A 57,671-nucleotide genomic window follows, 5' to 3' on the forward strand; every position below is an offset into this window, starting at 1 on the left:
GCGAGAAGATCAAGAAACAATGGATCCCAGGTGTCAAGTGTTCCTCTAAAACGATTAATTAATATAATTGGATTTCCTTCGCCAATAGATCGATAGGCAATTTTTCGATCTGAAAAATCAGCATATTGCGTTTCTGAATTTGTAGCGTTTATTTTTGATGCACTCATTATTTTTAAAGTTTTGATTAATAATGAAATAAGAAACAATTTTAATGCCTTCTAAAAAAAATAATTGAAATCAGGGTCTAAGAGAATTTGACTGTAATTTTTCTGGTTTTATTTCGCTAAAAAAATAAGTTTTCACGAAATATAGAAAATTACAATTCGATCGTATCGCCAATTTTAGGTAAGAAAAGATTCAGATCTGCCTTTTTAAATTCGTCTAAAGCCTTTTGATGATCCATTTTGATAAAGCCGAACGTATCATAATGAACCCCCAAAATTTTATCTACTTCAACCAGTTTTGAGGCTTCAATGGCTTCTTCAATTCCCATTGTAAGTCCGTCACCAATTGGAAAAACTGCAAAATCCAGTTTGGTGAATTTTAGGATAAACTGCATATCAAAAGTCAAAGCCGTATCTCCGCTGTAATAGAAATTTCCATCTGGAGTTGTCAATACAAAACCACAGGCAATGCCACCATAACTGCCGTCCATAAAACTGCTTGGATGCTGCGCAATTACACATTTTACAGTTCCAAAATCAAAACTGAATTTTCCGCCCGGATTTATGGGATGCGCATTTTCGATTCCTTTTTTCAAGAGCCAGTTATAAATTTCAAAGTTTCCGAGGACTTTAGCTCCTGTATTTTTGGCGATTCTTTCCACATCCAGAATATGGTCGTAATGCGCGTGAGAGATAAAAATATAGTCAGCTTTTATTTCGTCTACGTTAATATCTTTTGCTAATTCATTTTGTGTGATAAAAGGATCGAACAGAAGGTGTTTTTCATTGGCTAAAACAGAAAAACAGGAGTGGCCATAATAAGTTATTTTCATAAAAATACATTTTTAAGATTAATAAGTTATTGATTTTTAATTCAATAAAGATACCAATAAAAAATGCGCAGTAAATTTTTACTGCGCATTTTGAGTTTTCGAAATCAAAAGAATATTATTTTAATTGTTCGTCAATTAGTTCTCCTAAACTGCTGTTGGAGTGACCTGCAAATAAAATATTGCCGTTTTTTCCAATAAGAATAGAGGTTGGTATTCCTTGTATTTTGTATTTAGTTACCACTTCTGATTTGGAGTCAAATACAACATTGAAAGTATATTTTTTTTCAGTCAGGTAATCGGTAACGTTTTTTAAAACTTCGTCATCTTTTTTATTTTCCCATGTATTTATAAATAAGAAAGTGACCTCTTTATCCTTGTATTTGTTAACCAATTCCTGCATTTTAGGGAAAGAAGCTTTACATGGTCCGCACCATGTTGCCCAAAAGTCAAGAACAACAATTTTTCCTTTGTAATCAGAAAGTTTGACTTCTTTGCCTTCTAAATTTTTTAAAGCAAAATCAGTAGGAGTTGTACCGCCGAATTGCTCAATAATTTTTTTATTCTTTTCTTCCTCATTTAATTTGTCCGCTTTTTCTTTTAGTTTTTCAAAATTCGCAAGCGGGAGGTTTTCTGCGATATAAATTTCTTTTAATTTAGAAACCAATGCAGGAGAAACAGTATTGTTGCTGATTTCATTTTCAAGATAAGCTCTTACCTCATCTTTACTTTTTACTTTTTCCATCATGGCTACATAACGTACTTTTCCGCCGGCATCAAATCCATTAGCTTTTCTTACTTTATCCTGATATTTAAAAGCTTCTTCATAATTACCTTGTTTGTAAAGTATAAGTGCATAAGTATCATTATACATATTAGCTTGATACTCATATTGTGGATTAAAAGTTTCTTTTGCATTTTCTTCCAAAAGAGTTAATGATCTTTTAGAGATTTTAGAAGTAAAGTCAATGTCTTTAATAGGTGAAGTTAAGTCTTCGCCGGTTAAACCCCAGGCAAAATCGTTATAAATGCCAGCAGGATTACTTAATTGAGATTCAATTTTTTGTGCTTTTTCAAGATCTTTACTGGTCAGATATTCCTTCATCAAACTGTTGTAAAAAACGTCTAAAGTTCGTACAGAAGTCTCTTTATACTTTGTTTTACAAGTATCAATACATTTTAGGATGTAATCTTCTGTTTTTTCTTTTTTAGCGAAAAAGCGATTGATAAATTGATTTTTTGCAAGTGTACCGGAAGGATATTTTGCTAAAATTTCTTTTTCTAATTTTGCTCTTTCATCAGACATTCTGTTCATAGAATAAGCATCATTAGCCAGCATGTAATATTCTTCTTTGTCTTTTTTAAGACACTTTTCAGCAAAAACCAAAGCTTCTTTATTGCTTTCTTCTTTGTTGATCTGGCTTTTCTGATAAAGATAACTCATGTACGATTTGTCGCTTTTTAGAGTTGGGTATTTTTCAAACAATTTCTCGTAGGCTGCAACCTGCGATTCAGGTTTGACGTCTATTTTGAGTTTGAGAAAATAGTTGGCATAATTTCCCATAGCAATTTCATTTGCCAACGTTTTACCCAATTCAGAGTCATTTTGCGTTTTTAAATAAACAACATAGCCCTGGTCTTTATTGTTGTCGACTATTTCCTGGGCATTGGTAATCATGACAATGAGCGTTCTTGCAGAGTCGGCTACTTTTACGGTGAACTCATACAGTTTACCTTTTTTAATTAATTTTTGAGAGTTAAAGTCATAATAAGAATCTATAATACTGGCTTTAGAATTATCTTTAATGACGACTCCTTGTGGCGGTTCGTATACATAAGTATTTTCGGCACCAGTTTTAAATTTTGAGTTTTTTAGATAGATTTTTCCGTTTTGAGAAAATGCATTGCTAACAACGGTAAAGAATAACAAAATGTAGATTTTTTTCATCTTTTTGTGGTTTTTTATTTATTTGTTTCTTAATTGTTTAACGAATTGTAAAGTTAAATATTATACAATCAGTTGTTTTTTTTATTAAGAAAATATTAGCAAAAGCACGAAGTCATTTTGTTGTCTTATGTATTTAAAATATATTTTATAGCAAACGAATCAACTACTTTTTTAACCCAATTGCGGTTCGGTAAAACTCGTATCCTTTTTCGGAGCGATCGGGAAGAAATCTTTCGCGATATTCATTTGCGCCTAAATCTTCTAAAAGTTCGATATTAAATTGATGTAAATAACCCGGAAGTTCTTCGGGAGAAAAACCAAAAGTCCAGTGTTCTTCTATTTTTTCGAGATCTTCCAGTAATTTTTTTCCGCCTAAAAAAGAATCGGGATTTTGCAGGACATCTTTATGTACATAAGTGAAAATTACATGACTATGTTGAGCAAATTTTGAAATAAAAGAAAATGTGCTTTTTACGGCTTCTTCTGTTAAATAATTTGTGACGCCTTCCCAAATAATTGCTGTAGGTTTTGAAAAGTCCAGATTGTTTTTTAATGCTAAATCGTCCAGATTTTGTTGATTAAAATCAATTTGTAGAAAGGTCACGTTTTGCGGAATTTGACCAATTCGCTTTTTATAGATCTCTGCTTTGAAATTGGAAGTATTAGGATGGTCAATTTCTATTACCGGAATGTCTTTTAGAAAATCAAGACGAACGGCTCTCGTATCAAAACCGGCACCCAGAATTATAACTTGTTTAACTCCATTTGAGACCGCTTTTTCTAATAAACTGTCAATATATTTTGTTCTTGCAATTCCGGAAGAAAGGGCGCCCGGAATTTTTCGGTTTATTGTATTATTAATATATTTTGTAATAATAGGGTAATGATACAATCGTGTAGCAAGTCTCAATTTTGAATCAACAAAATGAATAGCGTAAGGATCTGAAAATAACCGGTCTTTACGTTGTGTTTCCAATGCTCTGAAGAACGCCATATATTGTGCCGTTCTGCTTGTTTGTTCTGCTTTCATTGGTAATCTTATCTTATTTTTTAGAAAACAAATTCTCCACAACCCAGGCCGGACCAATTAATAAAAACTGAAGGTCTTTTAAGAAAGACGGTTTTTTGCCCTCAATATTATGTCCGTAAAATTGTCCGATCCAGGCGATAACAAAAACAGCGATGGAGAACGCCCACAAAGGAACAAATTGTCCAATATAATAATTGATGATCAGGCAAACTCCCGAAAACAAAGCAATTTTAGCAGCCATAGCAATCGATAATCTGATATAGAAAACCAAAACAAAAAGTAAAATGACAAAAGCCCAATTTTCGATAATGGGTAAATTTAGTTTTAAAGTACGGGCAATAATTCCGCTCGGAATACTCATTAATAAGCCTACTATAGAAAAGAAAATAGCAGGGACACAAATGTAGTGTATGGCTTTGTTGGTCGGGTTTTGATGACTTACGGCATATTCCGTAAACCATTGGTCTAGAGTTTTCATTTTGGTGGTTTTATAGTTAGTTGTGGTAAATCTAATGAAATTTCTTATACATTAGCAGATAACAACAAACTAAAAATATTAACTACAAAACATAAACTTACTTCTGATTATAATCAAAAACATTATCCCACAATTCATCGATTTTGATCAGTGCTTCGTTTAACGAAATTACTTCCCATTTTCCATCAGTTTCAATTCCTAAACCAATGCTTTTTAGTTTCAGTAAAGCATCGTTTACATCAAAATCCAATTCGGTTTTTAACTGAGAAGCAAACCAGGATTCTATTTGAGAATCTAGTTCAGCTGCAGTCAATGAATTTTGGCTTCGGCTTAAAAAGGCATATGCTAAAATCGTTTCTTTTAAAGCTTCTTCTTCAGATGAATTTAGAAGGGAATAAAAAGCACCACTGTTATTTCCGACATTCTTAAAATACAAACTGTCAGAAAGTGTTTTGGAATATCGAATTTTCTTATTTATAAAATTATTGTACTGACGGAAACAGTAAGCGGCCAAAATTCCTAAAGCAATTAATCCCTGATTTAACGAAGTTTTACTGTTGAGTAAATCGATAGTTTCGCCGGTCTGATAAGCGTCGTACATATTGATAAGCGCCGGAATTACTTTGGCACTTAAAAGCGAAATTCCACCAAAAACACCAGGAATCCAAAGCAACATTTTGTCTTTAAGAGACATTTTTGGAACTGCATTTGGGAATACGGTTTCAAGATCATTTTTAGGAACACGTTTAAAAATTTTTAAAGCAATAGATCCCGGATCAATCGGCATTTTTCCTAGTTTCACTTTTTTAGCTGCGAGATAATCTGCATCGCTGTAGTTTAGGTAAATTAAGACACGATCGTAATATTCGATTTCGACTTCTTTTTTCCAGAAAAAAAACTTTTTGACCTTTTCTTTCGCCTTATGATGTCCGCGGGCATATAATTCAAAATCTTTAAAAGTATTGAAATCAATTGCCAGATTTAAACCAATTAAGTCCGATTCTTCAAATGCTGCCTTTAAGGTTTCTTCGTCGATTCGGTAATAATTGCCGCGTTCTAAAACCGTAAGTAATGTTTCTTTAAAAACACCAAAATTACTTTTGCCAATGAAACTTTCACGTTCTTTTTCGCTTAAATCCGGATCGTACAAAGCATAGTGCTGTTTTAAATTCCGATTTAAATTAAAAGACTCGTAATGATAATAATGCTCAATGATATCGAATAACTTTTTGAAATCATCTGCATTTTTTTGATTTTCTGTTAAAGCAATTTGCTGTTCTAATAAAAACTCCTTGTTGAACGGAATATAATGTTCTCGCGTCATGTCGATTCTGGGCTTTAATTTTTTTCTGGCGTAGAAGCTGCAAAGATACAAAGGTTTAGTTTTTTTATTTCAGGTTTGAAGTTTAAATACGATAACTGTCAATTTTACGTACAGTTTTGTCATCCTGAGAAACGAAGGATCACACAAGAAATTCCGTAAAGTATTTCGACCAAAATTAACCACACAGCTTTTGTCATCCTGAGGAACGAAGGATCACACAAGAAACTCCACAAAGTATAGCTACTATCAAATTAACCGCAAAGCATGGCGGACAATCTTTGTCGATATGCACATACGATCCTTCGTTCCTCAGGATGACAGAACTAGATGGAAAATCTTTTTCTATCTGTTGTTTTCTTTAGAAATTCATATCTTAAATTAAAAACCATGTATATTCGTACAAAAAAAAATAAAAATGCTAAGTCCTCAAAATGGTTATCATACCTATTATGTTTACATTATTACCAACAGATATCGTTCGACATTTTATATTGGTGTAACAAATAATTTGAGAGAAAGACTGAATCAGCATAAGGAGAACATTAAAAAAAATGAGAAAACGTTCGCGGCGAAATATGGTATTGAGTTTTTAGTATATTATGAAAAATTCACTTGGATACAAGAAGCGATCACAAGGGAAAAAGAATTAAAAGGATGGATTAGAGATAAAAAGCTTGAATTGATAAGAGATTTTAATCCAACTTTTGAGTTTCTTAATTACTATTTTGAATAAAGACTGAGTTTTTGTAAATACTAAGAAGCGAATAATCATACAAAATATTCCGTAAAGTATTTCGACCAAAAATTAACCACACAGTTTTTGTCATCCTGAGGAACGAAGGATCACACAAGGAACTCTGCAAAGTATGGCGACTACCAACTAAACTTAAAGCCTAGAGAATAATCTTTGTCGATATGCGCATGTGATCCTTCGTTTCTCAGGATGACAAAAAAAATAAATTCACAAAAAAAGTGGGATTTCTAATCGTTACCAGCGATTTGAAATCCCACTTCGTGTTCCAAAAAAAGTGACAAAAATTTAAAAAAGCTTTCGGACGAAAACTAAATTCTAAACTAAAAATTATTCATAGCAATATTACCACTATAAATTAGTGTGGCTATACGTATTTATACGGGTTTTTTCTTTAGAGGTACTAAGATTCTAAGTTGCTGAGATTCTAAGATTTTTTTTGGTATTCAAAAACTTTCAGTTTTTGCTTAGTTGAATTCAGATCTTTTCAGGTTGATTACGCCTTCAACGTATTTTATGAGTTCTTCTTTGGTTACAGAAAAAACAGCGTTTTCCTGTTCTGTGCTTAAATAGAGATTTGCAATACTTTCGGCATCCATGTTTTGATTCAGGTAATGCTGTTCTGCAAATTGTATAAGCTGGTCTACAAAGCGTTCGCGTTGGTTGCCTTTTTCGATGGTTTCCTGATCGCCATTTTTTATTTTTTCGATTTCCGATTCCGGTAAATCTATAGTAAGGTACATGCAATCTACAGCAACTTTAGAGAGCATTTCTTTTTCTGCTTTTCCTGTGGCATTACAGTAGGCGCAGGGAGCAGGAACCCACTTTAATTGTCGTTTTAAACGTATAATATCTTCCCAGTCTACAAAACCTTTTCCAAGACATCTGGGACATGTTACAGCTGATCGGTTAAAGAAATTAAAAATGCGCATTGGTTATAAAAAAATCTTAGTAGTTCTGAATTATGCGAATTTAGTTAATTAAGTAAGAAAAGTTATTCAGATAAAATATTTTTTTTGAAGAAAAGAATTAACAAAGATTGTTGATTTGTTTGTTTTAGCGGATTACAGCTATGGATTGAAAATTAACATGTAGATATTTTACAACAAAAGAGACAATGTTATGGAATTAAGTTTAGTCTTTAAAGCTTTAAATTTGACAGTCAATTGTTAAAAGAAATAATTTTATGGAAAATATACACACTAGCAGATTGCAGAATTTCGTTAGAATTCTTTTAGGAATTTTTATGATTACGGCCGCTTTTGGTCACTTTACTTTTCAAAGACAGGATTTTCAGGCGCAGGTGCCTGATTGGGTGCCATTGGACAAAGATCTTGTGGTAATTCTTTCCGGAATTGTTGAAATTGCTTTAGGGCTTAGCATGTTTTTTCTAACAAAGTATAAACTACAAGTAGGTATTGCATTAGCTGCATTTTACGTTTTGGTTTTTCCAGGCAATATTGCACAATATTTAAACGGAATTTCCGCCTTTGGACTGGATACGGACCAGGCACGTTTGATTCGATTATTTTTTCAGCCGGTTTTGATTTTTCTGACTTTGTGGTCTACGGGAGGGATTGGGTATTTTTTTGATAAAAAGCTTAATTAAAAAATTATCAAATTAAAAGATTATCCAACAAAATCTGATACTTCCTTCCTACAGGAATAATATCACCATTTGCCATTGTAATATTTTTTAAAGTAACAGCCATAATTTTCGTTGTATTTACAATAAAAGAACGATGTACTTGGATAAAGTGCGAACAGTCAATCTCGGAACTGATGCTGGCAAGTGAACCGTAAATAATAATAGGCGATTTTAGTTTGCTGTTGTAGAGTTTCATGTAATTACCAAGACTTTCGATATATAAAATATCCGAAAGCGGAGTTTCTATCGTTTGTCCGTTAGAGCGGAAAGAAAGTGTTTTTTCTGTACTGTTATTTTCCTTTTTAAGAGTATTTCCGGAATGGTAGGTTTTGGCTTTTTCGATGGCTTTGGTGAATTTATCCAGCGAAATAGGCTTCATTAAATAATCAATTGCGTCGTTTTGATAGGCCGAAAGTGCAAAATCAGAATAAGCGGTGGTCACAATTGTAAGCGGACGATTAGGCTGTAATTCCATTAATTCTACACCCGAAATTACCGGCATATTAATGTCCAGAAAAATAATGTCGTATTGGTTTTCGTTAAGCAGTTTTATGGCTTCCATACCATTAAAGGCGCTTCCGGAATGTTCCAGTTCGTCAAATTTGGAGATGTGTGAAATCAGTGCTTTATGCGCTGGGGATTCGTCATCAATTATAAGACAGCGGTAGGTAAATGCCATATACTCAGTTTTACAACAAACATATTTTTCTCTTTCTGGCAGCTTAAATCGTGTTTTAAACGATAGACTTCCAGACGTCTTTTAAGGTTCTCAATCCCGATTCCAGTACCCGAAAGACGCGAACCCGAATCCATATAAGAGTTTTTTATAGTAAAAGTCAAATTTCGGCATTTTACTTTTAAATCCAGACTAATAAATGGTTCCGCCGTTTCAGCAGAAAATTTTACTGCATTTTCTACCAAAGGCAAAAAGAACAAAGGCGGAATCTCGATTTCTTTATTAACACCTTCAATATTCTGGTTTACGGTCAGTCTTTCGTTTCTAAACGTATAATATTCAATATATTTTTTTACGAAATCTATTTCTTCTTCAACCAAAACAAAATCTTTTTTAGAAGCTTCGATCTGATAACGCAGCATATCTGAAAGATTCAGGATTCTGTCCGGAACTTTGTCCGGTTCAGAAAGCGATTCACCATAAAGATTGTTCATGGCATTCAATAAAAAATGCGGATTCAATTGCTGTTTCAAAAACGAAAGTTCCGATTTATAGTTCATGATATCTTTGTCAGCATCCATGATTTTTTTTGTAATAACCACATGAATGAAATAGAAAAACATTCCGTTTATAATCAATGATAATATTTGTAGTGTTTTGAAATTTCCTAAACCTACAAGAGGAAAAAACCAATTCATAAAAAAGTAAAAACAAGTCCAGTAGGTTACCAGAAGTAAAAGAAAAAGTTTTCCCTTTTTTTTGAATAAAACAGGTTTGATAATGCAAATATTGAAAATGGTAATCCAGACAATACAAGGAAAATAACCAACGGCAATTTTACTTAAAATATAAGACCAGCTGTGTCCGTCCAGTTTTATTTCGTCATAAACGCAGGCTAAAATAACTAAGTAAACCAATGTGTTTACGAACAAGTTTCGCAGAAAGAAATTCTGATAAAGTTTAGAAATCGTCATAACGGCAAAAATAATATAATCGTATAGTTTTTAGTCTTTTGTAAAGGATAAATTATACCAACGCCGTTCGTATAAATCATACGCCGTTGGTATAAAAATGCTGTTATAATAGGAGTGTCTCGTTTACTTTTGAATCCAAATTTCAAATATATTCCCAGAATTTTAAATCTCCTCGTTTATGAAATCCAAAATCTTTTCGGTTTTAGTTGTCTTTATTTCTATAAAAGCCATGGCACAGGAAAAAGAGCCAGGCATGAAAACTTTAGGAAAAGCAATAGTAGATAAATTCCCGACAACCCGAACTTTTGATGTACAGTACGAACAACTTGGACCATCTAATTACGATTCGGAATTGTTTGGAAATAAATTCGAGAGAGGAAGAGTAGAAAGTCATAACCGATTTAAAGCAGCTTTTAATCTTCCGTTTTATGCCACAAAATCAAAGCGTTTTGTTTTAGCAGCTTCATTGCGATATAAATATGAAAGTTATGAGTTTGGCGATATCTACAATTACGGCACTAACGAAACTTACAGAAGAGAAAATCAGGATGTTCATTTTTGGGCAGGAGCTTTAACAGCTACTTATATGGCATCTCTTTTTGGAAAACCTGCCATTTACAGTGCCACAGCAACGGTTGATGGTGATGAAGAAAAATTACAGCGTTTAAAAGGATTTGCTTCGGGAGTTTTAGTGCTTAAAAGAACGCCGTCAACAACCATCACAGCTGGAATTTTAGTATTACTGGATCCCTCTTCAATTGTACCCATGACGCCTTTACTGACTATCAATCATAAGTTTAAAAATTCAAAATGGGATATGGATTTTATTTTACCACAACGTCTTTTGTTTAGAAGAGAATTACTTGAAAACGGAAGAATTTCCTTAGGTACTGAATTGAATACTGAAAGTTTTTACTTAAATTTAAATAGCTCAAATTTAAAAGGAGTATACGAACTGAATCAGTTGGAGTTAAAATCCGGAATTACCTATGAATATAGTTTTACCCCAAAACTGATTGCTTTTGCTAAAGGTGGTATAAACAATGTGGTAAGCGCCCGAATTACAGAGAAAGGCGAACGAACCAACCGCTATGTTTATGACCAGAAAGAAGACGCGCAAGGCTATGTTAGATTTGGAATATCGTATAATCTTTTTAATCGAAAATAGAGATGGATAAGTTGGAAGAATTAAAAGAACCAGTTATGATTGTGGAAATCTTTAAAACGAATGTTCAAAAAGAATCTGAGAAAGATTATATCATTGCAGTTCTACAATCTCAGTTTACAGACTATAAAATTAATTTTGACCTGGAAGACTGTGATAAAATCCTTAGAGTTGAAGGAATCGATATTCAATGCGATAACATTATGGATTATGTACATTGTTTGGGTTTTACTTGTGTGAGACTGGATTAAAAATTAAAAACTGCATTTTCATTGAACTTTGTCATTGAAATTGAATTTTGTAATTGCATTGCTATTGAATTTTGCTATTGAAAAAAGCGTATAAATACGCAGCCGTATATTTCGCTTTATGGTTAATTTTGTACGATAATTTTTGGTTTACCTAAAAAATATTCTCATGTTTGATCTCATCCTTTCTATTTTTATTTTTCTTTTAGAGCAAATGTTCTAGCTTGGTTGTTTTTACTCTTCAATTTATTGTTTAGCACATTTTCTTTGTTTGAAGGTTTGTATTTTTTTGCATAATATTTATCTAATTTTGTGCCCTATGAAAAAAGCATTCCAACTCTTCGATTTTACCCAAAAGGTCAATTATAAAAACGAAATTTTAGCAGGTTTAACCGTTGCTATGACGATGATTCCAGAATCCTTGTCATTTGCTATTTTGGCCGGTTTTCCACCATTGGTTGGTTTGTATGCCGCTTTTATAGCGGGATTGGTAACGGCAATTTTTGGAGGAAGACCTGGAATGATTTCTGGCGGAGCAGGAGCAACAGTAATTGTTTTGATTGCTTTAATGAAATCGCATGGAATAGAATATGTTTTTGCAGCTGTTGCGCTTGGCGGTGTGGTGCAAATTTGCATCGGACTTTTTAAACTTGGAAAATTTATTCGGCTAGTTCCTCAGCCTGTTATGTTTGGTTTTGTAAATGGTTTGGCAGTTGTTATTTTCATGTCGCAATTAGAACAATTTAAAACTGTAGTAAATGGACAAGTTTCCTGGCTTCAGGGAACTCCTTTGTATATTATGCTTGGTTTAGTCGCATTGACAATTGCAATTGTTTTAGTTTTTCCTAAAATTACAAAAGCAGTTCCGGCATCTTTGGTGGCGATTATGGTTGTTTTTGCTTTGGTAATTGTTTTTAATATTGAGACCAAAACGGTAGAAGATATTGCTTCGGTTCAAGGCGGATTTCCTCCGTTTCATATTCCAAATATTCCTTTTTCTTTTGAAACTTTAAAAATCATTTTTCCGTATTCGGTAATTGTGGCTGCTGTTGGTTTGACTGAAGGTTTGCTTACGCTGAATTTAGTAGATGAAATTACCGGAACACGCGGAAACAGTAATCGCGAATGTATTGCACAGGGAAGTTCCAATATTTTAAACGGTTTTTTCTACGGCATGGGAGGCTGTCCGATGATCGCACAGACTTTGGTAAATCTTGGAGCAGGTTCCAGAGCCAGACTTGCCGGAATTATTGGCGCTTTGACTATTTTATTAATCATACTTTTTGGCGCTCCTGTAATCGGGAAATTACCAATGGCAGCTTTGGTTGGTGTAATGATGATGGTGGCGATTACAACCTTTGAATGGGCGAGTTTTAGAATCATCAATAAAATGCCGAAACATGATATTTTCGTTGGAATTTTAGTAGCTCTTATTACAATTGTATTGCATAATCTGGCTTTGGCGGTTTTGATTGGTGTTATTATTTCAGCCTTGGTTTTTGCGTGGGAAAGTGCTAAAAGAATTCGGGCAAGACATTTTATAGATGAAAATGGAGTAAAACATTATGAAATTTATGGCCCATTATTTTTTGGTTCGACTACTGCCTTTTTAGAAAAATTTGATGTACAGAACGATCCGAATAATATAATAATTGATTTTAAAGAAAGCCGTGTTTCTGATATGTCGGCAATTGAAGCTTTAAACAATATTACCAAAAAGTACAAACAGGAAAATAAAACCGTAGAATTACAATATTTAAGTGCCGACTGTCGACAATTACTTAAAAATGCTGATGCGGTTATTAATGTCAATGTTATTGAAGATCCTACTTATAAAGTGGTTTCTTGAATTAGAGAATGTGGCAATTTGATAATTTGATAATTCAAATTGGACTGAAAAAGTTGTTGTTTGCGTTGCTGTAAACCCGATAGTTTTTTAGAACTTGCCGAGATTGTTTTTTTTATGAATTGTGCAAATCATTATCTAATTATCTAATTCCCAAATTATCTAATTACGAAAGATTGATTTTTGTAACTTTACAAAATGAAACTCACAGAAACTTTAGAAGATTTTTATACCGTAAAAATAAAAGGAATGCCCGAAAATCTTAAAAAAGAAATCGGACATTTCAATGTTTTTAAATTGGATGATTATATCGGGAGTACTTGTAATCCGTTGCCTTATACACGAAAAGATTTTTACAAAATCAGTCTGATTATTGGAAAAAACAAAGTGCATTATGCTGATAAAGTCGTTGCAATCGAAGATCAGGCTTTGTTCTTTGCTAATCCGCAGATTCCTTATAGTTGGGAACATATTGACGAGAATCAGACCGGATTTTTCTGCATTTTTACGGATGCTTTTTTTAGTCAGTTTGGGAATTTAAAAGAATATCCGTTGTTTCAACCCGGCGGTAATCCTGTTGTTCCGGTTTCTGCAGAATTAGCAGAATCTTTAAAGACAGTTTATCTGAGAATGGTGGATGAAATTAATTCAGATTATGCTTTTAAATATGATGTACTTCGAAATCTGGTTTTTGAAATTATTCACTTAGCTTTAAAAACGCAGACTGTAACTGCTTCATTATACAGTAAATCGAATGCTACAATTCGTGTTTCTTCTTTGTTTTTAGAATTATTGGAAAGACAATTTCCAATTGAATCGATTTCTCAGCAAATTAATTTTCGTTCGCCTTCAGAATTTGCGAATCAGTTAAATGTGCATGTCAATCATTTGAATAAAGCATTAAAAGAAACAACCGGAAAAACGACTTCGCAGATTATTTCTGAAAGAATTATTCAGGAAGCAATGATTTTACTGAAACAAACCAACTGGAATATTAACGAAATTGCGTGGTGTTTAGGATTCGAAGAATTGTCTCATTTTATCAATTTCTTCAAAAAGAATGTTCAGGTTTCGCCTAAAATCTATCGTCTGACTGAAATTGTTTGATTTTTGTAACTTCTTGTTTGATTGCTTTAATATTCGATAAGCACTTTGCTAATACCTTTGTCCTGTAATTATAACGTAAAAATTAAAATCATGGACAATAAAAAAGTTTGGTTTGTCACAGGTGCTTCAAAAGGACTTGGATTAGAATTGGCTAAAAAATTATTAGCAGAAGGATATAAAGTTGCGGCAACTTCAAGAAGTGAAGAATCTTTAATTAAAGTTTTAGGAAATACTTCGGAGAGTTTTCTTCCATTAGAAATGGATTTGGTTGATGAAAAAAGTGTCAAAAGTGCAATTGACAAAACGATTGGTCATTTTAAAACAATTGATGTTTTAGTAAATAATGCCGGTTACGGATTATTAGGAGCATTAGAAGAATTAACAGATGCAGAATCCAGAAAAAATTACGAAGTAAATGTTTTCGGATTATTGAATGTAATTAGAAACACAATGCCGATTCTTCGTGCTAATAAAACAGGACATATTTTCAATATTTCTTCTGTTGGAGGATATTATGGAGAATTTCCGGGCTGGGGGATTTACTGTTCTACAAAATTTGCGGTTGCCGGTTTAACAGAATCTTTGGCAGCAGAAGTAAAGTCGTTTGGAGTTCACGCTACGATTGTTTATCCGGGTTATTTTAGAACCGATTTCTTAAAAGACAGCTCTTTATTATTACCTCAAAACCCAATTGCAGAGTACAAAGAAGTAAGACAATCTGAAAGTGCATATAAAGATGATATCAACGAAAATCAGCCGGGAGATCCTGTAAAATTAGCAGAAGCTTTAATTAAAGCAAGCGAAGATCAGAATCCCCCACTGCATTTGTTTTTAGGAGAAGATGCTTATAATATGGCAAATCAAAAAATAGCAAGTGTTCAGGCAGAATTAGAAAGCTGGAAATCAGTTTCTGTTTCTACGGCGCTTTAATTGGAAAATTCCAATGGCTGAAATTGCTTCGCCAGTTCGTTATCGCTCGGGTTCAAATTCCAAATACAATAATAAACCTGTCAGGTTTATTATTGTATTGAATTGCCTCCAGATTTATCTGGAGGTTACTTGTTGAAACACCAAAAAGGCTTTAGCCAAACTGCAAAGTTCGGCTAAAGCCTTTTCTTCTTTAAGAGGATTTTTATTCCTTCAGATAAATCGGGAGGCAATTCAATTTTATTAATTTAAAGAATTTTCTAATTATCAAATTTTCTAATTGACACATTAAAAAATCCCTCCAATAGGTACTTTTTTAACCTCCGAAATTAATTGTCCGTCATTAGTAAAACCTTCAATTACAACCTGTATTTCTTTTTGCTGATTCTTTGGAATTTTAATTTGATAGTCCGACTGATCATTTGGTTCGATGTTTGGAAACCAGCCCAATGTGCCGAAATAATTAAACTCATCCTGATTTTCGAGTGGAGCAGTTTTGTAAGTGAAGTTTTGTGCAAAACCTTTTGTTACGATGAGTGTTGTAAATTTCACTTTGAAATAATCGTTTTTTTGCCCGGTTTTCATGAAAATCTTAATTGTTCCATGTCCTGTTGTAGAAGTATCAGAACTTCCGGTCTGATCAATATAAATTTCATCTATCTGATCTAACGTAAGATTGAAAAGCTGATTGAAATCGAAGAGCAAAAAATTATCAATATATACATTTGGAGAACTCGCTGATTCACCCAAATAAGCGCCTCTTCTCTCTTTTATATAGACACTGAAGTCAGTTTGGTTTATACCTGTATTATAGCCGTTTGAAGAGAGAAAATTTAATACAGTTCCGTATTCTTTGCCATCAAATTTAAAAGCTCTTGCCATAGGGCTCATATCGTCTTTATGAGTAAAAACCTCTTTTTTAAAGTTGTTTTTTATTGCAACTTCTTTTAATTCAGTGGCTTTCGCTTTAGGAGGTTGGAAATTAAAAACATTGTCAGCGCTTTTGGTTATAGGGCAAAAGGCTTTTTCAAATGATGGTCCTAAAACAAATCGAGGTTCATTTCGGGCAATTCGTGCTTCTATTTTAGTAGTTTGAGTAACGTTTTTTTCATTGGTCATTTGTAAAGCTAAAACAGTCGAATCCTGAACAAAAAAATGTTCGAATTTAAAATCATTATTCTGGTCGATAGTGGTTTGGTCAAATAAATTGTTTTTTAATGCAATAAGAGAGATTTTGTTTTGAGAATTCGGTTTTAGTTCTTTTTCTACTTTTCCATTTATTGTAACTCCTTTTTCAAATTCAAAACTAATTTTTGGCGGTCCCGATTTGATATTTTCCCATAAATATTTCCCTTTGTTCTGATTAAGTAATAATAGCTCTATATCTTGTCTTCGGGTTTTGTTTTCGGGATCAAAATAAAAATAAGTATCAGATTGTGGTTTTTCTAAATAGGCATTTAGGTAAAAAGTGCCTGAAATTGTTTTCTTCTGATTGAGAAACATGCTCTTTTCAGGAAGGACACTAATGCTTAAATGTGCTTTATTAACGTCAGTTTTTCCAGATAATGTAATACTGTCATTAGATACTATTTTTGTGTCTAGTGTTGTAGAAGGATTTTTGCCTTCTTCAATATAAGTTAATCTTTCTGTGATTTCATTTAAATCCTCATCCAGAACTCTGATTGTATTTACTCCATTTGATAAATATTTTTTGTCGAAATAAAATGGTTGTTCCGTTTTGTTATTGTTGAAAGTAACTTCTTGCTGCATCGAGCTTCCGTTTTGTTGAATCAGTACAGTGAATTTTTTATTTTGATAAGACTGAAGCCCTTTTTCATTTGTCTTTAGAATAACAAGCAAATTGCTTCTTCCGGGATTATTAGGAGCGCTTAATATAAGTCCGGTTTCAGAAATTTTCCCCAGAGGCTGTGTTACTTTTAATTTTTCATTATTTATTTTAATGGTATATTTTTCGTTCAAATCGGCCTTTAAATAAAAAGCTCCGTTTCCCATTTGATTGGTGCGGAAGTGTGTGATTTCATTTGATTTGGAATCTAAAACAATGCCATCCGATATTTCTATTCCCACTTTATTACAGTCTGTGATTTTAATTCCAATCATGTTAACGATACCATTTAGTATAATTCCACCTTCGGGGAATAAGGTTATTTCTGCTGTTTTCCAGTTAGGTTCATTGACTTGAAATGTATATGGACTGTTTTTGTCGATAATTTCAATGGTCTGATTAAAGGAGTCGTCCTCTCTGAAATTATTCATCCAGTTGGTATAGAAATGAAAATGATATTTACCGGGTTTAAATTTTTCAGTTAAATGAATTCCACCTGAAAAAAGACCGTTTTGAGCAAAAAGTAATTGTTTAAGAACTATTTGTTCTTCTTCATTATAAACAACTAATTGGATATTTGCAGTATTGCTGTTAGGGATATTGTTGTTTTTGCTGAGAACGTATCCTTTGAAGGCAATATCTTCATTGTTTATGAAAAGATTTTTATTGAATTGTACATGGATAATCTCGCGATCCTGAGAAAAATAATCATTAAGGTATTTCGTGATTTTCTCCTGATTGGAAATAGGTTGTGCGAAAGATTGTAGGCAGAATAGAAAACTAAAAAACCTGATGATTAATTTCATACAAAGAAAATATTAAAGGCTATTATGATGTTTGTAATAATAGGTTTAAATTTAATTGTAATATTAATCTGTAAAGGTTAAAACATTCATAATGTTTTAAATATTTTTTGAAAAGAATGAATATTTATCAAATTCAAAGGCTTTGATATTGTAAATCAAAAAAATAACAAACGTTCAAACGAAATTAGGACAAAGGAACTGGTTTTTTATTAGCAGTATTTTAATTAGATAATGTGGTAGTTAGAAAATTCCAATAGCGGAAATTCCAAATTCCAAATACAATGATAAACCTGTCAGGTTTATTATTTTATTGAATTGCCTCCAGATTTATCTGGAGGTTACTTGTTAAAACATCAAAAAGGCTTTAGCCAAACTACAAAGTTCGGCTAAAGCCTTTTCTTCTTTAAGAGGATTTTTATTCCTCCAGATAAATCCGGAGGCAATTCAATTTGATTAATTTAAAGAATTATCTAATTATTTAAGCATCGATTTTACATCGCTAAACTTCCCATCAATCTCACCAACCTGTAAACCTAAAATATGAGCAATTAAAGGATAAACAGAAACATTCTGAAAGGTTGGAACAGTTTTATCTACTTTGAAAGCTGGGCCTTTTGCGTAAAAAATAGCATGCATGTCTTTTTCGTTGTTATCATATCCGTGAGTTCCGCCATTAATATGAGTACTTTCTTTACTTACTAAACTCCATCCTTTATCAGCTTCAACTACAAAATCGTGTACTCTTGGATTGGTTCCGTAATGTAATCTTTTTGGAACTTCAGTTGATTTCCAGAATTTGATATGAGGTACTTTTTTCAAAGCATTGGCAATAGAATCCTGAAATCCGGCTTTTGCCTGTAAACTCATAATTGGATTTACAACATCTTTATAGCCTAACCATTCCGGTTTTAAATAATCTAAAACGGCTACTTTTTTATCGTTGCTTATACTGGCCATTCCATGATCAGAAACGATAATTAAATTGATTTGTTTGCCAATAGGTAACTGATCTAATTTTCGGGATATTTCTCCCATAATAGAATCCATTTTGATGACCATTTTTTCGGTTTTTGGCGAAAACGGACCAAAATTATGTCCTGAATGATCTGGTTCGTCAAAATATAAAGTAACCAGATGAGGTCGTTGTTGTTCGGGTAATTGCAACCATTTTAAAACCGTATCGATTCTGGCTCCGTATGGGATTTTACCATCGTAATTTTTGAAATAACTCGGATTTCTTTTGTCAATATCAGAACCAGGCCAGAAGAAAGAGGCCGTTTTTACGCCTTGCTTTTCTGCCAAATTCCAAATCGGATTTCCACCATAAAAGCGGGAATCATTTTTGGCTTTGCTTGACAATGAAAACGCCTGATCTAAAGAAGCGTCATAAAAAACATTATTGATAATTCCGTGGTGATCTGGATAAAGTCCTGTCACAATTGAATAGTGATTTGGAAAAGTTTTACTTGGGTAAGAAGGTTTCATTGATTTGGCATGAACGCCTTCTTTTGAGATTTGTTTTAAGTTTGGAAGATTATACATTTTGCCATAATCCCAACGAAACCCGTCCATAGAAATTAAAACGACATAACTGTCTTTACTGTTTTGGGCTTGTGAAATAAATGAAATTGTGAAGAAAAATAAAGATAGGAGCGCAGTAAAAGATTTTTTCATTTTTTGAATTTATTATAGCTACAAAGGTAAGAGATAACAGATTTTTTAAAGAAAAAGAGAATGTTAAATAAAAAATAGGTTGCCACTAATTACACTAATTTCCACGAATTGTTTTTCTTTTTAGCCACAGATTAAAAGGATTTTTATTTTATGCACATCATAGAATTATAAAAATTAAATTAATTTGCTTAAATCTGCAAAATCTACGTGAAAAGTTTTTAGTGTATCCAATAAAGAAATCCTTTTAATCCGTATAATCTGTGGCAACTTATTTTACACAAAGCATTAGTGGAAATTCGTGCAATTAGTGGTAAAAAAAAGCGCCAGAAGTAAATCCGGCGCTTTAAGTTTTAAGAAGAGAATGAATTACATCATTCCTGGCATTCCGCCTCCCATTGGCATTCCGCCTCCGGCATTTTCTTCTTTAATATCAATTAATGCACATTCTGTAGTAAGGATCATTCCGGAAACAGAAGCAGCATTTTCAAGAGCCACACGAGTTACTTTTTTAGGATCGATAATTCCTGCAGCAAGCATGTCTACATATTCGTCAGTTTTTGCGTTGTATCCAAAATCTCCAGAACCTTCAGAAACTTTAGCCACCACAACAGAACCTTCAAGACCAGCGTTTTCAACGATAGTTCTTAATGGAGCTTCAACAGCGCGAGAAACGATTTGGATTCCTGTTGCTTCGTCAGCGTTATCCGCTTTTAAGTCAGCTAAAGCAAGTTTAGCTCTTAATAGCGCCACACCACCACCGGCAACGATTCCTTCTTCAACCGCAGCACGAGTAGCGTGTAAAGCATCATCCACTCTGTCTTTTTTCTCTTTCATCTCCACTTCAGAAGCAGCACCAACGTAAAGTACAGCAACACCTCCGGCTAATTTAGCCAAACGCTCTTGTAATTTTTCTTTATCATAATCAGATGTAGTAGTTTCCATCTGACCTTTAATTTGGTTTACTCTGTTTTTGATGATATCCGCTTCACCTGCACCGCTCACGATAGTTGTATTGTCTTTGTCGATAGAAACTCTTTTTGCGTTTCCTAACATTTCGATAGTTGTATTTTCAAGAGTATAACCTCTTTCTTCAGAAATTACAGTTCCGCCAGTTAAGATTGCGATATCTTCTAACATTGCTTTTCTTCTGTCTCCAAAACCTGGAGCTTTTACAGCAGCAATTTTAAGAGCACCTCTTAATTTGTTTACTACTAAAGTAGAAAGAGCTTCTCCGTCAACATCTTCAGCAATAATCAATAATGGTTTTCCTGATTGAGCAACTGGCTCTAAAACCGGAAGTAATTCTTTTAAAGAAGATACTTTTTTGTCGTATAATAAGATGTAAGGAGAATCTAATTCAACTTCCATTTTTTCCGGGTTTGTTACGAAGTAAGGAGAAAGATATCCTCTGTCAAACTGCATTCCTTCTACAACGTCAACAAAAGTGTCAGTTCCTTTAGCCTCTTCAACAGTGATAACACCTTCTTTTCCTACTTTAGCAAAAGCAGTAGCGATTAACTCACCAATAACTTCGTCATTGTTTGCAGAGATAGCAGCAATTTGTTTGATTTTGTCTGAATCGCTTCCAACTACTTTAGCTTGTTTTGCCAAGTCAGCTACGATTGTTTCAACAGCTTTGTCGATACCGCGTTTTAAATCCATTGGATTTGCACCTGCAGCAACGTTTTTAAGACCTTCTTTAACGATAGCCTGAGCTAAAACTGTAGCAGTTGTCGTTCCGTCCCCAGCTAAGTCATTGGTTTTAGAAGCGACTTCTTTAACCATTTGCGCACCCATATTTTCTAATGCGTCTTTTAATTCGATTTCTTTTGCAACAGAAACACCATCTTTAGTAACTGTAGGTCCACCAAATGATTTTCCGATAATTACGTTACGACCTTTTGGTCCAAGGGTTACTTTTACAGCATTTGCTAATGCATCAACACCACGTTTTAGTCCGTCACGTGCTTCAATATCAAATTTTATATCTTTTGCCATTTTGAAATTTTGTTTAAAGTTTGATTTGTTTCAAGTTAATCACAGTCTTAATTCTTAATACTGATTACTTAATACAATATGTTTTTTTAGATAATTGCAAGGATATCGTCCTCACGCATAATTAAATAATCAGTACCTTCTAATTTTAGCTCAGTTCCTGCATATTTGCCATAAAGAACAGTATCACCAACTTTTACAGTCATAGTATGATCTTTAGTTCCGTTTCCTACTGCAACTACAGTTCCTTTTTGTGGTTTTTCTTTGGCAGTATCTGGAATAAAAATACCTGAAGCAGTTTTGGTTTCAGCTGCAACAGGCTCAATAAGTACGCGGTCTGAAAGCGGTTTAATGTTTAAAGCCATGATTTTATATTATTATAAGTTATACATTTTTTTCTGTTCTATAAACTTTCAGAAATTGTGCCATGCTGGTAAAACTGACATTATTTCTTAAAAAAAATGCCAGCTTTGACAGGCTGGCATTCGATTTTTTATATTGAACTAAAATTATTTAGTTGCTGGTGCTGCCGGAGCAGGAGTAGTTCCTTGTGCTGGAGCTGCCGGTGCGTTTGCAGGAGCTTCCGTTTTTTCAATAAGTTTAGAATCTGTATCGCTTAAAGCTCCTGAGAAACTTAAGCTTGAAAGTAAAATTAGCACAATTAAAACAGTAGCTAAAGTCCAAGTACTTTTATCTAAAAAGTCAGTTGTTTTTTGTACTCCACCCAACATTTGAGTTCCGCTGATAGTAGAAGATAATCCTCCACCTTTAGGGTTTTGTACCATGATAACTACGATCAATAGAAAACAAACTATTGTGATTAAAACTAAAAAAATTGAAAATGTGCTCATTACTTAATTATTGTTATTGTTATTTTGTTGTAAAATCTTTATATCCGATATGCGGTCTGCAAAGAAAGTAATTTTTTCTGGATATTTCAAAATTAATATTTCATATGCCTGAATTGCCTTTGTATATTTCTTTTGTTCCAGATATACTCTGGCCAGAGTCTCGGTCATTAGGTATGAATTATCCTCCGGAGCACTTTCAATTTGGATAATTGGAGCATTATTTCCGGGTTTAATTGGAGAAATTTTAGGGTTATTTTCGATAAACTTATCGATTATACTAGCCTTTTTTTGTCTTTCTTCTTCTTGTTTTGCTTTTTCTTCAGCTTCTTTTGCTTCTTTTTCTTCTGGAGAAAGATCATTTGAGCGGTCAATCGGTTCTGTTCTAGATAATTGAAGCCATTCTTGGAAAGAGTGTTTTTCTCTTAATGAAAAATCTAAAGGCTTGCCAATTTCTAAATGTTCTGTTGCTGTTTTTACAGGCTCAGTGGTTTCTTCTTCAATTTCTTCTTCAGTCTCTTCAATAATTTCTTCCTGAACTTGTTCTGCAGCTTCTTGTTCAATGATTTTTTCTTGAATGTCCTCTTGAATTTCTACTTTAGGAATTACTGTTTCTGCTTCTTTAATAGAAGAAAGAATAGATCTTTCAAGTGGATTTAACTTAGGTTCAGGAATTATCATTTCTTCGATAACGCCTTCTTCCTCTTCTTCAATAGCATCTGAAGTTGACTGCTCAACAACAGCTTCAGTTTTAGATTCTTCTTTTTTTACAGGTTCTTCAGGCAGTGTTGTTTCAGCTTCTTTAATAGAACTTAAAATCGAATTTTGAATACGATCAAATTTAGGTTCTTCCTGAGTTTCTTGTATAGGATCTTGTGTAGCAAGAGTTTCGGATACTTTAATAGAACTTAGAATCGAATTTTCGATACGGTCAATTTTAGTTTCCTCAAATTTTGGTTCTTCCACTTTTTCTGATTCTGTAAAAGAAGAAATTTCGTTTTCTTCTACAGATTCTATAATTTCAGAAACAGTAATCGCATCGGCTTTCTTTTTCTCTTCAATAACAGGTTTTTCATAAGTTACCAATTGCGCTTCTTTGATAGCCATAAAAATAGAAGGATCTATTTCAGGAAGCGTTTTAGGTTTTTCTTCGATTACCGGCTTTTCAAAAGTTACAGTTTGTGCTTCTTTTATAGCAAGAAAAATAGATGGATCTATTTCCGGGATAATTTTAGATTCAGTAATGTTTACAGGTTCGGTGATTTCCAGAGGTTCTTCAACTTTTAAAATTTCCTCCGTTTTTACCGGCTCTTCTGTTTTGACAAACTTTTCGGTTTGTGCAGATTGTTCAACAGGGATATTTTGGTTTTCTTTAGAATCAGAAACAAGCTGTTCTTCCGGATCATTCTTTTGAAGCGCTTTTCTAATTTGTTCAGGAGAAATAATTTCGCTGTCAAAAACGGTAATTTCCAGTAAATCTCTTAGTTTTTGTTCGTAGAAATCATTCTGGACAGATGTAAAAGCTTCAGAAGTAATAAAATCAAATAAAACAGAACGATCTGAAGTATGTGCTGCCGTAACTTTTAAAGCATAATTATACTTAAAACTGTTTTGATTGTAAAGCCCTTTTAATCGTAATGCACGTGCACTTTGGAAATACGGAAATTCATTCAAAACACTTCCTAATGCATCCGCCTGCTTTTCTGTAATAGCATCCGGTTTGTTCATTAAGTAGGTATAATCGGTAACGTTCATTTTTTTTGTTTAATTGTTTATGGGTTTAGTTGCTTTTGATGTTTTTTATCGGTTTAACAAATAAACATTTTACCATTTTGCCAGTGATTCATTAAAAATGTCCTGCGTGATTCTTTCAAAAATTGTTTTAATAGCGTCGTTCAATGTAGTTCCTGTTGGAAGTTGTTGTCCCGGAAAATCATAATAGAATTCGAAAGGTTTTTCAAAATCGTCTGTTTCTTTTTTCTTATTTGTAAATCTGACATTGATACGAATAGATAAACGGTTTTGAGCTGCTCCCATATTACCACTGGCGTCTGCAGCTGTTGCTGTCATTGGCGTAATTCTGTAATCTACAATTTCTCCCTCGTATGTTAAGTCACCATTTACGCTTACTAAGTTTAAATTGGTCTGATTCATGATCAAATCCTGTAAGGCTAATGTAAAAGTTCTGTCAATTCCGGGTTCTACTAAATCTGCATTGTTTTGGAAAAAGTTAACCTGAAAAGTTTTGGCATCGATTTTACCTGTTCCGGTAAAGTTGTAGACAGAACAACCACTAAAAGTTGTAGCAATAAATAGGATAAAGATATATTTTAAGTATTTCATTTTTTTGTTTAAGTATTGTTTTGTCGGTTTTTCAGGGCTTGGGTCAAAGATATTCATTTTAGTTTAAAACATTTCGTGTCTTAGTGCCTTTGCGGCAAAACTATAAATCGAATTGTTTGATTTTACGATATAAAGTCCTTTCGGAAATACCTAATTCATCTGCAGCAGCTTTACGTTTTCCTTTGTTTTTTTCTAATGATTTTTTGATCATTTCGATTTCTTTCTGTTCCAGACGTAAAATTTCTTCTTCTTCTATGGTTTCAGCAAATAAATAATTATCGTCTTGTATTTGATAATTGTCTTCGCGAACAGCAGGAGTTGTCATAACAGCGGTTCTTGGTTCTTCTTCAAAATCAATTTCGTTGTCATTTTCCTGATTTCCGTATATTTTCTGAATTAAATTCGGATTGATGTCTTGTACTTTAGAAGTGCCGTTTTTCATTAATTCTAAAGTCAGTTTCTTCAAATCATTCAAGTCACTTTTCATATCAAAAAGGACTTTGTACAAGATGTCTCTTTCTGTGCTAAAATCACTTTCTTTTTTACTGTCGTTAATAACAGAAGGCAGATTGCTTCCTTCTGATGGTAAATAAGATTTTAGAGTTGCCAGACTAATATCACGATTGGTTTCTAAAACAGAAATTTGCTCAGCTACATTTCGAAGCTGACGGATGTTTCCGCTCCATCTGAATTTCTGTAATAATTGTACAGCATCGTCGTCCAGGCGTAAAGGAGGCATTTTGTATTTATGAGCAAAATCGGCTACAAATTTTCTGAATAATAAGTGAATGTCGTCGTTTCTTTCTCTTAAAGGCGGTAAAGTGATTTCAACTGTACTTAAACGATAATACAAATCTTCACGGAATTTTCCTTTTTCGATTGCATTAAACAAATTCACGTTTGTTGCGGCAACAATACGAACATTGGTTTTCTGAACCTGAGAAGAACCTACTTTTATAAATTCACCATTTTCTAAAACACGCAACAATCTTACCTGAGTTGTCAACGGTAATTCACCAACTTCGTCCAAGAAGATAGTTCCGCCGTCAGCTACTTCAAAATACCCTTCACGAGTGCTTGTTGCTCCTGTAAAAGCGCCTTTTTCGTGTCCGAATAATTCACTGTCAATGGTTCCTTCCGGAATCGCTCCACAGTTTACAGCAATATATTTACCATGCTTTCTGTGTGAAAGCGAATGTATAATTCTGGGAATATTTTCTTTACCAACACCACTTTCCCCGGTTACCATTACTGAGATATCAGTCGGAGCAACCTGAATGGCTTTTTCGATAGCACGATTTAATTTCGGATCATTTCCAATAATCTCGAATCGTTGTTTTATTGCTTGAACTGTTTCCATGTAGATTTTTGTTTCAAGTTTTTACACTTTGGCTTATATTTTTTTTTCTTTTGCCACGAATTTCACGAATTTCCGCGAATTTTTTTAATCAAACTAATGAATAACTCTTTTATGCTGTAATGACTTTTTACTAAAGTTAACGATAATTCCTAAATCGCTATCTGCTAGTTTTAAATAATTAATTGTTTGGGCAACATATTCATCAGCTATATCTTTGGATGCTTTTACTTCCAGGATAATCTCATTATAAACTACAAAATCAGCATAGAATTTATGTGCTAAAACAATGTCTTTATATTGAATATCGTATTGTTTTTCACGTTCAAAAGGAATATTATGCTTTTTAAACTCATACTCTAATGCATCTTTGTAAACAATTTCAAGAAGTCCGCCGCCTAATATCCTATGAACTTCCATGTAAATTCCAACAATTTTATATTATTCTTCTTTTCTGTATAATTCCATAATTTGTTTTTTAAAACAAATCTATTGTTTTTTTTTTGAAAGAAAATTCGTGTAAATTTGTGAAATTCGTGGCAAACAAAAATTAATTCATGCTACTCAAGCCAACTGCTTCTCCCTTAAGAGTTCCAGAAGTACAGCTTGTAATTTTTACGTTTACGAAATCTCCAATTTTATAATTCTCCTTTGGAAAAACAACCGTTATACTTTGAGAGTTTCTTCCCGAAAACTCTTCTTTTGATTTTTTAGAAACTTTCTCGACTAAAACTTCAACGGTTTTTCCAACAAATTCCTCGCTTCTAAACCAGGCATGTTTTTGTTGTAAATCGACAATTTCCTGTAATCTTCTGGCTTTGGTTTCTTCTTCGACGTCGTCTTTCATTTTTCTTCCGGCCAAAGTTCCAGGGCGTTCAGAATACGAATACATGTAGCCAAAGTTGTATTTTACGTATTCCATCAAACTCATCGTATCTTGATGGTCTTCTTCTGTTTCTGTTGGGAAACCAGCAATCATATCCTGCGAAATTGAAGCATCGGGAACAATCGCTCTAATTTTATCAATCAAAGCCATATATTCTTCACGAGAATGCAGACGATTCATTTCTTTTAAAATTCGGTTACTTCCAGACTGAACCGGTAAGTGAATATGTTTACAGATATTTGGATATTTCGCAATAACATGTAGGATACTCTCGTGCATGTCCTGTGGATTCGAAGTTGAAAAACGGATTCTCATTTTAGGGAAACCAACAGCAACCATTTCTAATAATTGATCAAAATCAACTGCAGTAGCTTTTTGCATTTCAGAAGCGTTTACGAAATCTTTTTTCAATCCGCCGCCGTACCAAAGGTAACTGTCAACGTTTTGCCCAAGAAGCGTAATTTCTTTAAAACCTTTCTCCCAAAGATCTTTAATCTCATTCATAATACTTTGAGGCTCACGGCTGCGTTCACGTCCGCGTGTAAAAGGTACAACACAGAAGGTACACATATTATCGCATCCACGAGTAATCGAAACCAAAGCGGTGATTCCGTTACTCATTAAACGAACAGGCGAAATATCTCCGTACGTTTCTTCTTTTGATAAAATTACATTAATCGCGTCACGTCCTTCTTCAACTTCAGCCAATAGATTCGGAAGATCTTTATAAGCATCAGGACCAACAACAAGATCGACTATTTTTTCTTCTTCCAAAAACTGACTTTTCAAACGTTCCGCCATACAGCCTAAAACGCCCACTTTCATTTTCGGATTCGTGCGTTTTACCGCATTATATTTTTCAAGACGTTTACGAATAGTTTGTTCTGCTTTGTCACGGATAGAGCAGGTATTCACCAAAACCAAATCGGCTTCTTCCAAAACCGAAGTAGTGTTATAACCGCCGTCAGATAAAATGGAAGCTACGACTTCACTGTCCGAAAAATTCATCGCACAACCGTAACTTTCTATAAAGAGTTTTTTAGTATTCTCAGGTTTATTTTCCAGAACAAGACTTTCGCCCTGTTTGCTTTCTTCAATAATCTTTTCCATTGTAAAATTTCAAAGTGCAAAGATAGGGTAATTGCATCTAATATGACAAGATGGCAGAAAAAAGATTTTAGATTTTAGAGTTTAGATTTCAGATTGTTGAAATTTGGTGAATATGGAGATCTTTTCAGATCTGTTGCCAGAATCTAAAATCTACAATAAAATAATAAGGAGCTATTTCCAGCTTTCCACTTCTTGTCCTCATAAAAAAAGCAAAGTTTCTAATGTTGTAAAAAGAGCTTCCGTTGGTCGCTTTTTTACAACAAGAAACTTATGCTTTTTTTACTCCGGGCAATCCGTTGCAATCTGGGCTAGGTCAATCCGTTTTAAAAGAAAGAGTTAGAATTTAATTTAAGTGAATGTTTTTTGCAATCTAAAATCTGAAATCTAAAACCTACAATTGAAAAGGAGATTTCTCGGTCAGAAATCATTAAAAGTTATACCTATATATATAATCGAGATTATTACAGATAAATCTGCAATTTTAAGTTTCATAATATCAAAATACTTCAAAAATGCATTCGTAAGGTTAATATTTAAAAAAAATAAATACTTTTGTTGCAGAAAAATAGAGCAATGGCAAAGAATTTAGTAATAGTGGAGTCACCTGCAAAGGCGAAAACGATCGAGAAATTTCTCGGAAGTGATTTTCAGGTGGAGTCTAGTTATGGTCACATAGCCGACTTACCATCAAAGGAAATAGGAGTAGATGTAGAAAATGGTTTTAAACCTAAATATGAAGTTTCTCCGGATAAAAAAGCCTTGGTAACGAAACTAAAATCACTTTCTAAGAATGCCGAAACGGTTTGGTTGGCATCCGATGAGGACCGCGAGGGAGAGGCTATTTCATGGCACTTGGCGGAAGAATTAAAACTGGATAAAAAAAAAACCAAACGAATTGTTTTTCACGAGATTACAAAATCTGCGATTCTTAAAGCAATCGACAATCCAAGAGAAATTGATTATAATTTAGTAAACGCGCAACAGGCACGTCGTGTTCTGGATCGTTTAGTGGGTTACGAATTATCTCCGGTTTTATGGAGAAAAATTAAAGGCGGACTTTCTGCTGGGCGTGTACAATCTGTTTCAGTACGTTTAATTGTAGAGAGAGAACGCGAAATACAAAGTTTTAATGCAGTTGCAACGTATTCAATTGTTGCCGAATTTGTAAACGAAGCCGGAAAAGCTTTCAAAGCAAAATTGCCGAAAAACTTCAATACTAAAAAAGAAGCCGAAGATTTCTTAAATCAAAATATCGGTTCTAAATATAAGGTAGCAGATTTAGAAACTAAACCTACCAAAAAATCTCCAACAGCACCTTTTACAACTTCTACGTTGCAACAAGAAGCGGCAAGAAAATTATACTTGCCAGTTGGAATCACCATGCAGTTAGCACAACGTCTTTACGAAGCGGGACTTATTACTTATATGAGAACCGACTCTGTGAATCTTTCTAAAGAAGCAATGGACGCAGCGCAAGCAGAAATAATCAAATCTTACGGAAAAGAATTTTCTAAGCCGAGAGTTTTTGCTAATAAAAACAAAGGAGCACAAGAAGCGCACGAAGCAATTCGACCAACAGATATGTCTCGTCACACTGTGAATATTGATCGTGACCAGGCTCGATTATACGATTTGATCTGGAAAAGAACTTTGGCTTCACAAATGAGCGATGCACAGTTAGAAAGAACAAACGTAAAAATTGAAGCAGATAATCATGATGAAATTTTTACAGCTTCAGGAGAAGTATTGCTTTTTGAAGGTTTCTTAAAAGTGTACTTAGAAGGACATGATGATGATGAGGAAGAGCAAGAAGGTATGCTTCCGGCTTTAAAAGTAAACGAAAAACTGGCTAATAACTATATTACAGCTACAGAACGATATTCAAGACCGCCTGCACGCTATACTGAGGCATCTTTGGTGAAAAAGTTGGAGGAACTTGGAATTGGGCGTCCATCTACATATGCGCCAACAATTTCTACGATTATCAATAGAAATTATGTTGAAAAAGGAACTTTAGAAGGTGTAGAACGTAACTATACACAGCTTATTTTACAAAACAGCAAATTAGGAGAGAAGGTTCTAAAAGAAAATACAGGTTCTGATAAAGGAAAATTAGTTCCAACTGACATCGGAACAATTGTTACTGATTTCTTAGTAAAGAATTTCGGAAACATTCTGGATTATAATTTCACTGCAAAAGTAGAACAGGATTTTGACGAGATTGCCGAAGGAAATATTGACTGGGCAAAAATGATGCAGGATTTCTACAATCAGTTTCATCCAAATGTAAAAGAAGTTGAGGCAAATGCGGAACGTGAAAGCGGGGAGAGAATTCTAGGAAAAGATGCTGACGGAAGACAAGTTTCTGTTCGTTTAGGAAAATTTGGGCCAATGGCTCAGATTGGAGAAGCAGATGACGAAGATAAAAAGTTTGCCAGCTTAATGGCAGATCAAAATATAGGAAACATTACACTTGAAGAAGCTTTGAATTTGTTCTTGCTTCCAAAAAGTTTAGGAGAATATAAAGGAGAAGAAGTGGAGGTAAATAACGGTCGTTACGGTCCTTATGTTCGTCACGGAAGCGTTTTTATTTCATTGCCAAGAGGAGAAGATCCTTTAAATGTTTCTAAAGAAAGAGCTCAGGAATTAATTGACGAAAAAGCACTCGCTGATGCGCCAATTGCAGTTTATAAAGGAGAAGCAGTTCAAAAAGGAGTGGGACGTTTTGGACCATTCATTAAATGGAACGGACTTTTTGTAAATGTGAACAAAAAATACAATTTTGATAATCTTTCACAAGCTGATGTTGAGGAGTTAATCGAAGAAAAACTTCAGAAAAACATTGACAAAGTTATTCATAATTGGGAAGACGAAGGGATTGTAGTAGAGAAAGCTCGTTGGGGACGTTCTGTAATTCTAAAAGGAAAAATCAAAATTGAATTGAGTAAAGATGTTGATGCTACTAAGCTGACATTGGCACAGGTTCAGGAAATGATAGAAGCAAAAGCACCTGCAAAGAAAGCAGCGGCAAAAAAAACGACAACAACTAAAAAAGCGCCTGCTAAAAAAACAGCTGCTAAAAAGAAATAAATATAGATGGAATTTGATTTTCTAGAACCAGTTAATGACACAATTGTAAAATTTGTCAGTGCACTGTCTTCTCAAGAACTTGGAAGTAAAGTTGTTTTTCATACACAAGATCAGTTTCCTGATATTAACCAGATCAATATTGCTGTGATTGGTGTTTTAGAAGATCGTACAAACATCAATATGGTTAATGAGGTTAATCTTTCGTCAGTACGTAAAAGATTATACAGCATGTTTCCGGGCAATTGGGACGCTTCTATTGCAGACTTGGGGGATATACTTGCCGGCGACTCTGTAGAAGATACTTACTTTGCAGTTAAGAAAGTTGTAGCTGCTTTAATTAAGAAAAAAGTCATTCCTATAGTCCTGGGAGGTTCTCAGGATCTGACTTATGCTCTGTATCGTGCTTACGATGATTTGGAGCAAATGGTCAACTTGGTTGCGGTTGATAATAAGTTTGATTTTGGAAAAGAAAATGAGTCGGTTTCGGCTAATTCGTATCTGACAAAAATTATTATTGATGAACCTAATAATCTATTCAATTACTGTAATATAGGATATCAAACCTATTATAATTCTCAGGAAGAAATTGATCTGATCGAAAAGCTCTTTTTTGATGCTTATCGTTTAGGTGAAATTTCAAATAAAATCACTTTAGCGGAACCGGTTTTTAGAGATGCGGATTTAGTGAGTTTCGATTTGAATTCTGTAAAATCTTCTGCTTCAGGTAATGCTGTTACTTTTGAGCCGAATGGATTTAATGGAAAAGAAATTTGTGCTTTAGCGAGATACGCAGGAATAAGTGATAAAGTTTCGGCATTTGGAGTTTTTAATCACAACAGTACAATGGCTGAATCGGTTGTTATTGCTCAGATTGTGTGGTATTTTATTGAAGGATATCATTATCGTTCAAAAGAATATCCTTTTGGAAGTCGCGCCAATTATCTGAAATATATAGTTCCCCTTGATGATGAAGAATTGATTTTTTATAAAAGCGATAAAACAGACCGCTGGTGGATCGAAATTCCTTTTCAGTCAAATGGTCACAATAAGTTGAAAAGAAATACGTTATTACCATGTTCTTACGAAGAATATTTGTCTGCCTGCAATCAGGAACTGCCAGAAAGATGGTGGAAAGCGCAGCGAAAGAATGCTTTGTAGCAACAAATTTTAAGGTAAATCTTAGGTTTTTAAAGCAGGCTTAAAAAAGTTAAATAGTGTTAGTAGGAAAATAACTATAAAACATAAAAATTAACGTTTTACATCGATTTTTTGAAACAGTTTATCGATAAAATATTTTTTTTTTATTTTATTTAACATTATTTTTGAACGATAAAATAAATTCGCAAGTAGTATTGTTTTTTAGATAAATAATAAATACGTTTACGGACTTTTAATAATGAATAGATAATCCCAAATTTATATGAAGAAGTTTATTGCATTTGCAGCAATGTTAACACTAGTAATCGGCTGTGGTAAGTCAGGTGACAAAGGTGAATTAGTTGGTGTTACAGGAGGGAAATGGCATCCCGAGAAGCCTTATGGAATGGCATTAGTTCCTGGTGGATCTTTTATTATGGGTAAATCGGATGCGGATTTAGCTAACGTGGAAGATGCTCCGACTAAAACGGTAACTGTTCGTTCGTTTTATATGGATGAAACTGAAATCACAAATAGCGAGTATCGTCAATTTGTGGAGTGGGTAAAAGACTCTACAATGAGAGTTCGTTTAGCAATATTAGCTGACGAAACAGGGCAGAAAGCTACTGACAGTAAAGGAAAAAAAGGCGGAAGTATTGCTGACTACGCATTTAATGATTCTGATCCGGAAAAAATGACAGCTTATGATAAATATATGTACGACAACTACTATAGTGTAGGTACAAAAGATGATCCGTATGCTGGAAGAAAATTAAACAGAAAAGTAAAATTAATTAAAGATACTAAAGCATATCCGGATGAGTATTACACTGAGGTTATGGATTCTATGTATTTACCAATTGAAGAATCATACAATGGTTTAAGAACAATTGATGTAAATAAATTGAAATTCCGTTATTCTTGGATGGATATTCAGGCTGCTGCAAAAGCTAAAGTTGGAAAAAGAAGTGATTTCGTAAAAACAGAACAGGTAAATGTTTATCCTGATACAGCTGTTTGGATTAAAGATTTTGCTTATTCATATAATGAGCCAATGCATAATGATTATTTCTGGCATAAAGCTTATGGGGATTATCCTGTAGTTGGTGTTACCTGGAAACAAGCTAAAGCATTCTGTGCTTGGAGAACTCTAAACAAAAACAGTTATATCAAATCTAAGAAAAAAGGTCGTGACTTAGTAAATGCTTTCAGATTGCCAACTGAAGCAGAATGGGAGTATGCGGCTAGAGGTGGTCTGGAGTCTGCAACTTACCCTTGGGGAGGTCCTTATACTAAAAGTGACAGAGGTTGTTTCTTAGCTAACTTCAAACCAAGTAGAGGAGATTATGCTGCAGACGAAGCGTTATATACTGTTGAAGCTAAATCATACGAAGTTAACGGTTACGGATTATACAACATGGCAGGAAACGTTTCAGAATGGACTGACTCTGCTTACAACCCAAATGCATACGAATATGTATCTACAATGAATCCAAACGTAATTGATGGTAAAAATCAAAGAAAAGTGGTTCGTGGAGGTTCTTGGAAAGACGTTGCTTATTTCCTACAGGTAAGCACTCGTGATCACGAATATGCTGATTCTGCAAGAAGTTATATCGGATTCAGAACGGTACAGGATTACATGGGAACTCAGGTAACTGGTAACGGTAACGGAAGCAAAAGAAAGTAATTTATAATTTTATCAATATCCAACAAATCTATTTTAAACCTAAAAAAAAGTATTATGGCATTATTAAGTAAAAAAGCAATGAATTTCGCTTATGGTATGGGAGCGGCAGTGGTAATTATTGGAGCATTATTCAAAATTACTCACTTTGAACTTGGACCTTTAACAGGAACAGTTATGCTTTCAATTGGATTGGTGACTGAGGCGTTAATTTTTGCGCTTTCTGCTTTCGAACCAGTTGAAGACGAGCTAGATTGGACTCTTGTTTACCCGGAATTAGCAAACGGACAAGCTAGAAAAAAAGCTGATAAAGTTGAAACTCCAACTGATGCTCAAGGATTATTATCTCAAAAATTAGATGCCATGTTGAAAGAAGCTAAAGTTGACGGTGAGTTGATGGCAAGCTTAGGAAATTCAATCAAAAACTTCGAATCTGCTGCTAAAGGAATTGCTCCAACTGTAGATTCAATCGCAGGTCAAAAGAAATATTCTGAAGAATTATCTATGGCTGCTGCTCAAATGGAATCATTAAATAGTTTATATAAAGTACAGTTAGAAAGCGCTTCAAGAAACGCTGAAGCTAACAAAGAAATCGCTGAAAACGCTTCTAAATTAAAAGAGCAAATGGCGTCTATGACTGCAAACATTGCTTCTTTAAACAGTGTTTACGGTGGTATGCTTTCTGCAATGAGTAACAAAGGATAATTAGTTTTTAACTAATATTAAATTTATTAATAAAAGAACTAATTAGAAAAAAATGGCAGGAGGAAAATTAACCCCTAGACAGAAGATGATCAACCTGATGTATCTGGTTTTCATCGCAATGTTAGCAATGAACGTGTCGAAAGAAGTAATCTCAGGTTTCGGATTATTTAACGAAAAGTTTGAAGCTTCTAACGCAACATCAGTAACAAATAATGCCTCTTTATTAACAGCTTTAGATCAAAAGGCAGCAGAAGCAAAAGGAGAGTTTGCTATTGCAGCTCAGACTGCTCATAAAGTTGAGGCAATTTCTAAAGATTTTTATGCTTATATCGGTACATTGAAAACTCAGGCTGTACAAGGTTTTGAAGTTGATAAAGCAACTGGAAAAATGCCTTATGAGTCTATGGATAAAGGTGATAACATCGACGACTGGTTTACAGGAGACGGTTACACTAAAAAAGGTAACGAAATTATTGCTAAGATCGAAAAATACAAAGCTGATATCAAAGCAGCTTTAGGAACAGATAAAAAATATGCAGCAATCATTTCTGAGGTTGAGAAAAAATTTGATCTTTCTGATGTAAAAAACAAAGACGGTATAAAAGAAAAATACTTAGCATATCACTTTAAAGGTTTTCCTGCAATCGCATCTGCAGCTAAACTTTCAGCTTGGCAGAATGACGTTCAGAAAACAGAAGCTGACGTTTACAACAGTGCTTTAGGAAAAGCTGCAGTTGCAGCTGCTTCATACAGTAACTATCAAGCAATTGTTGTTTTAGACAAAAATGCTTACTTTCAAGGAGAAAAAGTTACAGGTAAAGTGGTTTTAGGTCGTTATGACGAAAACACTAAGCCTACTTCATTCCAAGGTCCTGGACAAATCGTGAACGGACAAGCTGTTATCTCTTTAACTGCTGGTGGTGTTGGAGAGCAAGATATCAACGGACAATTTACATTCTTAGAAGATGGTAAAAATATTCCTTTGAAATTCTCTGGAAAATATGTTGTAGTTCCAAGACCTAATTCTGCTACAATCTCTGCAGATAAAATGAACGTAGTGTATAGAGGAGTTGTTAACCCAATCTCTGTATCTTTCGCTGGTGTTGATGCTAACAAAATTGTTGCTAGTGCTCCGGGATTATCTTCTGCAGGAAAACCAGGAAAATATAACATGAGCCCGGGTCAGGGTACTGAAGCTACTATCTCTGTAACGGGTACATTACCAAACGGTGATAAAGTAACAGATAAGAAAACATTCAGAATTAAAGGTATTCCTGGTCCAACAGGAACAATCAGAGGTGAGATGGGAGTTGTTAAAGGTCCTAAATCTAACTTAGAGATTGCTACTATTGGAGCTAAATTACTTGATTTCGATTTTGAAGTTGGTTTAGATGTTGTTGGATTCAATATGAAAATTGCTGGACAGCCTACTGTGGTTGTAACAGGAAACAAAATGAATGCACAATGTAAACAAGTACTTTCAAGAGCAGGTAAAGGAGACCAGGTTACTATTTCTGAAATTAAAACTAAACTGGTTGGTGCAGGTAGTTATTTATTACCAAGAACTGCTCCGGTAATTTACGAAATACAATAATAAAGTAGTGCAAGCTACGTTCAATATCTTATAATGATACCACGATGAAAGTAAGAAATTTTTTAATAGCCGTTGTTTCTATCGCTGGAGGTTTTGCTTCTAATGCGCAGTCTAATTTGCTTAATGCAAAAACACCAGATCAGATTGGACTTAAAACTCCTGCTCAGCTTATATCTGACAATGATAAGCCTTTGGCTTATGGTTATGTAGATGATAGAGATATTTTGATGGGAAAAACTACTTGGGAAATTATTGATTTAAATGAAAAAATCAATTTTCCAATGTACTTTCCAGTAGATACAGCTAATATTGGTTCTAACAGACGTTCTTTATACGACGTTCTTACCAAGGCGATTAAAGGTGGGAAAATAACTGAAGTTTACACTGATAGTTATTTCAATACTAAAAAGTCTATGAAAGACATCGAAGGATCATTATCTCGTATTGATACAACAGATGCTGGTAGAGAATTGATCAACCAATACCCTGATGATTACAAATCACGTGTAGTGAAGAAAAAAGTAGTTACCGGTAAAGGAAAAAACAAAAGTGTATCTTATGTTGAAGAAACAGTTGGACCAACAAGAACAGTTCCTGCTGAATATATCTTAAAACAAGATCTTACTGCTGCAGATGTTACTCAGTATAAAATTAAAGGATACTGGTATTTTGACAAACGTCAAAGTGAATTGAAATATCGTTTACTTGGAATTTGTCCGGTAACTCCTGATGTTTATACAATGAATAGTGATGAAAAGGATTATATTGAATTGTTTTGGGTATTCTTCCCAAATGCAAGAGAAGCGCTTCATGAAGCAAAAGCTTTCAACGACAACAATTCAGCTCTTCCAATTTCATTTGATCAGATTTTGAATTCAAGACGTTTTAATGCTGTTATCTACAAAGAAGAAAACCTTTATGGTGACAGAGCAATTAGCGATTACATGAAAGACAACGCACAAAATCAGTTGTTGGAATCTGAGAGAGTGAAAGAAAAAATTCGCAACTTCGAACAAGATATGTGGAACTACTAAGTTGATACATAACTAGATAATTAAAAAACTCTTACTACATTTGTAGTAAGAGTTTTTTTTATACAGGTAATTCAAAGCTTATTTTTTTTGGAATTTTAAAAATAGTTTTGTTTATGTAAGAAAAATAACAATATTTGTAATGAAATTTCGTTTAATGTCTTATAATAATTGTTACAATGAAAGTGAGAAATTTTTTAATTGCTATTGTTGCTGTTGCCGGAATCTTAAATGTTCATGCGCAGTCGAATTTACTTAATGCCAAAACTGCTGATCAGATTGGAATTAAGACACCTGCACAAATGATATCTGATAATGACAAACCTTTGGCTTATGGTTATGTAAATGATAGAGATATCCTGATGGGTAAAACGGTTTGGGAGATTATTGATCTTAACGAAAAAATCAATTTTCCGTTGTACTTCCCTGTTGATACTGTTAATATAGGTCCTGACAGGCGTTCACTTTACGATGTTCTGACCAAAGGAATTAAGTCCGGAAGAATAACCGAAGTTTATACTGATAGTTATTTTAATACCAAAAAATCAATAAAAGATATCGAAGGTTCTCTTTCCCGAATTGATACAACAGACGCAGGAAGAGAGCTTATTAATCAATATCCTGATGATTACAGATCACGTGTTGTCAAGAAAAAAGTAGTTACAGGTAAAGGCAAAAATAAAAACGTTTCTTATGTTGAAGAAACCGTTGGGCCAACCAGAAGCGTTCCTGCCGAATATATTTTGAAACAAGATCTTACTGCTGCAGACGTTAACTTGTATAAAATTAAAGGATTCTGGTATTTTGATAAACGTCAGAGTGAATTAAAATATCGCTTACTTGGGATTTGTCCGGTAACTCCTGATGTGTATACGATGAATAGTGACGAAAAAGATTATATAGAATTGTTTTGGGTTTTCTTCCCCAATGCTCGTGATGTATTGCACGAAGCGAAAGCTTTTAATGATCAAAATTCGGCACTTCCTATATCATTCGATCAGATTTTGAATTCCAGAAGGTTTAATTCAGTTATTTATAAAGAAGAAAACGTTTATGGAGATCGTGAGATTAAAGATTACATTAAGGATAATGCACAAAGTCAGTTGCTGGAATCAGAACGTGTAAAAGAGAAGATCCGTAATTTCGAAGAAGACATGTGGAATTACTAAGTAAAGGATTCAATTATAAAAGAAACTCTTGCTACCTTTGTAGGAAGAGTTTTTTCATTTTATTTATACTGCACAATGCTTGATTATTTAATCGTCGGATCTGGATTGGCCGGAATTTCTTTCGCCGAAGTTGCCCTTAAAAACAATAAATCTATTTTACTTATAGATGACAAATCCCAAAATTCATCCAGAATTGCGGGAGGCTTGTATAATCCGGTTATCCTGAAGCGTTTCAGTGAAGTGTGGAATGCTAAAGAACATTTGGTTCTAATGAATGAATTCTATGATCAGGTTGAAGATAAACTAAAGGAAAAATTCAATTATAAAATGCCAATTCTTCGAAAGTTTTTTTCAATTGAAGAACAAAATAATTGGTTTGCGGCTTCAGATAAAATAAATTTGGCTCCTTTTTTATCCACCAAATTAATTACTAAAAAGTATCAGGGTATTGATTCTCCCCATAATTATGGAGAAGTACTGCACACCGGTTATGTGAAAACCGGACAGTTATTAGAAAGCTACAAAGCTTATTTAAAAGATAATAATTTACTTCTGGAAGAATCTTTCCATAGTTCTTTTCTGGAAATTTTGGATTCAGGAATTCAGTATAAAAACATTAAAGCCCGCCATATCATATTTGCTGAGGGTTTTGGGATGCTTAAAAATCCTTATTTTAACTATCTTCCTTTGGATGGAACAAAAGGGGAGTTGTTTTTAATAAAAGCGCCTGATTTAAAATTAGATCTGATTGTGAATACAAGTGTCTTCATTTTACCGGTAGGAGGCAATTTGTATAAAGTTGGTGCAACTTATAACTGGCATGATAAAACCGATCTTCCGACAGAAGAAGGAAAACAGGAGTTGGTAGACCGCATAAAAGAAATTATTACCTGTGATTTTGAAATCGTAAAACATTTTGCAGGAGTAAGACCTACAGTCGCAGATAGAAGACCTCTAATAGGTACTCATGAAGCATACAGTTCCATTCATGTCCTTAACGGATTAGGAACACGAGGTGTAATGCTTGGACCGGCATTAGCAAAAATGCTGTATGAACATATCGAAAACGGAACTCCTATAGACCGTGAGGCCGATATTAAACGATTCCATAAAAGATATTTAAAATCTATTACTTCCGACCGGCATTAGGATCATAAGAAACGAACATATTAATGTATAAGTTTCTGGATAGTCGAAGTACGAAAGGAAATAAAATGATCAAAGTCAAAATAATGGCAATAAAAGCCTGCTCAATAGAAGCTCCGAAAAAAACAAAAGAGACTATAAAGGCAGCAATTCCTACTGCGACATTCAATCCGTAGCTAACATACATTGCACCATAAAAGAATGACGGTTCAATTTGATATTTGAATCCGCAATGGCTGCAGTTTTCATTCATTTTTAGAACTTTACTCAAATGAAGCGGATTTTTGTCTTCATACATGCTTTCATTTTGGCATTTTGGACAACTTCCTGTTAAAATACTATTTAGTTTCGATCCTTTTTTTAACATTTGCAAAAAATTTAATCAAAGGTACGATTTTTCAACCTTTACTGCTGATAACATTAGTTATAAATTATGCTTAATATACACAATCTTTCCGTTTCTTTTGGAGGAACCTATTTATTTGAAGAAGTAACTTTCCGTTTAGGAGCTGGCGACCGCGTTGGTCTTGTCGGTAAAAACGGCGCTGGTAAATCTACCATGCTAAAAATGTTAGCAGGAGATTTTAAACCGGATTCCGGAGTTATTTCTCAGGAGAAAGATATTAAAATGGGTTTCCTGCGTCAGGATATTGATTTTGAACAGGGAAGAACGGTTTTGGAAGAAGCTTATGAGGCTTTTACTGAAATCAAAGTTGTAGAAAAGAAGCTAGAGGAAATCAATCATCAATTGGTTACCAGAACCGATTATGAGAGCGAAGAATATGCTAAAATCATCGAAGATTTATCTGATTACACACATCGTTTTGAGCTTTTAGGTGGTTATAACTATGTTGGAGATACAGAAAAAATTCTTTTAGGGTTAGGTTTTAAAAGAGAAGTTTTTAATAACCAAACCGAAACATTTTCTGGTGGATGGAGAATGCGTATCGAATTGGCAAAATTACTGTTGCAGTCGAATGATGTATTACTTCTGGATGAGCCAACCAACCACTTGGATATCGAAAGTATTATTTGGTTGGAAAATTTCCTTCGTAATTATCCTGGAGTAGTTGTGATTGTGTCACACGATAAAATGTTCTTGGATAATGTTACCAATAGAACCATCGAAATTTCTTTAGGAAAAGCATACGATTTCAATAAACCGTATTCTCAGTATTTAGAATTGCGTCATGAAATTCGTGAAAAACAATTGGCGACTCAAAAAAATCAGCAGAAGAAGATTGAGGAAACAGAAAAATTAATCGAGAAATTCCGTGCCAAGGCTTCAAAGGCTTCGATGGCGCAGTCGTTGATTAAAAAATTAGATAAAGTAGAAAGAATTGAAGTTGATGAAGACGACAATTCTGTAATGAATATTTCTTTTCCTGTTTCAAAAGAACCAGGAAAAGTAGTAATCGAAGCTGAAGATGTAACCAAAGCCTACGGCGATAAAACGATTCTGAAAGACATTAGTTTATTAGTCGAAAGAGGAAGTAAAATTGCCTTTGTTGGACAAAACGGACAAGGAAAATCGACTTTTATCAAAGCTTTGGTAAATGAATTTGAATACGAAGGCAATATCAAATTGGGTCATAATGTACAATTAGGATATTTTGCCCAAAATCAGGCAGAACATTTGGACGGAGAAATTACGCTTCTTCAAACTATGGAAGATGCCGCAACCGACACCAATCGTATGAAAGTACGTGATATGTTGGGAGCATTTTTATTCCGCGGAGACGATGTAGAGAAAAAAGTAAAAGTACTATCGGGAGGAGAACGTAACCGTTTGGCGCTTTGTAAGCTATTATTACAGCCAATTAATGTTCTGCTGATGGATGAGCCTACAAACCACTTAGATATTAAGTCTAAGAACGTTTTAAAGGCCGCGCTTCAAAAATTTGGAGGAACTTTGTTGTTAGTTTCTCACGACAGGGATTTTCTTCAGGGAATGTCTAATATTGTTTATGAATTCAAAGATCAAAAAATCAGAGAATATTTAGGTGATATCAACTTTTTCCTGGAACAGCGTAATATGGAAAATATGCGTGAAGTAGAGAAAAAAGATGTGGTAAAAAATGCACCAGCTGCAAAAGAAAAAGAAGCAAGCAAATTATCTTATGAAGACCAGAAAAAAGGAAAATCACTTCAAAACAGATTAAGTAAAATCGAGAGTCAGATTCAGCAATTAGAAAAACAGATTCAGCACGACGATAAAATGCTGGAAACTAATTACGACAAACATATCGAAGACGCCTCGTTTTTTACGGCTTACAATAAAAAGAAACAAGATTTAGAACAATTATTAATCGACTGGGAAGTTGTTTCAGAAGAGATTGACAGTTTTAATGGTTAAGCTTTTTTTAGTTTTCAGTCGTAGTCGCGGTTTTCAGTTGTATACTATACGTGAAAAAACCTTTGTCGTAATTTCAATATTGGCAAAGGTTTTTAAGTTTTCAGGAGCTGATCCAGCTTTCCGCTTCATCCCGATAGCTATCGGGACGTAAAAAAAGCAAAGTTTCTAATGTTCTAAAAAGAGCCTCCGTTGGTCGCTTTTTTAGAACAAGAAACTTTTGCTTTTTTTATTCCGGGCTTTCCGCTTCAATCTGGGCTAAAAGAGTTTTAAGTTCTTTTTTTAGGGTTTAATTTTTCCTCACAGTATGTCATCCTGACGAAGGAAGGATTTCCGCAAGTAGCTCGACAAAGATTTGCTGCGAGAGGGATGGGAGCTGGCTACCGAAGTAGCGCGGACAGCCCGACAGCATTAGGGAAAGTGGGCGAATAAAGACAAAGTAGGATAGCCCGCTTTTTCTAATGCTGTCTCGCCCAAATGATTTTTAAAAACTACCTAATAATTCCAATAGATTTTGAATGTTCTATTGCTTTGCTGCTTTCTTTAAAATAGCAAACAGAAACATTTAGGCTTTCTAGGTTTTTTAGAATTTTTTGGACTTCACTTTTTGGTGATTTACCAGTTTGCCTAATGTAAACTGCAATTACAGTAACGGGAAATATTTTGCAGATTCGCTCATATAAAATAGGATCGTGCTGTGAATCATCGCCCAGTAAAACATATTTTAAGGTTGGGTAAAACTCAACAACATGTTTGATTTTCTGGAATTTATGATCGTGGCTTCCTCTACCGCTCATAAAAAAATCGGTAATTCCTCTTCTAATGTCTTTCAGGAGAATTACTGCTTTTGGAAGTTTATGGATTTTGGTAAATTTTGCAATGAAACGGTATAAGTTCCATTCACTGCTGGAAATGTAAAAAAAAGCATTTTCTTCTTCGGGTTTGTCTCTTCCTGCCTGACTTAAAGCTTGATAATGAGTGACAACATCTTTGAAAACTTTACGATCGTTTACATTCTTAAAAAGCAAAATATAAAGTTTTCGGAAAAAGTTTTTGGTGTGCGAAATCAAAAAAGTATCATCAATATCAGAAATAATTCCGAGTTTCCCTTTGTGGGGACGTATAAAGCTGCCTTTGCAAACTGTAGTTTGATTATTGTATTTTAGACTTACTTCGTAAGACATCCATCCAAAATGGGTTTCTTTTTCGAGCGGAATACAGAAATTGAAATAACCGTCGTCTAAAGTTTTGGTATGAATGATTTCGTTGTTATGATGAAGATAAACATCAAAATTTTTAATCGTTTTAATTCTGAATAATTTCAGAATTGAAGTGGCATTTTTTATTTTTTTTCTTTCAAAATCGTAATTGTGTTCTTTTTTCAAAACGTGCCCCATCACAATTAATTCTTGCTCATTTGCATAACCGCGATATAATTGTAAAATTGGTTTCATTAATTACGTATATTTAGGTAACTGTAAATTACTTAATTTAATTGGTTTTAAAAATAAAATTTTGAAAAAGAATATACTATTTGTCGTAAATCCAATATCGGGAGATTTGGATAAATCTGAGTTAATAGAAGCTGTAGAAGAGTTTGCTGTTACCAATCATTTTGATTTGGAAGTATATGAAACAACAGGAAAAAATGACCCAAAAGAAATACAATCTATATATAAAGAATATAATCCCGAACGAATTATTGTAGCCGGCGGTGACGGAACCATAAAAATGGTTGCTGAAGCCATGGAAGAGCAAGACGTTATAATCGGGATTTTGCCGGCCGGTTCTGCAAATGGACTTTCGGTAGATCTGAATCTTCCGCAGGGAATTGAAGAAAACCTCAAAATAGCGTTTTTGAGTCATTATATCGAAATGGATATGATTTGTATCAACGGCAAAAAAAGCATTCATTTAAGCGACTTAGGATTAAATGCTAATCTGGTTAAAAATTACGAACAAAGCGATGTACGTGGTTTTTGGGGATATGCATTGCAGGCTTTTACGACTTTAAAAGAATCTGAAGATCCGTTTGTGGCAACTATTTCGGCAAACAATAAAACAGTCGAGCATACAGCGAGAATGATTGTAATTGCCAACTCGCAGAAATACGGAACAGGCGTAATCATCAATCCAAACGGCGCAATGAATGACGGAAAGTTTGAATTGGTTATTTTAAAAAGCCTGGATTTACTATTAATTGGAAAAATTATTACGGGCAATATGCCGATTGATTCCGATGATATTGTAATCATTTCAACAGATAAAGCCGAAATCAAAACCGATTATCCTGTTAACTTTCAGATTGATGGAGAATATTGCGGGGCACAGACTTCTTTGGAAATTCATATTCTGCATAAACAAATGAAAATTGCGGTTCCGTAGATTTGGACTGATTTTCATTGAGCAAATATTGGTGTGTTGAATATGTCGCTCCGCAGGAGCTTTTCATCTTAACCTTATTTTTTCTATAAATATTTCGCTCTTCCAGAGCTAAAAAAAGCTCCTCGAGGAGCGAAATATTTATAGAAATGTTTGTGTCAAAAGTTTCAAAAGCTCCAGCGGAGCGACATAATTACGCTATTTAAAAGGATTACGTTCCTGCCATTCTGTTTTAGGTTCCAGATAATTGAAAAATCTTGAAATGTTATGATTAATTAAAGCATTGCTGTGTGTAATTAAACCATACATTTTTATTGGTTTGGCACCAACAGAACTTTTTATTTCGAGTGCAGTTCTTGCAAATACAATTTCTTTAAATCCTTTTTTGATAGAGTAGGCAATCATATCGTAAAGCATGTTTAAATAGAGCATTTTCTCGCGTTGGATGCTTTCGTCATAACCTAGAAAATAAGTGTCCATAGTATCGCCATTTTTGATGAGCGTATTAAAACCAATTAGTTTTGCGTCTAAGAAATAGCCATACAATAGAAAGTTATCACCCATTATTTCCTTGAAAAAGCTAAAATGATTTCGGGCTAGAAAAAAGGTGTTAAACGGAGCGTTTTTCGCTACATGAAAATACAAATCGTAAATAACATCTTCATATTGTTTAATGTCGGCTAATGACATTTTTTGCTTTACAATTTCCTCCGATTTTTTTCGGGCACGTTTGTATTGATCACGATATTTTTTAGATAATGCATCAATATAATCCTGTTCGTTTTTCCAGTTTTTCCTGATTTCAAAAACCATGTTGGGCTGAGTCGAAAACGTATAATTGTTTTTAAATTCAACTTGTAAAGGTTTGATTTCTTCGGCAGTAAAATCTTTTATACTTGTAATATGAACTTTCTTTCCGCTTTCTTTTAAATCTTTTTTAAGCTGATTTACGGCTTTGTGAAGTGTTTTAATGGCTTTTGATTCTTTGATTTTTTTATCAAAAACAAAAGCATTTTGTCCAGTCAGCATATTGTTGCCAACAAACAAAACGTGCGAAGCAAAATTCTTTAAGGCAAAATTGCGTACAGAAGTTTTGAGACATTTGTCGCGTTCTCCGAATGATTCCAGTTTTTCGGCAAATAGAAACTGCGTTAAAACAATGCCAACAAGTTTTTCTTCTTCAAAAAGACCAATAAAATGACAAGTCATATTTACCGGAGAAGAATTTTCCAGAACTTCTAAATACTCACGAGTCAAAAAGATGTTATCAACGGCAAGCGAATTCCATTCTAATGGCAATTGTGAAGCGCTTTTGTAAATCTGGAAAGAATAAGTTGTATTCAAGAGTGTGAACTAATTTCGTCAAAATTAGATAATATTTGGAATAACTAAATTTCTTTAAGTTATTATTAAGAAAAACCCGTTTGAAATTTAGTTTCAAACGGGTTTTGGGTATTTTGTTTTCTAAGCAAAACCGCAGACAATTCCTCCCATCAGAGTTAATGTAATCAGCCAGTAGCCGGTATGAATAAAAATGTATTTCCAGGACTTTCTTTCAAATAAACCATTAATTCCAATTAGAGGGAACGCGAAAAATAAACCAGACATAAATCCGTGCAGTGCTCCATGTTTAAAAGTTCTGTAAGCCATTCCGTAATCGGCCATAAAAGCAGCAAAAGAAGGTTTTGCGCTATCGATCAAAGGCGGGCCTCCAACCATTCCGATCGCACCAGACTGATGAATTGTAAGTGACATTAAAGTCATGGTGATCATTAAAGAAAAAATGTATGTTAAACCGAAAATTTTAAGCATACTGCCTTTTCTAAGTTCTTCTTGTGTGAGGTTATTTTCTTTCATCCAGATGGTTCCGAACACTTTTGGGCTGTACCAGATAAAACCGATAACAAGTGTAACAATTGCTGAGATAAGCAATGCAACGAAGTTAATTTTCATAATATGAGGTTTTTAGAATTAGTTAGTCAAATGTAATCAAAAAACAAATACTGAATTTAGATTTTTGTAAAGTGCTATAAATCTTGTTAATAAGAATTTTATTAACAGTTTATCGAGATTATGCGAATATTATCTATGAAATATCTAACTTAGTAAACTAAATTAAGAGCTAAAATCTTTCAATATTGATCAAGAACAAAAGCTTTCATTTTAACCAAAACCAAAAAATAAATTACAATGTTTACCAAAAATTAATCGTGCTTATGAATGAATTTTACACTCGTTAAAAAAGTTGATTAAATATATTTAGTTAATTGCCAAAACCGTAATTCGTTACGGTTTTTTTTATTTTTTAGATGTAGAGATTCATGAAAAAAATAACATTTAATTTAGAAAGGAATTTTTTATGTTTGTCTAAAATTTTATAACTTTAATACAAGTATTCAAAACAGCAAAGTTTGTAAAAACCGCGCTATTACTAACTTTAATAAACAGAAATTATGACACTGCAATATCAAGGTGAGCAATACGGAAAAGAGACCACTTTTACCATTAGAATTATTGGAAACAATTTGTCAAAAAGTAGTTCAAATTACCAAATCGATCTTTTAGTTGGCGACAAAAAAGTGCCAACTTTTACAAGTGAGATTCATCAGAGTCTTTCGAATTGCTTAAAAGAAATCTATTTGTTTAGAAAATATAATGGAATCCAATTTGATGAATCAACAGAGAAGATTGTTTCGCTTTTTGTTCCTTATGATAAAGTGTTGTACAACTACAATAAATATGCTTTATTTAGAGCATAAATTTTTCTCAAAATAACATGAAAAAAGGCCATTTGGAAAGATGGTCTTTTTTTTGTTTGAAAAAATCAGCTCCAAAATAATTGTAATTAATTTTTAATGAAAAAAATAATCCTAATATCACTTTTTTATACTTTGTTTTCATGTACAAGTAACAGAAATATGGGCGTTTATGGATATGCGTACAGTAACGACAGTGTTATTATTACTGATAATGATAATGAAATTCTTAAAATTAGAGTGGCTGGAAATGAGGATGAAAGGAGGTTATGTCCTGTAAATAAACCTGAAGTAAAAATTAAATCTTCAGAAGTAAAATTAAAAGTACAAATAGATTCATCAGGCATAGTGGTTTTAGATACAGTTGTAGTAATGCCTAAAGAATACAAAAGGCCTTTTGTAACTTTTGTTTATCCTTCATCAAGAACTAAATTTAAAAGGATGTTATTGGCGGGAGATTATTCGATGTTTCCATTAGATTGAATTTTCTAAAAATGCAATATGCTTGTAGAATGTTTAAAAATAAAAAAGCTCCAGATTTCTCTGAAGCTTTTGTCTTGCTAAGTAGTCCGTGGGGGAATCGAACCCCCCTTACCAGGATGAAAACCTGGCGTCCTAACCGATAGACGAACGGACCTGCTTTGCTATTGCGGGTGCAAAATTAGAACTAATTTTGAATTATACAATAGGCTTTTGAAAAAAACTTTCTTCAAATATTTATGAAATTCCATTTTTAAAGTCAGATAATCGCAAGTTGATTTTGTTAAGTGAAATGTATTTGTTTGATTAATAACTGATTCTTGTATGTTTAAAAAACAAAAAGGCGGCTTTTATTAAAATGAAATCAATTGTAAAAAAAAATGAATTTTATTGCATATTATTTGTTTTGAAAGAATATTCTTTTGTTTTCTTTAAGGTTTCAGTGAGAATATTTGGGGCTTGGTTTATTTACTATTTGGTTTTAAGAGAAAATATAAAGTAAAAATGATGGAATGTAGATTCTGGCATTAAAAATAAAGCCTGCAGATTTTGTTTGATCTCTCTGCAGGCTTTGATTTTATTTGTAGTTCTCTGAGAAACTAAAAAATCACCTTTTTGGTTATGATGTTCCCATTCTCTAGTGTTGTTTTGACCAATACTATTTGAGTTCCGGATTGAATGTCATTAATTTCTAAATTAAATGTGTCTATTCTTCGACTGTTGTGGAGTAATTTTCCGGTGATATCAAAAACAGAAACCTCTTTTAAAAGGGTATCGCGGGAGTTTACACTGATGATTTTATTTTTTGAAATCACGGTTAATTCCTGAGTCAAAGAGCCAATTTCATCTATTCCTAATTTCTGGTCGGCTTGATATCTCATTTCAAAACGATCATTGAAAGTGCCTGTTTGTGTAAAAAAGGTATAGCCGCCATTTCTGAGATTGTGTGTTGTATTGTTTTTTTTATCCAGTATGTATATATCCTGATTAGCTAAATCACCATCAGCATGATCTATGGATATGGTAAGATTTCCCGTAACGGCTGATCTGTATCCCAACGGAATTTTATCGGTAATTTCTAAAGGCAGAGCGCGTCCCTGAATAGCTAGTTTTTTATTGCTGTTAATACTGTAAAAATCGGCTAACTTATTTCCATCCAGTGATACGGCGTCAAAACTGGAATCCCATCCGTTGGTAGCTCCCGCTATGTATCCAATTAAGAGTTGTTTGAAAATTCCTTCTGTATTAGTTAAATTAAGCCAAACACGATGTCTGTCTTCCAACATGAGGCTGTTGGATTTTGGAAACAAAGATTTTAAGTTATCAAAGGAACGTTGTGGAGTACCGGCTGCATATTGAGCAGTCACAGGATATAATAAAAACAAAAGCTGAACTGTAAAAAGTAGTACATGAGATAAGTAAAGTTTTTTCATAAGCTGATAATGTAAAAAATTAATAAAAAGGTTTCGTCGATAACCATTTTTCAGTAAAATTTTAAGTATCCGTTATAGAAAAATACAGACAGCATCAATAGTTGGTGGTGTTGAAATTTTAAAAAATAAAATAATGTGTAATTTTTCTTTATAAGGGAAATTTTTAAAAATTTATTCTGATTAAAAAGATGTCCTGTTATTAAAACAAAAAAGCAAAACTGAATTTGTTTTATTGCATTACATCGATGTTTTTGGTTTTTTATCGATAAAATATTACTTAAAGATGCGAATTTGTATACAATACAAAAAATGGAGAAAACGCCTTTAGTACTAAGAATATGCCGTTTTGGACTATATTGTCCGGTTTGTTATATTCAATTCCTAAAAGTTTTATTTTATGCCTTTGTTTTTTGGGCTGTAGCTATAAAAAGATTTGTAAAAATGTCTTTGATTTCAAGCATTTTCTGTGTTGCTTAAATTTTCGAACTGTTAAGTTTGTTTTTTTGAATAATGGCACAAAGCCATAAACACCTGGAAAGTGACCAATTAATTCTGTTTTTTATGAAGAGAGATAAAAAAATATGACGGAATAATCTTAAGGGGAATCTGAAGCTTATGTTTTTTAAAACAGGAACGACTTAAAACGGAGCCTTTAAATTGTTGTATACCTGATTTCAGGTATGTTGTCGGTTTTTTTTGTTATTTCGTCGATTTTATTTAATTGTAAGCTAAAATTAATACATATATTCGCAGAAATTTTTGCCAATGAAAGTAATATTACCCTTAATAATTTTTAGTTTATTTTTAAGTGTCCCAATCTACAGTCAAAACGAAACTAACATTACCTACGGATTAAAATTGGGAGCTTTGCACTCCACATTCAGTAATCTTCCTGAAAGCATAAAAGGAAGAGATAATACCTTCGATAACAGTGTTATGGAAAGTAAAGGAAAATTCGGATTAGAAGGCGGTTTCTTTTTGAATTGTAAACTGCACGATACGCGCGTTGCCATTCAGCCGGAAATTTTATTTAGACAATCGGGAGAAAAAATTACTTACAAAGATGCCGTTGGAAAAGAGTTCGAACTCGGACTAAATTATGCTTTCCTACAAATTGGTGCTTTATATAAAGTTTATCCTTATGAAGGATTAAATTTTGGTGCCGGAGCTTTTTATGGTATCAATTTATCTCCAAATGATATTACTTATAAGTCCAACGAAGCAGGCGGAATGTACGATGTAGCTACAAGACAATTCTATAAAGACGGTCTTGACGGAGACGACGATTTTGCATTATGTTTTGCATTAGGTTATGAACTACATCAAAGCATTCACTTTGACTTTCGCTATTATCTGGGCGTAAAAGATATGATTAAGAGTAATGCATCTTCTTTTCAGTTTATCGAAAATCAGAATAAAAGCAGTGTCTTTTGTTTTTCGTTAGGCTATAGTTTTCACGAATGGTAATTTATAAAAAAATGAAAAAAATTATTTTGCTTCTTTTATTAGTAAGCACAAAATCTTTATTGGCTCAGGGCGACAGAGAGATTACATATGGTCTTTTTGGAGGAGGGATTTATTCTAAAATGTCTAATCTTCCTGATGTGATAGTACCAAAAGGTATCTACGAAGGCTATACTTTAAAAGAAGAAGGAAAGTTTGGAGGAACCGGCGGTTTTTTCATCAACTGGAAATATCCTTACGCAAAGGTTGCTATTCAGACCGAAGTTTCATACTCAGGTCAGGGAACCGATTTGAATTATGAAGATGTAAAAGGACTGAAATATAAAATGACTTTTGGCTACAGCTATATCAATGTTGGAGCACAATTTAAGTTTTATCCGGCAGAAGGATTTTATATTGGTGTTGGGCCTTATGTAGGCTTTAATATTGCCAGCGATAATATCAAATATACATCCAATGCACAGCAATTATTTGCCGATTCAGGAGTCTATTTTGAGCCGGATGCTAATGTTCAGAAAGTATTAAAAGAATCTTTGACCGGGAAAAATTATTTCTACGGAGTTCTGTCAGCAGGATATGAATTTAGCAATAATCTTTCTGTAGGAGCAAGATATTCTTTAGGACTTACAGATGCTTTAATGACAGAAGAAAACGGGCATCGTTACAGCGAAAACAAAAATAAGATCAATAGTATTTCATTAATTATTGGTTATTCTTTTGACTTTGATGATTTGGGTAATTTCTAAACCTGTTTCATTATAAAAATCACTTTACACTATGAATAAAAGGATTTTTTTATTGGTAAACTTAGCAGCGTTCCTAATTGCGAATACTGCTTTTTCACAAGAGAAAGTACTTCCGGGAGCAGTTTCAGAACCTTTTTTTTGGCTTAAATCCAGAAATACGGGAGAAAACTATTATTGGGAAAGCCTCATAAACAATAAAGAAGCAAAGGTGCCGATAAAAAAACACAATGGTGCTGCGTTTAATTTTAACCCAAGTATTGTTATAGATACTTCACAGGATTCATTAATTGTACCGTTGGGGTCAGACAGTAAAAGACGCCAGACGCTTTTTATGGTCTATAAAGTAAAAGACAGTTTGAAAGAACAGTTTTTATGGACGATAAATGATCCTCAAAGAATAATTTCGGCAGCGACAAATAAACGCTTGGTCGATTTAAAAAAATATTCGTATCAGTCTTATCAGGAAAAGATAAAACCGCACAAAGCCAATATTCATTTTTTTCAGCAAAATGTAACTGATAGTGTTGCAAAGATGTCTTCGCTGACTATTGGTCAAAAGTCAAAAATGGAGAAACTTCCTCCTGAAGATTTTAAAGGAAATATAAGCGAAATATTGATTTATAACCGTGTTTTATCAGGTTTAGAAACGCAAAAAGCGGCGAGTTATTTAGCTATTAAATACGGAATCTCACTTTCTCAGTTTGATAATAAAAATTATCTAAACAGTCAGGGACAAACGATTTGGGATGTTGAAAAACATAAAGGATTCAACTCATCAATTACTGCGGTCGGTCGTGATGATGCCAGTGGATTATTGCAATTAAAAAGCAATAATATGATTGAAGAAGGACTGATGACTTTTGAATTAAAAAGTAAGTCGAATACAGTGCCCAATAATTATTTTGCTTTTTGGAGCGACAACGGGAAAAATCTCTTAGTTAAAAAACAAGAACAAGGAGAACCAATTGGCGTTTCCAGAGAATGGCAGCTTGATTATTCCAACCCAGGTGATTTAAGTTTAGACTGGACTTTTAATCCTGCTTTTATAAAAGGAACACTTCCTAAAGATACTTATTACTGGCTTTTAGTTGATTATTCCGGAAAAGGAACTTACGATGAAAATGATTCGGAATACATTCGTTTGGGAAGTACTTCGGGTACAGAAAAATTGGTTTTAAAAGATTTTGACTGGAATAAACATAAATCCGGAACAGCAAAATTCACCTTAAAAGTAGCACCACAAATGTTTAGCAGAGTCTGGATAACCGAAGCACTTTGTGGTATTTCAGGATCTGGTGAATTAAATTATACGATAGAAGGAGGAGAAGCGCCTTTTACGGTTACAGTTAAAAAAGAAGGTAGTGATGCTGTTGTAAAGCAATGGAACCAGGCTGCTAAAAGTCAGACTGGCGTACAGCTTTCATCAGGAACTTATGATTATATCGTAAAAGATAAAAACGGAAATCTGTATTCAGAAACGGTTTTTGTTGCCGATAAAGAAGGAACTTTCCCTAATCTAAAATCAGAATATTTGCTTACTGACGGAAATGCATTGCTTTTGGATGCGAGTAAAGATTTGCCGACAGGAAATTACCAATATCAATGGTTTTATGAAGGGAATTTTATAGATGATAATTCGAAGATTTTAATCGATCAGCCAGGTAATTATGAGATTCGAATAATAAACGGGCAAGAATGTAAAACTTCTAAAATAATTGCAGTAGCAACTGATGGAAAGGAATTTAAAGATTCCAGTATTTTGATTTTATATCCGAATCCCACTATCGATGGCAAATTTGCAATAGCCATGCAGTTTCCTAAAAAAACAGATGCTACAATAAGCATTTATTCTGTAACCGGATCGCTTTTAAATGAAAAGAAATACAATCAGATCGAAACCTTTCTGCATGAAGATAATATAAAAGCCCCGTCGGGAATGTATCTGGTAAAGGTGAGTTCAGATTTTGGAAGCAAAACCTTTAAAGTAATTGTGAAATAATTTGATACGATACGCAAGTATTCAAATTAGTAAAATATAAAACCGATTGCCTCAAATCGATTTAAACTGCTTATGAAAAATAGAATTATAATATTGGTGTTTTTAATAGGTGCATTTTTGTTTGCCGCGAATATTGGCGAATATAAAATTACATCGTTATTTTCTGAAAACAAGCCGGAAGAAAAAACAGTTTCAGTTTTGGATTCGACGGTTGTTCTAAAAAATGAAAATAAAACCACAAAATTATTCACAGCTGATATCCAGGAAGGAATTATTGGAGCAGATAATCCTGAAGATATTGATGATGCCTACGATAATGTTTTTCATTTAAAGGTTGATGAACTTCCGGTACAAAATGAAAATGCTTATTTAGAATATGAGTTATTCGGTTACGATCAGGCGGCTTCTATTTCAAGAAGTTTAAATAACCAGCCCAGTATTGGGGGACAATTTTTGTCTCATCAAAAAACATGGACAACACAGTCCGAATTATTATCTGAAAAGTCATTACGAAAAGGCGACAACGTACTTTTATTTACTGCTCCTGAAGAAACTGCAAATGGATATAAGATTAGAAATGTACGAATAGTATATAAAAATGGAAACCAGATTTCTGATTTCACACTGTTAAAAACAGCTGATAAATTATACATCAAAGGAGCTAATTTTCCTTCGCAGATTAAAAAAATGACTATTGCAGGAATTGTGGTAGATATGAACCAGCCAGAATTTGAATTGGTTTTGGATGCTCAGCAAGCGGGAGAATCAATATCGGTACAAAAAGAAACGGTTTCGGGAGTTATTGTAAATGAAAAAATAGAAGTAAAGCATTTTTCTAAAGTAGAAGGTTTCAGACCTATTGAAAACGCAAAAGAACGTATTTCAAAAGTCATCAATTTCGAAACAGCGAATTCTTTAGAATATAAAGATTTCCTGGCGTTTTTTCCTGCTGGATCTTTAAAAAGCAATATAAAAGTTTCTGTAAGTGGTTTACGTAAAATTGATATTGCACCTTTAAACTCGGCAATGGTTAATGTTACGGCTGTAAATGCCGGTTTTCGTTTATTGCCACACGGAACTATTTTTGAAAAAGCCGTGACACTTTCGCTTCCATACGATAAAACGACCATTCCGGAAGGGTACACAGAGAAAGATATCAATGTATTTTATTTTGACGAAAACAAACGTCTTTGGCAGGAAGTAACCAAAGATTCTCTTGATATTAAACAGGGAATTATTAAAGCCAAAACAACCCATTTTACCGATTTCATTGCGGGAATTATCAAAATGCCCGAATCTCCTGAAACTTCAGGTTATACGCCAACAAGTATTAAAGATTTAAAAGCAGCTAGTCCGTTAGTAGGAATTCAGTCTATTGCACCGCCTTCAGCAAATGGAAGAGGTACAATGAGTACTGGTTTTGCGATTGTTATTCCGAACGGAAGAGCAGGTCTACAGCCGTCTTTAAATTTGCAGTACGATAGTGATGGCGGCCACAGTTGGGCAGGAATGGGCTGGGATATTTCGGTTCCGGCAGTAAGTATTGAAACCCGTTGGGGAGCGCCAAGATATGATGCGGTTAACGAAACAGAAAGTTATGCTGTGGGAGGAGAAGCGTTGATCCCAAACTCACACAGAGCCGAATGGATTGTCAGAACTTCAGATAAACAATTTTATCCAAGACGAGAAAGTGCTTTTCAGCAAATTATCCGTAAAGGATCATCACCTAAAAATTACTATTGGGTGGTAAAAGATAAAAGTGGTGTAGCAAGTTATTATGGAGGAACACAATCCGGACTTGCCACAAATAGTGTTTTACAAGATGCGAATGGAAATATAGGACATTGGGCACTTTGTCTTCAGGTAGATTTAAAAGGAAATACAGTTGAATACGAATACGACAAACGCGACGGAGAACTCTATCTTAAAAAAGTATATTATACCGGTTTTGGTTCTCAAAAAGGAAATTACAGCGTTACTTTCGTAAAAAACTCAGATCTTGGAGAAGCAAACCGTCCGGATGCTCAGGTTTCGGCTAGGTTGGGTTTTAAACAGCTCAACAACCAATTATTACGAAAAATTGAAGTTCGTTACAAAAACGATATGATTCGTAGTTATGAATTGAAATTTAAGGAAGGTGCTTTCAAAAAAACTTTATTAGAATCGATTTCAGAATACGATTCTGAATCAAAATTATTTTATACGAATACTTTAGATTATTTTGATGATGTTCGGGATGCTTCGGGTAAATACAATCCGTTTGGACCGGAGCAGAATTGGAGTGTTCCTAACGATAATCTGAAAAACAGTTCTATTCCGTCTTTTAGTGATATACTTTTTTCAGGAAAACACTCTTTGGTAAGCAGTTCCGAAGGTTCTACAGAAGGAGTGAGTTACAGACTTGGAGTTGGTTTGGCAACAAACGCAGGAAGTTTAAAAGGCTTTACAGTTGGAGGACACGGAGGAAACAGCTGGGGTTCGTCTGATGTTGCCGTAATTTTAGAAGATCTTGACGGAGACGGACTTCCGGATAAAGTATTTAAAACCAAAAGCGGTGTGTATTACAGAAAGAACTTATCTGCTTCAGGGCAAAATTCTTTTGGTGATTTACAACAGCTGAACATCAGTGATGTTGGATATTCCAAATCGACTTCATTTAACTGGGGTGTCGATTTGAATTTAAAATTTGGAAATATTGGGTATGACGAACAGCGTTCGACCAATAAAACCAAAGTCTATTTTATGGATTTTAATGGTGATGGTCTGACGGATTTTGTTCGCAACGGACAAGTGTATTACAATCGTCTGGAAAACGGAATACCGACTTTTAGAAACAGCAGCACAGGAACTCCTTCTCCTGTATTTGGAGGCGGTAATGTAACTATTCCCGGTTATACTACGATTTCGGCAGAAGAAATAGAAAAACAAAATCCATTGCACGATGTGGTTCGTATGTGGGAAGCACCTGCAAAAGGAATTATTTCTGTTTCGCATCAATATCAATTAGTTCAGGAAACCACTCCCGAGCGAATAAAAGCACGTGCAGAATATGTAAACAATGCTGGTGATGATAAAGCAGACGGAGTTCGCTTGTATTTTCAAAAAGGAAATCAACTAATCTGGAATGAAGCAATTGGAGCAACCGATTATAATCTTAAAAACAGGCAAAATGCTTCACTTTCTGTCGAGAAAGGTGAACGATTGTATTTTAGGGTAAGTTCTGTAAAAGACGGAAATTTTGATACTGTAATTTGGGATCCGGTCATTACTTATTTACAGACCAAACAATACGACAGGGATTTAAACGGTAATCTTGCAGAAAGTGATTTTACTGTGCCTTCAGCTTTAAAAGATGTTAACGCTTATTCACTGGCATCCTATCAGGCAAGTACCGATTTCTTCAGCAGTTCTTTGGCAGGAAAAGTAGTTCCGACAGCCGGGAATGTTTTACTGAAAGGTATTTTGAACAAACCGGTAACTTCAGATCATATCAAATTAGTGATTACTAAAAGTTATTTGGATCAGAGTAATCCATCTGTTGTGGTTTTTGAAAAGACATTTTTGGCAAATGAAGTTGCGTCGTTTAATTTGGCTTCTGTAAGTCTGCCTTCATTTGAAGCAGAAACGCAGATTAGTTTAGCCTTACAGACGGAAACCAATATCAATTGGCAGACCGTTTCTTTTGCGCCAACAGTAACAGTTCCGGCTTATGTAGGCGGAGTAGCAGAAGAAGTTCCGATAGAAGTTTCTCATTTGTTGTACAATAAAAGAGAAGGAAATTATAATATGCCCGGAGTAATTTCTACTACAGGCGGAAAAGTAAAACTAAGCATTTTACCGCAGGATTTAATATTGGCAACCCCATTTCAGTATCCCGGAAATATCAATAATTACAATGGAGAGGTAATTATTTCGGCTAAACAAAATAATGTTTTACTGGCTCGTAATCGTTATCAGATTGCAGCAGGAACTATGGTGTTACTAAATAATGCTTTTGATAATTCAGTTAATTATCCGGATGCTGTTTTAGGTATACCAATTCAGTTAGAAATAACGGTATCCAATCAGCAGTCGATTACGATTCTAAAGAATTATCCAAAAGCCAATGCTTTAAATATTCAGGTTCAGGTAACCGATTTAAAAGATATTGCAGATCTTACAGATGATGTAATCTGGACCAAAACAACAGATGATTTTGCTATTTACAGCCTTTTAAATACTGATGAGAGAACGTTAGGATTGTATTATAGAAACTGGGGCGGATTTGTTATTAACGGAAATCTGGCTACCAACACTATAGACCAAACACAGTTAAAACAATCCGACGCTTACAATACCGAGCCGGATTTAAATAATACAGATCCTGAAAATTACGATGGTAAAGGTTATGAAGTGGCCAATAATTATTTTGTGTCATTAAATCCATCTTATACTAAAACCAAATGGGAAGGTTTAGAAGAAGGAATTTACATTAAAGGACCAACGATAGGAACTTCAAGACTTGGTGAAGATGATATC

The 57,671-nt window shown here is 33.9% G+C and carries 47 protein-coding genes and 1 tRNA gene (2 of these 48 running past the window's edge); 23 read left to right on the top strand and 25 right to left on the bottom strand.

From position 1 onward, the window contains the following. The 6 genes from HYN56_RS09545 to HYN56_RS09570 form a co-directional block, all read right to left on the bottom strand. Window positions 1-167, bottom strand: the 5' end (the start) of a protein-coding gene (locus HYN56_RS09545; protein ID WP_109191964.1) for an alpha/beta fold hydrolase. The gene continues 685 nt to the left of window position 1, outside the view; only the first 167 of its 852 coding nucleotides appear in the window; its start codon is at window positions 165-167; its stop codon lies beyond the left edge, outside the window. Window positions 168-316: 149 nt separating this feature from the next. Beyond that, the gene (locus HYN56_RS09550; RefSeq protein WP_109191965.1) at window positions 317-997 is read right to left on the bottom strand and encodes a metal-dependent hydrolase; all 681 of its coding nucleotides are present in this window, start codon (window positions 995-997) and stop codon (window positions 317-319) included. Between the two features lie 115 nt (window positions 998-1,112). Beyond that, on the bottom strand, window positions 1,113-2,942 hold the full coding sequence (locus HYN56_RS09555) for a TlpA family protein disulfide reductase (protein ID WP_109191966.1): 1,830 nt from the start codon (window positions 2,940-2,942) through the stop codon (window positions 1,113-1,115). Between the two features lie 163 nt (window positions 2,943-3,105). Beyond that, window positions 3,106-3,972 carry a class I SAM-dependent methyltransferase gene (locus HYN56_RS09560; protein ID WP_109191967.1) on the bottom strand — a complete coding sequence of 289 codons (867 nt, stop codon included), beginning with the start codon at window positions 3,970-3,972 and terminating at the stop codon, window positions 3,106-3,108. Window positions 3,973-3,985: 13 nt separating this feature from the next. Beyond that, window positions 3,986-4,450, bottom strand: a complete 465-nt coding sequence (locus HYN56_RS09565) for an Mpo1 family 2-hydroxy fatty acid dioxygenase (RefSeq protein ID WP_109191968.1) — start codon at window positions 4,448-4,450, stop codon at window positions 3,986-3,988. Between the two features lie 97 nt (window positions 4,451-4,547). After that, entirely contained in the window at window positions 4,548-5,774 is a 1,227-nt protein-coding gene (locus HYN56_RS09570; protein ID WP_109191969.1) for a TMEM143 family protein, read from the bottom strand. Window positions 5,775-6,189: 415 nt separating this feature from the next. On the opposite strand from HYN56_RS09570, the gene HYN56_RS09575 reads away from it, so the two are divergent. Then, window positions 6,190-6,507, top strand: a complete 318-nt coding sequence (locus tag HYN56_RS09575; RefSeq protein ID WP_109191970.1) for a GIY-YIG nuclease family protein — start codon at window positions 6,190-6,192, stop codon at window positions 6,505-6,507. Window positions 6,508-6,992: 485 nt separating this feature from the next. Here the strand turns inward: HYN56_RS09575 and HYN56_RS09580 are convergent, their stop codons facing one another. Beyond that, the gene (locus HYN56_RS09580) at window positions 6,993-7,457 is read right to left on the bottom strand and encodes a DnaJ-like cysteine-rich domain-containing protein (protein ID WP_109191971.1); all 465 of its coding nucleotides are present in this window, start codon (window positions 7,455-7,457) and stop codon (window positions 6,993-6,995) included. A gap of 254 nt (window positions 7,458-7,711) precedes the next feature. Here HYN56_RS09580 and HYN56_RS09585 point away from each other — a divergent pair, with 254 nt between their 5' ends. Continuing rightward, a complete protein-coding gene (locus HYN56_RS09585; RefSeq protein ID WP_167398292.1) occupies window positions 7,712-8,134 on the top strand; it encodes a DoxX family protein in 423 nt (140 codons plus the stop codon). Between the two features lie 7 nt (window positions 8,135-8,141). Here the strand turns inward: HYN56_RS09585 and HYN56_RS09590 are convergent, their stop codons facing one another. After that, complete coding sequence (locus tag HYN56_RS09590; protein WP_109191972.1) at window positions 8,142-8,852, bottom strand: LytR/AlgR family response regulator transcription factor; 711 nt, start codon at window positions 8,850-8,852, stop codon at window positions 8,142-8,144. Beyond that, window positions 8,825-9,823, bottom strand: a complete 999-nt coding sequence (locus tag HYN56_RS09595; protein ID WP_109191973.1) for a sensor histidine kinase — start codon at window positions 9,821-9,823, stop codon at window positions 8,825-8,827. Before HYN56_RS09595 ends, HYN56_RS09590 begins: the two co-directional genes overlap by 28 nt. A 178-nt stretch (window positions 9,824-10,001) precedes the next feature. Between HYN56_RS09595 and HYN56_RS09600 the strand changes: the two genes are divergently transcribed. The 5 genes from HYN56_RS09600 (at window position 10,002) to HYN56_RS09620 (ending at window position 15,119) form a co-directional block, all read left to right on the top strand. Then, window positions 10,002-10,991 carry a DUF6268 family outer membrane beta-barrel protein gene (locus tag HYN56_RS09600; protein ID WP_109191974.1) on the top strand — a complete coding sequence of 330 codons (990 nt, stop codon included), beginning with the start codon at window positions 10,002-10,004 and terminating at the stop codon, window positions 10,989-10,991. Window positions 10,992-10,993: 2 nt separating this feature from the next. Next, window positions 10,994-11,239, top strand: a complete 246-nt coding sequence (locus HYN56_RS09605) for a hypothetical protein (RefSeq protein WP_240622682.1) — start codon at window positions 10,994-10,996, stop codon at window positions 11,237-11,239. A 316-nt stretch (window positions 11,240-11,555) separates the two neighbouring features. Then, a complete protein-coding gene (locus tag HYN56_RS09610; RefSeq protein WP_109191975.1) occupies window positions 11,556-13,085 on the top strand; it encodes a SulP family inorganic anion transporter in 1,530 nt (509 codons plus the stop codon). Window positions 13,086-13,280: 195 nt separating this feature from the next. Beyond that, the gene (locus HYN56_RS09615; protein ID WP_109191976.1) at window positions 13,281-14,189 is read left to right on the top strand and encodes a helix-turn-helix domain-containing protein; all 909 of its coding nucleotides are present in this window, start codon (window positions 13,281-13,283) and stop codon (window positions 14,187-14,189) included. A 90-nt stretch (window positions 14,190-14,279) separates the two neighbouring features. Further along, window positions 14,280-15,119: an SDR family NAD(P)-dependent oxidoreductase gene (locus tag HYN56_RS09620; protein WP_109191977.1), complete on the top strand. Its 840-nt coding sequence runs from the start codon at window positions 14,280-14,282 to the stop codon at window positions 15,117-15,119. Window positions 15,120-15,404: 285 nt separating this feature from the next. Here the strand turns inward: HYN56_RS09620 and HYN56_RS09625 are convergent, their stop codons facing one another. The 10 genes from HYN56_RS09625 to miaB form a co-directional block, all read right to left on the bottom strand. Continuing rightward, window positions 15,405-17,768 (bottom strand): hypothetical protein, encoded by a 2,364-nt coding sequence (locus HYN56_RS09625; RefSeq protein ID WP_109191978.1) that lies wholly within the window; start codon window positions 17,766-17,768, stop codon window positions 15,405-15,407. A 474-nt stretch (window positions 17,769-18,242) separates the two neighbouring features. Beyond that, entirely contained in the window at window positions 18,243-19,442 is a 1,200-nt protein-coding gene (locus HYN56_RS09630) for an alkaline phosphatase family protein (protein WP_109191979.1), read from the bottom strand. A 366-nt stretch (window positions 19,443-19,808) separates the two neighbouring features. After that, the gene (gene groL, locus HYN56_RS09635; protein WP_109191980.1) at window positions 19,809-21,440 is read right to left on the bottom strand and encodes a chaperonin GroEL; all 1,632 of its coding nucleotides are present in this window, start codon (window positions 21,438-21,440) and stop codon (window positions 19,809-19,811) included. An 86-nt stretch (window positions 21,441-21,526) separates the two neighbouring features. Then, on the bottom strand, window positions 21,527-21,802 hold the full coding sequence (locus tag HYN56_RS09640) for a co-chaperone GroES (protein WP_008467105.1): 276 nt from the start codon (window positions 21,800-21,802) through the stop codon (window positions 21,527-21,529). 144 nt (window positions 21,803-21,946) lie between these two features. Beyond that, complete coding sequence (gene secG / locus HYN56_RS09645) at window positions 21,947-22,288, bottom strand: preprotein translocase subunit SecG (protein ID WP_109191981.1); 342 nt, start codon at window positions 22,286-22,288, stop codon at window positions 21,947-21,949. A gap of 3 nt (window positions 22,289-22,291) precedes the next feature. Beyond that, a complete protein-coding gene (locus HYN56_RS09650; RefSeq protein ID WP_109191982.1) occupies window positions 22,292-24,040 on the bottom strand; it encodes a tetratricopeptide repeat protein in 1,749 nt (582 codons plus the stop codon). 69 nt (window positions 24,041-24,109) lie between these two features. After that, window positions 24,110-24,628, bottom strand: a complete 519-nt coding sequence (locus HYN56_RS09655; RefSeq protein ID WP_109194765.1) for an LptE family protein — start codon at window positions 24,626-24,628, stop codon at window positions 24,110-24,112. A gap of 100 nt (window positions 24,629-24,728) precedes the next feature. Next, window positions 24,729-25,988 carry a sigma-54 interaction domain-containing protein gene (locus tag HYN56_RS09660; RefSeq protein WP_109191983.1) on the bottom strand — a complete coding sequence of 420 codons (1,260 nt, stop codon included), beginning with the start codon at window positions 25,986-25,988 and terminating at the stop codon, window positions 24,729-24,731. 93 nt (window positions 25,989-26,081) lie between these two features. Further along, window positions 26,082-26,420: a GxxExxY protein gene (locus HYN56_RS09665; RefSeq protein WP_394336281.1), complete on the bottom strand. Its 339-nt coding sequence runs from the start codon at window positions 26,418-26,420 to the stop codon at window positions 26,082-26,084. A gap of 115 nt (window positions 26,421-26,535) precedes the next feature. Next, a complete protein-coding gene (miaB, locus tag HYN56_RS09670; protein ID WP_109191984.1) occupies window positions 26,536-27,981 on the bottom strand; it encodes a tRNA (N6-isopentenyl adenosine(37)-C2)-methylthiotransferase MiaB in 1,446 nt (481 codons plus the stop codon). Window positions 27,982-28,554: 573 nt separating this feature from the next. On the opposite strand from miaB, the gene topA reads away from it, so the two are divergent. The 8 genes from topA to HYN56_RS09710 all read left to right on the top strand — a co-directional run bounded on the left by topA (window position 28,555) and on the right by HYN56_RS09710 (window position 39,543). After that, on the top strand, window positions 28,555-31,071 hold the full coding sequence (topA, locus tag HYN56_RS09675) for a type I DNA topoisomerase (RefSeq protein WP_109191985.1): 2,517 nt from the start codon (window positions 28,555-28,557) through the stop codon (window positions 31,069-31,071). A gap of 6 nt (window positions 31,072-31,077) precedes the next feature. Next, window positions 31,078-32,229, top strand: a complete 1,152-nt coding sequence (locus tag HYN56_RS09680; RefSeq protein WP_109191986.1) for a formimidoylglutamase — start codon at window positions 31,078-31,080, stop codon at window positions 32,227-32,229. Window positions 32,230-32,491: 262 nt separating this feature from the next. Continuing rightward, the gene (porK, locus tag HYN56_RS09685) at window positions 32,492-33,898 is read left to right on the top strand and encodes a T9SS ring complex lipoprotein PorK/GldK (protein WP_109191987.1); all 1,407 of its coding nucleotides are present in this window, start codon (window positions 32,492-32,494) and stop codon (window positions 33,896-33,898) included. Between the two features lie 54 nt (window positions 33,899-33,952). Next, window positions 33,953-34,600, top strand: a complete 648-nt coding sequence (gene porL, locus HYN56_RS09690) for a type IX secretion system motor protein PorL/GldL (RefSeq protein WP_109191988.1) — start codon at window positions 33,953-33,955, stop codon at window positions 34,598-34,600. Window positions 34,601-34,652: 52 nt separating this feature from the next. Continuing rightward, entirely contained in the window at window positions 34,653-36,194 is a 1,542-nt protein-coding gene (porM, locus tag HYN56_RS09695; protein WP_109191989.1) for a type IX secretion system motor protein PorM/GldM, read from the top strand. A 44-nt stretch (window positions 36,195-36,238) separates the two neighbouring features. Further along, window positions 36,239-37,228: a type IX secretion system ring subunit PorN/GldN gene (porN, locus tag HYN56_RS09700; protein ID WP_109191990.1), complete on the top strand. Its 990-nt coding sequence runs from the start codon at window positions 36,239-36,241 to the stop codon at window positions 37,226-37,228. 176 nt (window positions 37,229-37,404) lie between these two features. Next, window positions 37,405-38,394, top strand: a complete 990-nt coding sequence (porN, locus tag HYN56_RS09705) for a type IX secretion system ring subunit PorN/GldN (protein ID WP_109191991.1) — start codon at window positions 37,405-37,407, stop codon at window positions 38,392-38,394. A gap of 75 nt (window positions 38,395-38,469) precedes the next feature. Continuing rightward, entirely contained in the window at window positions 38,470-39,543 is a 1,074-nt protein-coding gene (locus HYN56_RS09710; protein ID WP_109191992.1) for an NAD(P)/FAD-dependent oxidoreductase, read from the top strand. Here the strand turns inward: HYN56_RS09710 and HYN56_RS09715 are convergent. Then, the gene (locus HYN56_RS09715) at window positions 39,524-39,907 is read right to left on the bottom strand and encodes a DUF983 domain-containing protein (protein WP_109191993.1); all 384 of its coding nucleotides are present in this window, start codon (window positions 39,905-39,907) and stop codon (window positions 39,524-39,526) included. The two genes, HYN56_RS09710 and HYN56_RS09715, sit on opposite strands and share 20 nt — an antisense overlap. 66 nt (window positions 39,908-39,973) lie before the next feature. On the opposite strand from HYN56_RS09715, the gene HYN56_RS09720 reads away from it, so the two are divergent. Continuing rightward, window positions 39,974-41,896, top strand: a complete 1,923-nt coding sequence (locus HYN56_RS09720) for an ABC-F family ATP-binding cassette domain-containing protein (RefSeq protein ID WP_109191994.1) — start codon at window positions 39,974-39,976, stop codon at window positions 41,894-41,896. Window positions 41,897-42,384: 488 nt separating this feature from the next. Here HYN56_RS09720 and HYN56_RS09725 read toward each other — a convergent pair whose 3' ends face one another. Continuing rightward, a complete protein-coding gene (locus HYN56_RS09725) occupies window positions 42,385-43,347 on the bottom strand; it encodes an App1 family protein (protein WP_109191995.1) in 963 nt (320 codons plus the stop codon). 61 nt (window positions 43,348-43,408) lie between these two features. Here HYN56_RS09725 and HYN56_RS09730 point away from each other — a divergent pair, with 61 nt between their 5' ends. After that, window positions 43,409-44,278, top strand: coding sequence for a diacylglycerol/lipid kinase family protein (locus HYN56_RS09730; protein ID WP_109191996.1), 870 nt, complete (start codon window positions 43,409-43,411; stop codon window positions 44,276-44,278). A gap of 195 nt (window positions 44,279-44,473) precedes the next feature. On the opposite strand, the gene HYN56_RS09735 is transcribed toward HYN56_RS09730, so the two are convergent. Continuing rightward, window positions 44,474-45,619, bottom strand: coding sequence for a GNAT family N-acetyltransferase (locus HYN56_RS09735; RefSeq protein WP_109191997.1), 1,146 nt, complete (start codon window positions 45,617-45,619; stop codon window positions 44,474-44,476). A gap of 120 nt (window positions 45,620-45,739) precedes the next feature. After that, the gene (locus HYN56_RS09740) at window positions 45,740-46,228 is read right to left on the bottom strand and encodes a DUF1761 domain-containing protein (RefSeq protein WP_109191998.1); all 489 of its coding nucleotides are present in this window, start codon (window positions 46,226-46,228) and stop codon (window positions 45,740-45,742) included. A gap of 500 nt (window positions 46,229-46,728) precedes the next feature. Here HYN56_RS09740 and HYN56_RS09745 point away from each other — a divergent pair, with 500 nt between their 5' ends. Continuing rightward, window positions 46,729-47,034, top strand: coding sequence for a hypothetical protein (locus HYN56_RS09745; RefSeq protein WP_109191999.1), 306 nt, complete (start codon window positions 46,729-46,731; stop codon window positions 47,032-47,034). Window positions 47,035-47,130: 96 nt separating this feature from the next. Further along, window positions 47,131-47,514, top strand: a complete 384-nt coding sequence (locus HYN56_RS09750) for a hypothetical protein (RefSeq protein WP_146194581.1) — start codon at window positions 47,131-47,133, stop codon at window positions 47,512-47,514. A gap of 82 nt (window positions 47,515-47,596) precedes the next feature. Here the strand turns inward: HYN56_RS09750 and HYN56_RS09755 are convergent. Next, window positions 47,597-47,668: transfer RNA gene (locus HYN56_RS09755), tRNA-Glu, on the bottom strand. A 442-nt stretch (window positions 47,669-48,110) separates the two neighbouring features. Beyond that, window positions 48,111-48,944: a T9SS sorting signal type C domain-containing protein gene (locus HYN56_RS09760; RefSeq protein WP_109192001.1), complete on the bottom strand. Its 834-nt coding sequence runs from the start codon at window positions 48,942-48,944 to the stop codon at window positions 48,111-48,113. A gap of 765 nt (window positions 48,945-49,709) precedes the next feature. On the opposite strand from HYN56_RS09760, the gene HYN56_RS09765 reads away from it, so the two are divergent. From HYN56_RS09765 to HYN56_RS09780, 4 genes are all read left to right on the top strand, one after another. Further along, entirely contained in the window at window positions 49,710-50,411 is a 702-nt protein-coding gene (locus HYN56_RS09765) for an outer membrane beta-barrel protein (RefSeq protein WP_109192002.1), read from the top strand. A gap of 11 nt (window positions 50,412-50,422) precedes the next feature. After that, the gene (locus HYN56_RS09770; protein WP_109194766.1) at window positions 50,423-51,154 is read left to right on the top strand and encodes an outer membrane beta-barrel protein; all 732 of its coding nucleotides are present in this window, start codon (window positions 50,423-50,425) and stop codon (window positions 51,152-51,154) included. Window positions 51,155-51,185: 31 nt separating this feature from the next. Further along, the gene (locus HYN56_RS09775) at window positions 51,186-53,153 is read left to right on the top strand and encodes a T9SS type A sorting domain-containing protein (protein ID WP_109192003.1); all 1,968 of its coding nucleotides are present in this window, start codon (window positions 51,186-51,188) and stop codon (window positions 53,151-53,153) included. 72 nt (window positions 53,154-53,225) lie between these two features. Then, on the top strand, window positions 53,226-57,671 hold the beginning of the coding sequence (locus tag HYN56_RS09780; protein WP_109192004.1) for a SpvB/TcaC N-terminal domain-containing protein. The gene runs 5,406 nt beyond the window's last position; the window shows 4,446 of its 9,852 coding nt (coding positions 1-4,446); the start codon lies at window positions 53,226-53,228; its stop codon lies off the right edge, out of view.

This window comes from Flavobacterium crocinum, from assembly GCF_003122385.1.
Classification (GTDB): Bacteria; Bacteroidota; Bacteroidia; order Flavobacteriales; family Flavobacteriaceae; genus Flavobacterium; species Flavobacterium crocinum.

Bases quoted from the DNA above. Each gene is read 5' to 3' on its own strand.
- HYN56_RS09660 (WP_109191983.1), bottom strand. From the start codon at position 25,988: ATGGAAACAGTTCAAGCAATAAAACAACGATTCGAGATTATTGGAAAT.
- HYN56_RS09655 (WP_109194765.1), bottom strand. From the start codon at position 24,628: ATGAAATACTTAAAATATATCTTTATCCTATTTATTGCTACAACTTTT.
- HYN56_RS09550 (WP_109191965.1), bottom strand. From the start codon at position 997: ATGAAAATAACTTATTATGGCCACTCCTGTTTTTCTGTTTTAGCCAAT.
- HYN56_RS09750 (WP_146194581.1), top strand. From the start codon at position 47,131: ATGAAAAAAATAATCCTAATATCACTTTTTTATACTTTGTTTTCATGT.
- HYN56_RS09585 (WP_167398292.1), top strand. From the start codon at position 7,712: ATGGAAAATATACACACTAGCAGATTGCAGAATTTCGTTAGAATTCTT.
- HYN56_RS09760 (WP_109192001.1), bottom strand. From the start codon at position 48,944: ATGAAAAAACTTTACTTATCTCATGTACTACTTTTTACAGTTCAGCTT.
- miaB (WP_109191984.1), bottom strand. From the start codon at position 27,981: ATGGAAAAGATTATTGAAGAAAGCAAACAGGGCGAAAGTCTTGTTCTG.
- HYN56_RS09590 (WP_109191972.1), bottom strand. From the start codon at position 8,852: ATGGCATTTACCTACCGCTGTCTTATAATTGATGACGAATCCCCAGCG.
- porM (WP_109191989.1), top strand. From the start codon at position 34,653: ATGGCAGGAGGAAAATTAACCCCTAGACAGAAGATGATCAACCTGATG.
- HYN56_RS09770 (WP_109194766.1), top strand. From the start codon at position 50,423: ATGAAAAAAATTATTTTGCTTCTTTTATTAGTAAGCACAAAATCTTTA.
- HYN56_RS09640 (WP_008467105.1), bottom strand. From the start codon at position 21,802: ATGGCTTTAAACATTAAACCGCTTTCAGACCGCGTACTTATTGAGCCT.
- HYN56_RS09740 (WP_109191998.1), bottom strand. From the start codon at position 46,228: ATGAAAATTAACTTCGTTGCATTGCTTATCTCAGCAATTGTTACACTT.
- HYN56_RS09555 (WP_109191966.1), bottom strand. From the start codon at position 2,942: ATGAAAAAAATCTACATTTTGTTATTCTTTACCGTTGTTAGCAATGCA.
- secG (WP_109191981.1), bottom strand. From the start codon at position 22,288: ATGAGCACATTTTCAATTTTTTTAGTTTTAATCACAATAGTTTGTTTT.
- HYN56_RS09715 (WP_109191993.1), bottom strand. From the start codon at position 39,907: ATGTTAAAAAAAGGATCGAAACTAAATAGTATTTTAACAGGAAGTTGT.
- HYN56_RS09725 (WP_109191995.1), bottom strand. From the start codon at position 43,347: ATGAAACCAATTTTACAATTATATCGCGGTTATGCAAATGAGCAAGAA.
- HYN56_RS09710 (WP_109191992.1), top strand. From the start codon at position 38,470: ATGCTTGATTATTTAATCGTCGGATCTGGATTGGCCGGAATTTCTTTC.
- porK (WP_109191987.1), top strand. From the start codon at position 32,492: ATGAAGAAGTTTATTGCATTTGCAGCAATGTTAACACTAGTAATCGGC.
- porL (WP_109191988.1), top strand. From the start codon at position 33,953: ATGGCATTATTAAGTAAAAAAGCAATGAATTTCGCTTATGGTATGGGA.
- HYN56_RS09600 (WP_109191974.1), top strand. From the start codon at position 10,002: ATGAAATCCAAAATCTTTTCGGTTTTAGTTGTCTTTATTTCTATAAAA.
- HYN56_RS09650 (WP_109191982.1), bottom strand. From the start codon at position 24,040: ATGAACGTTACCGATTATACCTACTTAATGAACAAACCGGATGCTATT.
- HYN56_RS09745 (WP_109191999.1), top strand. From the start codon at position 46,729: ATGACACTGCAATATCAAGGTGAGCAATACGGAAAAGAGACCACTTTT.
- HYN56_RS09565 (WP_109191968.1), bottom strand. From the start codon at position 4,450: ATGAAAACTCTAGACCAATGGTTTACGGAATATGCCGTAAGTCATCAA.
- HYN56_RS09580 (WP_109191971.1), bottom strand. From the start codon at position 7,457: ATGCGCATTTTTAATTTCTTTAACCGATCAGCTGTAACATGTCCCAGA.
- HYN56_RS09605 (WP_240622682.1), top strand. From the start codon at position 10,994: ATGGATAAGTTGGAAGAATTAAAAGAACCAGTTATGATTGTGGAAATC.
- HYN56_RS09625 (WP_109191978.1), bottom strand. From the start codon at position 17,768: ATGAAATTAATCATCAGGTTTTTTAGTTTTCTATTCTGCCTACAATCT.
- HYN56_RS09615 (WP_109191976.1), top strand. From the start codon at position 13,281: ATGAAACTCACAGAAACTTTAGAAGATTTTTATACCGTAAAAATAAAA.
- HYN56_RS09595 (WP_109191973.1), bottom strand. From the start codon at position 9,823: ATGACGATTTCTAAACTTTATCAGAATTTCTTTCTGCGAAACTTGTTC.
- HYN56_RS09620 (WP_109191977.1), top strand. From the start codon at position 14,280: ATGGACAATAAAAAAGTTTGGTTTGTCACAGGTGCTTCAAAAGGACTT.
- HYN56_RS09680 (WP_109191986.1), top strand. From the start codon at position 31,078: ATGGAATTTGATTTTCTAGAACCAGTTAATGACACAATTGTAAAATTT.
- HYN56_RS09610 (WP_109191975.1), top strand. From the start codon at position 11,556: ATGAAAAAAGCATTCCAACTCTTCGATTTTACCCAAAAGGTCAATTAT.
- HYN56_RS09775 (WP_109192003.1), top strand. From the start codon at position 51,186: ATGAATAAAAGGATTTTTTTATTGGTAAACTTAGCAGCGTTCCTAATT.
- topA (WP_109191985.1), top strand. From the start codon at position 28,555: ATGGCAAAGAATTTAGTAATAGTGGAGTCACCTGCAAAGGCGAAAACG.
- HYN56_RS09720 (WP_109191994.1), top strand. From the start codon at position 39,974: ATGCTTAATATACACAATCTTTCCGTTTCTTTTGGAGGAACCTATTTA.
- groL (WP_109191980.1), bottom strand. From the start codon at position 21,440: ATGGCAAAAGATATAAAATTTGATATTGAAGCACGTGACGGACTAAAA.
- porN (WP_109191991.1), top strand. From the start codon at position 37,405: ATGAAAGTGAGAAATTTTTTAATTGCTATTGTTGCTGTTGCCGGAATC.
- HYN56_RS09765 (WP_109192002.1), top strand. From the start codon at position 49,710: ATGAAAGTAATATTACCCTTAATAATTTTTAGTTTATTTTTAAGTGTC.
- porN (WP_109191990.1), top strand. From the start codon at position 36,239: ATGAAAGTAAGAAATTTTTTAATAGCCGTTGTTTCTATCGCTGGAGGT.
- HYN56_RS09560 (WP_109191967.1), bottom strand. From the start codon at position 3,972: ATGAAAGCAGAACAAACAAGCAGAACGGCACAATATATGGCGTTCTTC.
- HYN56_RS09575 (WP_109191970.1), top strand. From the start codon at position 6,190: ATGCTAAGTCCTCAAAATGGTTATCATACCTATTATGTTTACATTATT.
- HYN56_RS09570 (WP_109191969.1), bottom strand. From the start codon at position 5,774: ATGACGCGAGAACATTATATTCCGTTCAACAAGGAGTTTTTATTAGAA.
- HYN56_RS09630 (WP_109191979.1), bottom strand. From the start codon at position 19,442: ATGAAAAAATCTTTTACTGCGCTCCTATCTTTATTTTTCTTCACAATT.